The following is a 57,214-nucleotide window of genomic DNA, read 5'->3' on the forward strand; positions in this document are numbered from 1 at the left end:
GGTCTACCTGGAACTGTTCCGCGCCATTCCGGTACTGGTGTGGTTGTACCTGCTGTTTTTTGGCGTGCCGATCTTCTTCGGCCTGAGCATCCCCAGTTTCTGGTGCGCGGTGCTGGTGCTGTCGTTGTGGGGCGCCAGCGAGGTGGGCGAAGTGGTGCGTGGCGCGTTGCATTCGCTGCCTCGTGGCCAGCGCGAAGCGGGCTTGTCGATTGGCCTGTCCGGCCCACAGTTGTACGGCTATGTACTGCTGCCCCAGGCCCTCAAGCGCATGACGCCGCCGACCATCAACGTGTACACGCGCATCATCAAGACCAGCTCCCTGGCGGTGCTGATCGGCGTGGTGGATGTGATCAAGGTCGGCCAGCAAATCATCGAGCGCACCTATGAGTCGGTATTGATCTACGGTGCGCTGTTCCTGTTTTTCTTCTTTATCTGCTACCCGTTGTCAGCCGCCTCCAAGGTGCTGGAACGGCGCTGGGCCCAAGCATGAGCGCATTGATCGAGTTCCAGGGTTTCAACAAATTCTTCGGCGAGGCGCAGGTGCTCAAGGGTATCGACCTGAGCGTGCAACGCGGCGAAGTGGTGGTGATCCTCGGCCCCAGCGGCTGTGGCAAAAGCACCTTGCTGCGTTGTTTGAACGGGTTGGAAGTGGCACACAGCGGCAGTCTGCGGTTCGCCGGCAAAGAGCTGCTGGATAAAACCACCGACTGGCGCCAGGTACGCCAGGACATCGGCATGGTGTTCCAGAGCTACCACCTGTTCCCGCACATGAGCGTGCTCGACAACATCCTGCTCGGCCCGCTCAAAGTGCAAAAGCGCGACCCCCGGGAGGCCCGTGAGCAGGCGGAAAAATTGCTGGAGCGCGTGGGCCTTGCCGACAAGCGCGACGCCTTCCCACGCCAGCTTTCCGGCGGCCAGCAGCAACGCATCGCCATCGTCCGCTCGTTGTGCATGAACCCCCAGGTCATGCTGTTTGACGAAGTCACCGCGGCCCTCGACCCGGAGATGGTCAAGGAAGTGCTGGAAGTGATCCAGGACCTGGCCCGCGATGGCATGACCCTGCTGATCGTTACCCACGAAATGGCCTTCGCCCGCGCCGTCGCCGACCGCGTGGTGTTCATGGAGGCCGGTCGCATCCTCGAACACAACACCCCCGAGGCATTCTTTACGAACCCGCAGACCGCGCGCGCGCAGCAGTTCCTGGAGAAGTTCTCCTTTGTTTCAACACTGCCCAAAAAGATCAAGGAACTGGAGCTGATATGAAAAAGTTACTGCTGCCACTGTTTGCCGTCGCCTTGCTGGCCGGCTGCGATAAAAAGGCCGAAGAGCCGGTAAAACCCGCGGCTGTGAGCTACATCGACAAAATCAAAGCGCGGGACAAGCTGATTGTCGGCGTGTTTACCGACAAGCCGCCATTCGGTTTTGTGGACGAAGCGGGTCGTTATGTCGGCTTCGATACCGACATCGGCCGTCAATTCGCCAAGGACCTGTTGGGCGACGAAAACAAGGTGGAATTTGTCGCCGTGGAACCGGCCAGCCGCATTCCGTTCCTGCAAAGCGACAAGGTCGACCTGATTCTCGCCAACATGACCGTGACGCCTGAACGCAAGGACGCGGTGGACTTCACCAACCCCAACCTGAAAGTCGCGGTGCAGGCTCTGGTGCCGAATGACAGCGCCGTCAAAAGCCTGGATGACCTGGCAACCCGCACGACCATCGTCACCACCGGCACCACGGCGGATATCTGGCTGACCAAGAACCATCCGGACTGGAAGCTGCTCAAGTTCGAGAAGAACTCCGAGTCGCTGCAAGCTCTGTCGGCCGGCCGTGGTGATGCCTATGCCCAGGACAACCTGGTGCTGTTCAGCTGGGCCAAGCAGAACCCGGGTTACCGCGTGCTGGAAGAGAAGCTGGGTGATGAGGCGCCGATTGCCCCGGCGGTGAAGAAGGGCAACACCGAACTGCGCGACTGGGTGAATGCCGAGCTGGCGAAGTTGGGCGAGGAGAAGTTTCTGCTCAAGCTTTATGACCAATATGTGCGAAAAGAACTGAGCGATGACACCAAGCCTGAGAGTGTGATTGTTGAAGGCGGTAAGTGGCAGGGCTGATTGATCACCCCGTCCTTGTAGGAGCGAGCTTGCTCGCGAAGAACGCACAGGCAACGCGGGCTACCAGATAGCGCTGCGTTATCGTTGACTTTTTTCGCGAGCAAGCTCGCTCCTACTCCGGCCAATGCCACGCCGGTGCATCCAAAATGCCCTGCCCCACAATCCGCGTTTCCCCCATCACCTTCTCCAACACAATCGAGTTACACCCCTCATCCTGCTGCAACGCCGCAATCAATCGGCTGGCATGGCTCACCACCCACACCTGGCACTGCTTCGACGCCTGGATAATCAAGCGCGCCAGTGCCGGCAACAGGTCGGGATGCAGGCTGGTCTCCGGCTCGTTCAGCACCATCATGGTCGGCGGGCGTGGGGTCAGCAGTGCTGCGATCAGCAGCAGGTAACGCAAGGTGCCGTCCGACAGCTCCGCCGCCGACAACGGGCGCAGTAAGCCTTCCTGATAGAACTCAATGGCAAAGCGTCCGCCCTGCAACGGTTCGATATGCAACCGTGCGCCGGGGAAGGCATCACTGACCGCGTGCTGCAACGCCTCGACATCGCCCACTTCGCGAATCGTCTGTAACGCGGCCGCCAAATCCCGACCGTCGTGATGCAGCACCGGCGTGCGCGTGCCTAATTGCGGCTGGCGTACCGGCGCATCCACATCGCTGCGAAAGTGATCATAAAAGCGCCAGCCACGGATGCTTTCGCGCAGCAGCAACACTTCCGGCGAACCGCGCAGGCTGCCGACCTGATCGAACAGGCTGTGATAGTTGGGCGTGTGTTGGGCCAGCACGTCCCAGGCGCGGCCATCACGGGCGCGTACCATCGGTCCCGAGCGCTGAACCAGCAGGCTGGCCGGACGGTAGAGAGGGCCGGCCCAGATACATTCCTTTTTAATCTCCGGGTCCAGTTTGAACTCGCTGCCGGGAACCGGGATGGGCATGCCCAGGGAGATGGCGTAGCTGAAGTCCTCCCCGGCAAAGCCCAGGCGCAAGCGTTTGACGCCTTGGGCGACCACGGCCTCCACCGGTACTTCGCCATTGCGCATGCGCCGGCTGATGTTTTCCGGCCCGGCCCAGAATGTGGAATCCAGCCCGCCTTCGCGGGCCAGCGCATTGATCACCCCACCCTGGGCAGTTTCGGCCAGCAGGCGCAGGGCGCGATACAGGTTGGACTTGCCGCTGCCATTGGGCCCTGTCACCAGGTTCAGCCGGTCCAGGGGCACCACCAATTTGTTGATCGAGCGGTAATTGGCCACCGCGAGGGTTTTAAGCATGTGTATTTAGTCAGCATGGGAACCATTGGAGTATGGGATCCTCCATGCAGATAAGGAACCCTGATCTAAGCTCACAGTCGCATACACACTTGAACGTCGGCATCACGCAAAAGGAGCCTGCATGGGCGGTCGCACCTCGACATTTATTTTCAGCCTTGGCCTCCTGGCGCTGCTCAGCGGCTGTGGCCAGGACAAAGCCGAGCCCAAGCAGCATTCACGGGTGTTCGTGCAAACCGTGCAGTCGGCGGATTTCGCCGCGGCGGTGACGCTGACCGGTGATATCCAGGCGCGGGTGCAAACCGATCTGTCCTTTCGCGTGGGCGGCAAGATCATCCAGCGCATGGTCGACGTGGGCGACCGCGTCACAGCCAGGCAAGTCCTGGCCAAGCTCGACCCCAAGGACCTGCAAACCAACGTCGATTCGGCCCAGGCCCAGGTCGTGGCCGAACAGGCGCGGGTCAAGCAGACCGCCGCCGCCTTTGTGCGCCAGGAAAAACTCCTGCCCAAAGGCTATACCAGCCGCAGCGAATATGACGCCGCCCAGGCCGCGCTGCGCAGCAGCCAAAGTGCCCTGGCCGCCGCCCAGGCGCAGTTGGCCAATGCCCGCGAACAATTGGGCTACACCTCGCTGATTGCCGATGCCCCGGGGATCATCACGGCGCGCCAGGCCGAAGTCGGCCAAGTGGTACAGGCCACCGTGCCGATCTTCAGCCTCGCCCGCGATGGCGAACGTGACGCCGTGTTCAACGTGTATGAGTCCTTGCTGGTGGAGCCGCCGCCCGACGCGCCGATTACGGTGAGCCTGCTGGACAACCCGAGCATCAAGGCCGTGGGCAAAGTCCGCGAAGTCACGCCCGCCGTGGCCGCCAATACCGGCACCGTGCAAGTGAAGATCGCCCTGCAAAGCCTGCCCAAGGGCATGGAACTGGGGTCGGTGGTCAGCGCCACCGCCAATGGCCCGGCCAAGGCGAGCATCGAGCTGCCTTGGTCAGCGCTGACCAAAGACCTCAACGAGCCAGCCGTGTGGCTGGTGGACGGCGAAGGCAAGGCGCAGTTGCACAAGGTCACCGTGGCGCGCTACCTCACCGGCAAAGTGATCATCGGCGAGGGCCTCAAAGGCGGTGAAAAAGTCGTGATAGCCGGTGGGCAATTGCTGCACCCCGGCATGGTCGTCGAGATCGCCCAACCCGGAGCGCAGCCATGAAGCAATTGACGCTCATTGTCGCCGCCAGCCTGTTGCTGATGGCCTGCTCCAAGGAAGAGGCGCCGCCCGAACCCATACGCCCGGTGCTGTCCATGGAAGTGAAGGCTGAAGACCAGGAAAACCTGGGCCGTTTCGCCGGCACCATCCAGGCCCGCTATGAAAGCAACCTGGGTTTCCGTGTGCCGGGCCGCATCGCCCGTCGCGCTGTGGATGTCGGCGCCGAAGTGGAGAAGGGCGCCCTGCTCGCCGTGCTTGACCCCACCGACCAGCAGAACCAATTGCGCGCTGCCCAGGGCGACCTGGCGCGCGTACAGGCGCAGTTCATCAACGCCCAGGCCAACGCTCGGCGGCAACAGGAGCTGTTCAACCGTGGCGTCGGCGCCCAGGCCCAGCTGGATGTGGCCCAGACCGACCTGAAAACCACCCAGGCGACCCTCGACCAGGCCCGTGCTTCGGTCAACCAGGCCAAGGATCAGCTCAACTACGCAGAACTGCGCACCGACCATGCCGGCATCGTCACCGCCTGGAATGCCGAGGCCGGCCAAGTAGTCAGCGCCGGCCAGCAAGTGGTGACCCTGGCCCGTCCGGACATCAAGGAAGCGGTGATCGACCTGCCCGCCGGCCTGGCTGAACGCTTGCCTGCCGATGTGGTGTTCCTCGTCGCCGGCCAACTGGACCCCAGCGTGCACACCACTGCCGTGGTGCGTGAGATCGAGCCTCAGGCCCAAAGTGCCACGCGCACCCGTCGCGCACGCCTGAGCCTGGCCGAAACCCCGCCGGCGTTCCGCCTGGGCACGGCAATCAGCGTGACTTTGAGCACCGCCATCGCCCCGCGTATCGAACTGCCCCTGAGCGCCTTGCAGGAAGTCGACGGCAAGACCCGTATCTGGCTGCTCGACACCCAGAGCCAGACCGTGCAACCCCGCGAGGTCACGGTTATCAGCCGTGATGCTCACAGCGCCTTGCTCAATGGCAGCGTCAAACCCGGCGAGCACATTGTCACCGCCGGCGTGAACAGCCTGAAACCTGGGCAAAAAGTCAAAATCGACGAGGACAGCCCGCGATGAAAGGGAGCTTCAACTTATCCGACTGGGCCCTCAAGCATCAGTCCTTCGTCTGGTACCTCATGTTCGTCGCGCTGCTGATGGGCGTGTTCTCGTACATGAACCTGGGCCGTGAAGAAGACCCGTCGTTCACCATCAAGACCATGGTGATCCAGACCCGCTGGCCGGGCGCGACCCAGGAAGAAACCCTCAAGCAGGTCACCGACCGCATCGAGAAAAAACTCGAGGAACTCGACTCCCTCGACTACGTGAAAAGCTACACCCGGCCGGGCGAGTCCACGGTGTTCGTGTTCCTCAAGGACACCACCAGTGCCAAGGCCATCCCGGAGATCTGGTACCAGGTTCGCAAGAAGATCGATGATATCCGCGGCACCTTCCCCCAGGGTTTGCAGGGGCCGTCGTTCAACGATGAATTCGGTGACGTGTTCGGCTCGGTGTATGCCTTTACCGGCGATGGCCTGTCGATGCGTCAGCTGCGTGATTACGTGGAGCAGGTGCGCGCCGAAATCCGTTCGGTACCAGGGCTGGGCAAGGTCGAAATGATCGGCCAGCAGGACGAAGTGATCTACCTGAATTTCTCCACGCGCAAACTCGCGGCACTGGGGATTGATCAGCGCCAGGTCGTGCAAAGCCTGCAATCGCAGAATGCGGTAACGCCGGCCGGGGTGATCGAGGCTGGGCCGGAGCGGATTTCGGTGCGCACCTCCGGGCAGTTCGCCTCGGAGAAAGACCTGGCCAACGTCAACCTGCGCCTCAATGACCGTTTCTACCGGCTGGCGGATATTGCCGACATCAGCCGTGGCTATGTGGACCCGGCGCGGCCGATGTTCCGCTTCAACGGCAAACCGGCGATTGGCTTGGCCATCGCCATGCAGAAGGGCGGCAATATCCAGTCGTTCGGCAAGGCCCTGCACGGGCGCATGGACGAGCTGACCGCCGACCTGCCGGTGGGCGTCGGCGTGCACAAGGTGTCCGACCAGGCCGAAGTGGTGGAAGAAGCCGTCGGCGGGTTTACCAGCGCGTTGTTCGAGGCGGTGATCATCGTGTTGGTGGTGAGCTTTATCAGCCTCGGCATGCGCGCCGGGTTGGTGGTGGCGTGCTCGATTCCGTTGGTGCTGGCGCTGGTGTTCGTGTTCATGGAATACAGCGGCATCACCATGCAGCGCGTGTCGCTGGGCGCATTGATCATCGCCCTCGGCCTGCTGGTGGATGACGCGATGATCACCGTGGAGATGATGATCACGCGCCTGGAAAAAGGCGAAACCAAGGAACAGGCGGCGACATACGCCTATACCTCCACGGCCTTCCCGATGCTCACCGGCACGCTGGTGACCGTGGCCGGCTTCGTGCCGATTGGCCTCAACGCCAGTTCGGCGGGCGAGTACACCTTTACCTTGTTCGCGGTGATTGCCGTGGCGATGCTGGTGTCGTGGGTGGTGGCGGTGCTGTTTGCGCCGGTGATCGGCGTGCATATCCTCAGCGCCAATGTGAAACCGCACAACGCCGAGCCAGGGCGCATTGGCCGGGCCTTCAATGGCGGCATGCTGTGGGCCATGCGCAACCGTTGGTGGGCGATTGGTATCACCGTGGCGCTGTTCGTGGCCTCGGTGTTTTCCATGCAATTTGTGCAGAACCAGTTCTTCCCGTCGTCGGACCGTCCGGAAATCCTCGTCGACCTGAACCTGCCGCAAAACGCCTCGATCAACGAGACGCGCAAGGCGGTAGACCGCCTCGAAGCGATCATCAAGGACGACCCCGATATCGCCCGTTGGAGCACCTACATCGGCCAGGGCGCGATCCGTTTCTACCTGCCGCTGGACCAGCAGTTGGAAAACCCCTACTACGCGCAACTGGTGATTGTGAGCAAGGGCCTGGAAGAGCGTGGCGCCCTGATCGCCCGCCTGCAACAACGCTTGCGCGATGATTTTGTCGGTATCGGCAGCTACGTGCAGCCGCTGGAAATGGGCCCGCCGGTAGGGCGGCCGATCCAGTACCGCGTGTCCGGCAAAGACATCGACCAGGTGCGCAAACACGCCATTGAACTGGCGACCTTGCTGGATCAGAACACCCACCTGGGCGAGATCATCTACGACTGGAACGAGCCGGGCAAAGTGCTGCGCGTCGACATCGCCCAAGACAAGGCGCGGCAACTGGGGCTTTCGTCGGAAGACGTGGCGCAGTTGATGAACAGCGTGGTCAGCGGCGCGGCGGTGACTCAGGTGCACGACGATATCTACCTGATCAACGTGGTCGGCCGCGCCGAAGATGCCGAGCGGGGCACTCCGGAAACCTTGCAGAACCTGCAGATCGTCACGCCCAACGGCACCTCGATTCCACTGCTGGCGTTCGCGACCGTGCGTTACGAGCTGGAGCAGCCGCTGGTCTGGCGTCGTGACCGCAAGCCGACGATTACCATCAAGGCCGCGGTGCGCGATGAGATGCAGCCGACCGACCTGGTCAAGCAATTGGCGCCGACCATCGAGAAATTCAGCGAAGGCTTGCCGGTGGGCTATAAAGTCGCCACCGGTGGCACTGTGGAAGAAAGTGGCAAGGCTCAGGGACCTATCGCCAAGGTGGTGCCGTTGATGCTGTTCCTGATGGCCACCTTCCTGATGATCCAGTTGCACAGCGTGCAGAAGATGTTCCTGGTAGCCAGCGTCGCGCCACTGGGGCTGATCGGCGTGGTGCTGGCGTTGATTCCCACGGGCACGCCCATGGGCTTTGTGGCGATCCTGGGGATCCTGGCGCTGATCGGCATCATCATCCGCAACTCGGTGATTCTGGTCACACAGATCCACGAGTACGAAGAGGCCGGCTACACGCCGTGGGATGCGGTGGTGGAAGCCACCGAACACCGGCGTCGACCGATTCTGCTGACGGCTGCGGCGGCGAGCCTGGGCATGATCCCGATTGCGCGGGAGGTGTTCTGGGGGCCGATGGCCTACGCGATGATCGGCGGGATCATCATTGCGACGTTGCTGACGTTGCTGTTTCTGCCGGCGCTGTATGTGGCCTGGTACAAGATTCGCGAGCCGAAACAGGAACATCAGCCACAACAGGATTAATTCTGTAGGAGCGAGCTTGCTCGCGAAAAACGTCAACGATAACGCGTGCTTCCTGAGTAAGCGCGGCGCCTGTGAGTTTTTCGCGAGCAAGCTCGCTCCTACAAAAGAGCCTTAACTGACTGAGGCTGTGTGAAGCTTCTGAAAAATCCCGACGTCGTCCTGGCTGACCCTTGCATGTTGTACCCTCTGGTCCTCATTTCAAACCCAGGTCGGTCCTCATGCAGTGCCTGCGTTTCACCTTGCTGTTTTGCGCGTTGCTCCTTGCACCGCCTGCCTTCGCCGCCACCGTACTGGAAAACGCCTTGTGGCGCGTCGAACTCGACCCCGCCACCCTGGCGCTGCGCGTGACACCCGCAGGCCAGACTTCGGTGCAGGCATCCAGCGGTGTGGCCGCGCATGCCGTCAGCCAATTGCAGAACACGCCTGATCAAGCCACTTGGCAATGGGACAACGGCGCCTATCGCCTGACCGCCCGCCTGCAACAGCGCGACCTGGCCTTGACCATCAACGCCCGCGAGCCCGGTGAGCTGGCCCTGCTGCGCCAGCCTGCCGAGGCCATGGGGCGAGGGTTGATCTGGCCCTTGGCCGAGGGGCATTACGTGCCTGCCGGCAATGCCATCTGGAAGACGTTTCTGCTGGAGCGGGGTGAGTTCAATACCACCCAGGACCTGAGCCTGCCGCTGTGGGGCGTGGATCACGGTGGCTTCACGTTGAACTGGCTGTTGACCAACCCCTACAACAACCGCCTGCAATGGCAAGCCGACGGCAACGGCCTGGCCCTCTCCGCGGCCCATGAATTCACCTCGCTGGCGCCTGATGCGCCGATGACGCTGCGGCTGTACCTGGGCGATGCCGACCCATTGGCTGGCGCCAAGCGCTACCGCCAGTGGCTGGTGGAGCAGGGCCGCTATGAACCGTTGGCGGACAAGCTGCGGCAAACACCCGAAGCCCAGAAGCTGCTGGGCGCCAGCCATGTGTACCTCTGGGACAACGGCCTGCTGGCTCTGGGCGATGTGCGTGATTGGCCAACATTGATCAAACGGCTGCGCAGCCATGAACTCAAGACGCTGATGGACAAAGAGAGCGCACAGCTGCTGGCGCAGCCCACTCCATTGAATCACTATGAGCAAACCGTGCTGCTGCGCGGTCTCAACGCGTCGATCAACACCAAGGCCCGGCAGGCCTGGCAGGTGGAAGAGCCCGACATGACCCGCCTTGCCGCCCGCTATGGTGAGCTGCGCAGTGAACTGGCCGTGGACTTTGCGGGGGCCTTGAGTGACAGCCCGCAAACCTGGGGCAGTAGCACGATTCAAACCCTGCGCGACGCCGGGCTGCAGCGTCTTCTGCTGACCTTGGGCGAAGGTTGGGAGGGTGGCCTCTGGCATCCCGAAGCGATTCGCGCGGGGGTGGAAGCCGGTTTTCTGATGGCGCCTTACGACTCCTATGAAACGGCCCTGTCCGCCACCGAAAACCCCGATTGGACCACTGCTCACTTGGGCGCCAAGGCCTATCGCGACTGCGCGATCGTGTTGAAAGACGGCAAGCTGAAAACCGGTTTCCAGAAGTCCGGCCATTACACCGACCCGCGGTGTGTCCGGCCGCTGCTGGAGGCGCGGGTGAAGGCGGTACACGCCAAGGCTGGCTTCAATGCCTGGTTTCTCGATGCTTACGCCACCAGCATGCTGTTCGACAGCTATCGCAGCAACGCCAGCATGACCCAGGCACAAAACGCCGAAGGCAATATCGACGCCTCCCGCTGGATCAACACCGTGCCGAAGCTGGTCACAGGCTCCGAAGACGGCAACGCGATCACCGCCCAGGGCATCCTGTTTGCCCACGGCATGCAGACCCCGGTGATCGGCTGGGGTGACCGCGAGATGACCCATGACCCGCAGTCGCCGTACTTCGTAGGCAACTGGTACCCCACGGAGCAACCGGCGGTGTTCTTCAAATCGGTGCCGTTGAAGGAGCCGTTTCGCACGCTGTATTTCGAACCGACGATGCGCCTGCCGTTGTATCAGGCGGTGTTCCACGGCTCGGTGATCACCACCCATCATTGGCTGTTCGACAGCCTCAAACTGAGCAATGTGCAGGGCGACAATGAACTGACCCAACTGCTCTACAACGTGCCGCCGCTGTACCACCTCAGTGCTGCGACGCTCAAGGCGCGGCTGCCGATTATTCAGCGCCAGGACCGCTTCTTCCGGCCGTTGCACCAGCGCTTGGCGACCCAGGAAATGACTGGTTTCCGTTGGCTGACGGTGGACAAACAGCTGCAGCAAACCACCTTCGCCGATGGGACGCGGCTGGTGGCGAATTTCTCGGCGGTGGAAAAACAGGGGTATGCCGGGCGCAGTGTGACGGTGCTTGTGGAGGGGGAGGAGCCGGTGGTGTATCAGGTGAAATAACGCTGCCCGTTACGGCGCCATCGCGGGCAAGCCCGCTCCCACAGGGGAATGCATTCCAAAGGTGGGAGCTGGCTTGCCTGCGATGAGGCAGGTACAGGCGATGCAGTACTAAAGTTTACGCCACACACTCGCCAACCAAGGCTGCTGTTCCCGCGGCAACCCGGCTGGCCGGTAGTAATGCTCCAACTCTTCAAACCCTGCCGCGGTCAGCAAGGCCTGCCACGCCTGCAGGTCGTGATAAGAGCCATACCGCGGCCCATTCCAGCCCTCTTGGTTCTCACCCCGAGGGTTGGAGCTGAACAGCACGCCCCCAGGCTTCAACGCGCCGTGCAGCTCTTTGAGCACTCGGGGCAACTCCTGCTTGGGAATATGAAACAGCACCGCATTGGCAAACACCCCATCGAAGCGTTCGGCGGGCAGGTCCAGCTTGAGAAAGTCCTGCTGCAGCACCTCACAGCCGCTGTCTTCGCGGGCCATCTGCGCAAAACGCTCGGAGCCATCCAGGCCCACGGCGATATGTCCCATGCGCGTAAACGTCTGCAAATCCCGCCCTGGCCCACAGCCGAAATCCAGCACAGTGAACGGCGGCGTGCCCTGGATATGCCGCAGCAGCGCGTCGATGTTCTGGCTCACATCGTGATCGCGGGTGCCTTCACGGAAGTCTTCGGCCACCTTGTTGTAGTGGCCCAGGGTGGTGGAGGTGATCTGGTTGAGGTCGTCGGGAGCAAGTTTCATGGCATGGCGCACGGCTGCGGCTGAGGTACGGGGACTATACCCCGGCCCATTCATCAGTTGAAAACCGTGTATCCGCTGTAGGGCGCTTCACGGCGGTCGCAGTGCGCGCATCCGACAGACCTCCACAGGAAATTGTGGGTAAGATTCGGCCCTCATTTGCAGAGGGCTACACATCCATGGAAGAGGAAAAACGTTCACCCGTTGGCAGCGACACCGCAGCGAACAAGGTCGACCAATACGCCACAAGATTGAGCAATGGCCTGTTGTGGCTCAATGAGCGTGCCTGGCCGCTGACGGTGGGGGTTCTCTCGGTGGCGGGCCTGTACCTGTACCAGTACATCCAGGTGGAAAAGGTGCCGCTGAGTATCCTGTCGGCGTCGGCGTTCACTGCCTTGCCGGCTATGTTCGCCATGTTGGTATTTGTGATCGGCATGATGGGTGCATCGATCCTGGTGCCCACGTTCATCTTGTTCACGCGCCTGAACGGCACCGGTGTGCGCCTGAGTGATCAACTCAATCTCCGCCCGCAGTCGCCGCAAGAGACGGCCCAGCATAGGCGCTTATTGGGGCATTGGACTGTCAGTCTGGTCGTAATGGGTGTTTTCTGGATGTCCGCTGTATACCTGTCTGTGAACGCCGAAAGTGGGTTTTGGCTGACCTTCAGCTGGATCGTCGCATTCATGGCGGCGATAGTGGCCTATGTCGGCATCATCATTCGTGCGCGTCCCGCCGATGTTGCCCTGCGTGAGTTGTCCGGCGAGTTCTGGCTGGCCAGTGCTGGCGCCGGGGTCGTTCAAATGGTGGTCATTCTGATGGTGACGGTGCCGGTCTCCCGCGCCTTCAGCGAGTACTCCGACAGCGCCGTGTTCTTTGCGCCGTTCATGGCCGCCGAAATGGCCGTGCTGTTCCTGATCCAGGGGAGCGCCGCCTGCTTGGTGGTGCGCATGCGCGTCCAGAAAAACCCGGTGGCGTTCGCCTCATTGGTGGCCTTTGCGCTCATCGTTTTACTCGGGCTGATCCCGGCGAGCGGGGCCAAGTTGGGTGGCCTGCCGCTGCAAGGCTCCGCCTCGGGAGGGCGCGTTTGTACGTTGATGACCTGGGCGGCAGAGGCCAAGGTCCCCGGCGCGCTGGTAGACACCGACAACCCCAAGCGCAGCGTAAAACTGCGAGTGATGGCCGACTCGGATGGCAGCTACATCGTGCGGCCCTGGCAGGCCAAGGAAAAAACCATCACCTTCGTGCCCCGTGCCAGCGTTGCCCAACTGGATGAGTGCCCGTGACGTCAGCGCTTGTTCAATACCCGCGCCAATCGGTCCCCGCTCAGCTGGATCACCGCTACCAGCACCACCAGCAGCACAATCACCGTGAGCATGATCTGCGTATCGAAGCGCTGGTAGCCATAGCGGTAGGCAATATCGCCCAGGCCACCGGCGCCGATCGCCCCGGCCATGGCTGATGAGTTGATCATGGTCACCAGGGTGATGGTGAAGCCGCCGACGATGCCGGGTAACGCCTCTGGCAACAGCACATGCCAGATGATGTGCCAGCGACGGCAACCCATGGCCTGCGCGGCTTCGATCAGGCCATGGTCGACCTCGCGCAAGCTCACTTCAGCGATGCGTGCAAAGAACGGCGTGGCGGCGATGGTCAGCGGTACCACTGCCGCCCAGACGCCATAGGTGGTGCCGACGATCAGGCGCGTGAACGGGATGAGCGCCACCATCAGGATCAGAAACGGAATGGAGCGGAACAGATTCACGAACGCTCCCAGCACGCGGTTAAGGGCCGGTGCCTGGTAGATGCCGCCCTTGTCGCTGGTGACCAGGAAGACCGCCAGCGGAATGCCCACCAGCAGCGCGATCAGCGACGACACCCCCACCATCAACAAGGTGTCGATGGCGCCCTGCACTAAACGATCAAACCACATAGCCCAGCACCTCCACCTGTTGTGCCCAATTGGCCGCGCGTTTGCGCAGTTCTTCGGCGTTGTGCGGCGATCCATTCACCGCCAGCAGCAGTTGCCCCAAGGCATGCCCCTGGATGCGTTCCACGCCGCCTTGCAGTAAACGCACACGGCCGCCGAGGGCACTGAACAGTGCCGCGAGGTCTGGCTCCAGGGTGTCGCTGCCGGTGAACTGCAGACGCAGTACCAGTGCGGCGTCGGGCGAGGCTGGCGTGGGTTGCAGGCGGCTTTGCAACTCTGGCGGCAAGCCGTGTTGCAGCGGTGCGAGCAGGGTCTTGCTGACCTCATGTTGCGGATCGCCAAACACCTGCCACACCGGGCCTTGCTCGACGATACGCCCGTGCTCCAGCACCACCACGCGGTCGCAGATGTCGCGGATCACCGCCATCTCATGGGTGATCAGCACGATGGTCAGGCCAAGGCGCTGGTTGATCTCGCGCAGCAGGCCGAGGATCGACTGGGTGGTTTCCGGGTCGAGGGCCGAGGTGGCTTCGTCGCACAGCAGAATCTCGGGGTCGTGCACTAGCGCGCGGGCGATGCCGACACGCTGCTTCTGCCCGCCGGACAGCTGCGCCGGGTACGCCTTGTGTTTGTCTTGCAGGCCTACCAGCTCCAGCAGTTCATGCACCTTTCGCGCGCGTTGTGCCTGGGGTACACCGGCGACCTTGAGCGGCAACTCGACGTTCTGCCACACGGTCTTGGCCGACATCAGGTTGAAGTGCTGGAAGATCATGCCGATGCGTCGCCGCAGCGCCACCAGGTGGTCTTCATCGAAGCTGCCGATGTCCACCTGGTCGATCAGCACACGCCCGCTGCTGGGTTGTTCCAGGCGGTTTATGGTGCGGATCAGCGATGACTTGCCGGCCCCGCTGCGGCCGATGATGCCGAACACTTCGCCACGCTGGATCGCCAGGTCAATGCCCTGCAGCGCGTGCACCGTGCCGTCATAGGTTTTGCCCAGGTTGATGAACCGCACATGGGCGCGGTTCAAGTCCGGGTGCAGTTCAGTCTGTTCGGCGTGGCTGGGCGCAGGGGCCAGATCGTGCAATCGGGCGTTGGCGGCACTCATGGTTTAGCTTCCCAGCCGACCTGGTAGAGCTTGCCGAGGGACTTGTCCAAAGCCGCACGCACCACTGGCGAGTGCTGGTAGATATCGACGAACTTGATCACCCGTGGGTCGGTTTTGCTCTTGGGCTGGATGACGAACTGAATCACGTATTCCGGATGATCGAGGCCGTCGAACAGCAGCGCCGACTCGGCATCGAAGGTCTTGGACAGGCGGATGTACGCCGGGTAGCCCTGCACCAGATCGGCGTCGTCATAGGCGCGCACCAGTTGCACCGCTTCCACTTGCAGGATCTTGATGTTTTTCGGGTTGGCGACGATGTCTTCTTCGGTGGCTTTGTAGCCCACGCCCGGCTTGAGGGTGATCAGCCCGGCCTTGGCCAGCAGTTGCAGGCCGCGACCGCTGTTGATCGGGTCGTTGGCAATCGCCACGCTGGCGCCTGCGGGCAGTTCGTTGAAGTTTTTGTACTTTTTCGAATACAGCCCGACGTTATTGATGATGCCTGGCGCATACGGCACCAGGTCAAACCCGGCGGCGGCCTTGGCGTTTTCAAGGAAGGGGATGTGCTGAAAGTAGTTCACGTCGATATCGCCGGCGGCGAGGCTGACGTTGGGCGCGATCCAGTCGGTGAACTCCACCAGTTCGACCTTTAGGCCCTGCTTGCCGGCCTCTTCTACGGCGGCTTCCAGCGGAATGGCGAAGGCAGCGGTGGTGCCGATTTTCAACGGGGCGTCGGCGGCAAATACCGCCGAGCTGAATAAGCCGAAGGCCAGGGCCAGTGCTTTGACTGGGTGGTTTAGGAATGTCTTTTTCATAATGGTTTTCCAGTCATAAGGTCTTAGGTAGCGAGATCGTTCCCACGCTCCGCGTGGTAATGCAGCCAGGGACGCTCCGCGTCCCACAAGCGAACGCAGAGCGTCCAAGAGGCATTCCCACGCGGAGCGTGGGAACGATCAAACAATGTGGCGGTAGGTAGAGCCGGTGTGTTGGCTGGGTAAGCGAGCCGTGTCGTGGAAGACTTTTTCCCGCAGCGTTCCCTGCGCATATTCCGTCTTGTACGAGCCCCGTCGTTGTAGCTCCGGTATCACCAGCTCAATGAAATCCACATAGCTCTCCGGCGTCACAATGCGCGTCAGGTTGAAACCATCCAGCCCGGTTTCGCTGATCCAGGATTCCAGCTCATCGGCCACCTGTTCAGGCGAGCCCACCAGGGTGATATAGCGCCCGCCCAAGGCGTGCTGTTCAAGCAATTTGCGCCGGGTCCAGTCGTTGTTCTGCAGGTTCTGGGTGGCCGACTGGATCGCGTTGCTTTTGACGTACTGGATGGGTTCGTCCAACGCGTACTGGGCAAAATCAATCCCGGTCGAGGCCGAGAAGTGCGCCACGCCGGCTTCCGCGCTGGCGTAGCTGAGGTACTCGGCGTGCTTGTTCCAGGCCAACGCTTCAGTGGCGCCAACGATGACGTTCAGGCCCATGAACACCTTGATGTCGTCCGGGTTGCGCCCAGCCTCCACTGCGCTGGCGCGCACCTTGTCCACCTGGCGCTTGGTCGCGGCCTTATTCTGCCCGCTGATAAACACGCACTCGGCATGCCGCCCGGCGAACAGCAAGCCGCGCTCGGAACTGCCGGCCTGGAACAGCACCGGCGTGCGCTGCGGCGAGGGCTCGCACAGGTGGTAACCCTCCACCTGATAGAACTCGCCGTGGTGCTCTACCTTGTGCACCTTGCCCGGTTGCGCATACACCCGCGCTTGGCGATCGTTACGCACCGCGTCGTCTTCCCAGCTGCCTTCCCAGAGCTTGTACAACACCTGCAGGTATTCATCGGCCTGGTCGTAGCGCCGGTCATGCTCGACCTGTTCGGTAAGGCCCATGGCCTTGGCGGCGCTGTCGAGGTAGCCGGTGACAATGTTCCAACCCACCCGGCCACGGCTCAGGTGATCCAGCGTCGACATGCGCCGGGCGAACAGGTACGGCGGCTCATAGGTGAGGTTGGCGGTGAGGCCGAAGCCAAGGTGCTGGGTGACGGCGGCCATGGCCGACACCAGCAGCAGCGGGTCGTTGACCGGTAGTTGGATCGACTCCTTGAGGGGCACGTCAATGGAGTCCTGATAGACGTCATACACGCCGACGATATCAGCGATGAACAAACCGTCGAACAACCCGCGTTCAAGGATCTTCGCCAGTTCAGTCCAGTATTCGAGGGTCTTGTACTCGGTCGAGTTGTCTCGTGGATGAGCCCACAAACCGTGATTGATGTGCCCGATGCAGTTCATGTTGAAGGCATTGAGCAGGATTTTCTTTTTGCTCATCAGATGGTCCCCCGCAGCGGCGGGTTTTCATCGTTGAGGTAGTAGTTGCCGACCGCATGGTATTTCCAACGCACCGGGTCGTGCAGGGTGTGCACCCGGGCGTTGCGCCAGTGGCGGTCCAGGCCGTGTTCGGCCAGGGTCGCCTGGCTGCCAGCCAGTTCGAACAGGGTGCTGCCGGCCGCCAGGGAGATTTCGGTGCTCAGGGCGCGTACTTCGGCAACGGCGATGGAGGCTGCGGCGACGGTCTGGGCATTGCTGTCGGCCTGGGCGCGGTCGAGGAATTCACCTGCGCGCTCCAGCAAGGCTTCGGTGGCGTGCAAGCGGCTGCTCAGGTGGCCGAAGCTCTTGAGTGTCAGCGGGTCTTCGGTGGCCTTGTCGTTGTCGGCGTCGATCCATGGGCGGGTCTTGGTGCGCACAAAATGCAAGGCGTCCTCAAAGGCCGCGCGGGCGATGCCGGTGTCGATGGCTGCGTGGAGGATCTGCGCCAGCGGGCCGACGGTGGTCGGGCGTTCGAAAGCGCTCTGGAACGGCACCACGTCTTGCGCCGCGACCCACACGTTGTCGAACACTACCGAGCCGCTGCCGGTAGTGCGCTGGCCGAAGCCGCTCCAGTCGTCGATCACCGTCAGTCCCTCGCTGTCACGCGGTACGAAGGCCAGTTGCTGCACGCCATTTGCATCCACCACCGAAGTGGGGATGCGCTGGGCGTAGATCGCGCCGGTGGCGTAGAACTTGCGCCCGTTGATGCGAAAACCGTCGCCGTCGCGGGTGAGGCTGGTAATGCGGTCGTGGGCGGTCTTGGTGCCCAGCTCCGCCAAGGCGTTGCCAAAGCGTTGGCCGGCCAACACCTCGGCGTACAGGCGTTGCTGCTGTTCGGGGCTGCCGTTCACGCGCAGTACTTCGAGGGCATAGAAATGGTTTTGCGGAATCTGGCCCAACGAGCCATCGGCCTGGGCGATCAGTGCGATGACCTTGGCCAGGGTGACGTTGGACACGCCCGCGCCACCGTAGGCCTTGGGCACGCTGATGCCCCACAGGCCAGAGCGGGAAAACACGTCCAGTTCGGGCAATGGCAGGCGGCGTTCGCGGTCGCGCTGGGCGCTGTCGCGGCGCAAGTCTTCAGCAAGATCGCTGGCGACAATAAGCGCTTGTTCGTCGCTGGTGATGACCGCGACGGGGTGAGAAAGGGTCATGAGTTTCTCCAGAAGCTCGTGGAAAAGTGTTCTGGTTGGTTAAATCCAGGAATGACGAGCCGGCAAGGTGCCGTTGAGCCGATAGGCGCCGATGGCGTGGTACTTCCAGCGCACCGGGTCGTGCAGGGTGTGCACCCGGGCGTTGCGCCAGTGACGGTCAAGGTTGAATTCGGCCAGGGTGGCGCGGCTGCCGGCCAGTTCAAAGAGCTTCTCGGTGACTTGTAACGCCACTTCGGTGGTCAGCACCTTGGCCTCGGCCACGGCAATCGAGGCGTGGGCGGCGGACTGCGCGGTGATCGGCGCGGCGCTGACCTGGTCAAGCACCTGGCCGGCCTTGCGCAGCAGGGCTTCGGCGGCGTGCAGTTCGATCTTCAACTTGCCGATATCAGCGATCACATACAGGTCGTCGCTGGCCCGTTTGACCTTGGCGTCGATCCACGGGCGCGAACGCTCACGCACGAAGGCGATGGCATCGTCGAGGGCGCCACGGGCGATGCCGGCGTCGATAGCGGCCTGGATCAGTTGCGACACGGCCCCCTGGATATTCGGGCTTTCGCCCAGGCGCCAGTTGTCGATGACCAGTTCCGGCTCCACCGCCACGCGGTCAAGCAAAACGGTGCCGCTGGCGGTGGTGCGTTGGCCAAAGCCCGACCAGTCATCGACGATGCGCAGACCCTCGCTGCCGCGCCGCACAAAGGCCATGACTTGCTTGCCGTCATCGTTCAACGCTTTTATCGCGACCCAGTGAGCAAACAGTGCGCCGGTGGAGTAGAACTTCTGGCCGCTGACCACGTACCCATCACCTTCGGCCGTAAGGCGTGCCTTGAGCTCCAGGGTATTTTTGGTGCCGCGTTCCGGGCCGCCGTTGCCGATGCGCCAGCCGTCGAGCACGCTCTGGAACAGCTGCTTTTTCTGACGCTCGGTCGCGGTGCCCTGCAATACGTGCAAGATGCCGAAATGGTTCTGCGGGATCTGCCCGAGTGCCGGGTCGGCTGCGCTGATGATCGCGAAGACTTCGGCCAGGGTCACAAACGACACCTGTGGGCCGCCGTATTCACGGGGAATGGAAATACTGCCCAAGCCGCTGCGGGTGAACTGTTCGAGCTGCGCCCAGGGCAGTTTGCGTTGCTGGTCGCGCTGGGCGGCGTGCAGGCGTGCAGCCTGGGCCAGTTCGTGGGCTGCACTCAGTGCCTGGGCGTCGTTGCGCAACACCGTGGCGGGCAACAGCAGGGGGGCTACGTCCAGATCACTCTGGGGGGGTGTTAGAGCCAAGTTAGACATCAGCGCCGCTCCTTGGCTGCACGCAATGCCCTGGCGTTGCGCACCGGGGTAATTCTGACCATACCGACCTCGCACTCAATGAAATAAACAGAAAAATCAGGAATGTCCGGTGGTCCGGTGCATATACCCTAAGCGTATTAATTATTTAAATAAACTAACTTTTAGGAATATGCATAGAAGGGCTGTCACCCCGGTTCACAGGGTGAACCGAAGCGACGCGGTTGATAGCCCGGTGCGGGCGAGGCAGGGCGGGGCGGTGTGCAGGCGGCGATGCGCAGCGTGCGGGCGGGCGCCCAGCGGGAGTTGTTACCCACGCGGTCGAGAATGCAGTAGGTGACTTCCAACCGGCAGTCGTCGCCGGCTTCGACAATCACGTGGGGCGGCACCCACACCTGCACCGCCAGGCCGACGCTGTTGGCTTGGATGCGGGGCAGGTCCAAGCGTACATCGCCCCAGCGCAACGTAATGGCATCGCCCGTGCTCATGTTCAGGTAAGGCTCGATGGTCAGCGGAATGCCGCGCCTTACCTGGCTGCTGTTGACGCCGTGGCGGCGAATCGTCTCGGGCAAGTTCACGGGCGCCAGATTCTGGTTTTCAGTGTCGCATTCAGGGTTCAGGCGCGGCGAAGGCTGACCGCCCGGATAGCTGGTCTTGACCCGCACCAGCGTCACCGCCGAGCGCATCGGGCCATGGCCGATCTGCAAGACCTGGTAATGGACGCGTGCCGGTCCGTCCTGCACAAAGCTCTGCGGTACGCATAAGTGGGTACACGTGCCGATCCTGCAGGCCGTCACCTTGCGCGAGGCGGCGAAGCAGTTGTTCCAGAACAGTTCGATCAGGTCGCCTTCTTCCATGCTCGGGTAGGGTGAAATATCGACCTGCAAGTGGGCGGAGGCCAGGGCGCTGATGCCGTTTCCAATAGCCTGGGGAAGCCTTGGGGCACTGAGCGTGGCCGGGGTTTGAGTGTGTGTCATAAGTAATCTCCTTGATGCAGCCAGCAGCAATCGTTCCGAAACCTGGACGCACAGGCGCAAGGGGGTTCGAAAGGCACGATTCAGTCAGTAGCCGGGATAGGATCCAATCCTCAAGGCGCTAGATAAGAGGGTTGGCCAAGGAGCGTCAATGGAGGCAAAGGGCTAAACGGCGGGTTTGGCGAGATTCAGACGGGTCTGACGGGGAGGGGGATTTTAAGGCGCTTGCGACGGGGGCTTTTACACGCTCAACCTGCAACCCGTTGTAGGAGCGAGCTTGCTCGCGAAGAACGCCCAGGCAACTCGGTCAATCTGATTCACCGCGTTATCGTTAACGTTCTTCGCGAGCAAGCTCGCTCCTACACTGGGAGGCGTCAGTGGGCGAGGAATTTGCTCAGGAACTGCTTGGTACGTTCTTCCCTGGGGTTGGCAAACAGCGCCTTGGCTTCGCCCTGTTCGACGATCACGCCCTTGTCGAAAAAGATCACCCGGTTGGCCACATCACGGGCAAAGCTCATCTCGTGGGTGACGATGACCATGGTGCGGTTTTCTTCGGCCAGGCTGCGAATGGTCGCCAGGACTTCGCCCACCAGTTCCGGGTCGAGGGCCGAGGTGGGTTCGTCGAACAGGATCACCTCCGGCTCCATGGCCAATGCGCGAGCAATCGCCACACGCTGTTGCTGGCCGCCGGACAGCCGCCGTGGGTACGACGCTTCTTTGCCCGCCAGGCCGACCCTGGCCAACAGCTTGCGCCCCAGTTCGGCCGCCGCTTCCCGTGGCATCTTCTTGACCACAATCGGGCCTTCGATGACGTTTTCCAGCGCGGTGCGGTGGGGAAACAGGTTGAAGTTCTGGAACACAAAGCCCACATGCTGGCGCAGGCGCCGCACCAGGCCCTGTTGCTGGTTGAGCGGCCTGCTGCTGTCGATCTCGATGTCACCCACCTTGATACGGCCGCTGGTGGGTTCTTCGAGGAAGTTCAGGCAGCGCAGGAAGGTGGTCTTGCCCGAACCGCTGGGGCCGATGATGGCGACCACTTCGCCTTCCTTGACCTCCAGGTCGATGCCGTTGAGCACCACCTGGCCGTTGAATTGCTTGGTCAGTTTTTCAACCACGATCATGCTTCAAGACTCCAGGTCATGCCGGTTGACCCGGTCTTCCAGACGATTTTGCAGATGCGCCAGGATGCTCGCCAGGATCCAGTAGATCAGGGCCGCGGACAGATACATGGTGAAAATTTCGAAGGTACGTGCCGACACCAGTTGGGCCTGGCGGAACAGCTCGGGCACCTGGATGGTGGCGGCCAGCGCCGTGTCCTTGACCAGTGAAATAAAGCTGTTGCCCAAAGGCGGCAACGCCGTGCGCATCGCCTGGGGCAGGATGGCCCTGCGCAACGTCTGCGCACGGGTCATACCGATACTGGCAGCAGCTTCCCACTGGCCACGCTCGATGGAGGCGATGGCGGCCCGCAGGATTTCACACGCATAGGCAGCCATGTTCAGCGAAAAGCCGATCATGGCGGCCGGGATCGGGTCCAGCTCGATGCCCACTTGTGGCAAGCCGTAGTAGATCAGGAACAGCTGCACCAGTAACGGCGTGCCGCGAAAGAACGACACGTAGACCCGGGCGGTCCAGCTCAAGAACTTGAAGCGCGAGAGGCGCATCAAGGCCAGGCCGAAGCCCAGCAGCAGGCCGAAAAACATCCCGCCCAGGCTGAGGATTACCGTGTAGTACGCGCCCTTGAGCAGAAAGGGCGCGGAGTCCAGCGCGAGTTGGAAACCTGCTTCCATTATTGCGTGACGTCAGCGTTGAAGTACTTCTCGGACAGCGTCTTCAACGTGCCGTCGGCGCGCAGTTTGTCCAGAGCCTTGTTCACCGCATCGAGCAGCTCGGGCTCACCTTTGCGCAGGGCGATACCGGATTCCTGACGGGAGAAGGCGTCGCCGGCAGCGGCGGTGTCGGGGGCTTTCTTGGCGTATTCCAGGGCGGCCAGGCGGTCGATCAGGATGGCGTCGATACGGCCGATGCGCAGGTCCTGGAACTTGGTCGGGTCGTCGTTGTAGGTCTTGATAATGGCTTTTGGTTGGTTGTCCTTGAGCCATTGTTCGTAGTTGGTGCCCAGGCCCACACCGACTTTCTTGCCGGCCAGGTCGTCGGCTTTCTTGATCGAGTCGACGTTCTTTTTCAGCACCAGCGCCTGGATGCCGGACACGGTGTAAGGCTTGGAGAAATCGTACTTTTTCTTGCGCTCTTCGGAGATGGTCACCTGGTTGACCACGGCGTCCAGGCGCTTGGATTCCAGGGCGGCGAGGATGCCGTCCCAAGGGGTGGCTTGCAGCTTGACCTTGACACCCAGCTCCTTGGCCAGCGCCTCGGACAGTTCCACTTCGAAACCGCTGAGCTTGCCGCTTTCATCGACAAAGCTGAACGGCGGGTAGGTGCCTTCCAGGCCGATCTTGATCTCGCCGGCCTTCTTGATGGTGTTCAATTGCTCGCCGGCAACCGCCTGGCCCAACCAGCCAGCGCCAAGCGCGAGGCCCAAAGTGCCAACCAACAGCGTGCGACGAAATGCAGAAATAGTCATGGAGAGCCCCTGTGTTTTTTATGGTGAGCGAAGCAGGTGACGCGGTAGTCGTATCCTGCCCTAAAGCGCGAAGCGCGTCTTCGCCTTCGGCGCGATGATAAGGTGGGTTTTTAAGTCTTGAAAATAATAAAAATACCATTTCATATTCTTTTTAGAAATATGTACAGCTCCCACATCGACAGTATTCAATCAGTTGAATACTGAGTCATAGGCAAACAATGCCGGCGCGCCACCGGTATGCAGGAAAATGATCGGCCCCTCTTCAAAGCGCTGGCGCCCGATGCCGTCGAGCAAACCGGCCATGGCCTTGCCGGTATACACCGGGTCCAGCAACAGACCTTCCTGGCTGGCCAAAAGTTTGATCGCCGAGAGGGTGCCAGCGTTTGGCTCGCCATACCGCGGCCCGAAATACTCGTCCCACAGGGTGACCTTGAAGGCGTCGGGGATAGCCACACCGAGCAACTCGGCAGTGCGTTCGGCCAGGCCCTGCACTTTCGGGAATTGCGCTTGCTCGGAGCGCGACACCGTGATGCCGATCACTGGCAGCTGCGGCAGTGCTTCGCTCAAGGCCAGGGCCAGGCCGCTGTGGGTACCCGCACTGCCAGAGGCGAGCACCACGGCGGCGAATTGAATGCCGCTGTCTTCAATCTGCGCGGCCAACTCCAGCCCGGCGCGCACGTAGCCCAGCGCGCCGAGTGCATTGGAACCGCCGATAGGCACCAGGTACGGCTTCTTGCCGTTACTGCGCAGGCGGTCGGCGAGGGCGTTGAGTTGGTCGTCGGCGTTGTCGAGGTTTTCCACCAACTCCACTTTGGCGTCGAACAGCTCCAGCAGCAGGCGATTGCCGTTGCCCAGGTAGTTGGGGTCGTCGGTGCCGGTAGGGTTTTCCAGCAGGGCAACACAGCCCAGGCCAAGCCTGGCGGCGAGCGCGGCGGTCTGGCGAACATGGTTGGACTGGATCGCGCCGGCGGTGACCAGGGTGTCGGCGCCCTGGGCGATGGCGTCGGCGGCCAGGTATTCGAGTTTGCGCAGCTTGTTGCCGCCCATGGCCAGCGGCGTGGTGTCATCGCGTTTGACGTAGATGTCCCTGCCCAGCCAAGCCGACAGCCGCTCGAGTTTTTCCAGGGCCGTGGCACTGCCCAGTAGTTCCAGACGGTTAAAACGGTCGAGCTGTTGTTTGATCATGGTTACGCACGGTGGCTGAGTGATTGGGGGACTATAGGCAGGCACTTTTCATCGGGCAACCGTCAATCGCTTATGACGAAATGTTCTTATGCTCACACCATTGGTTCTTAAGAGCTGCCTGGGTGCATACCGTAAAGTGATGGCCATTTCGTCAGGAGTGAATACCGTGAGTGAGCGTTCCAGTCATTGGCAATTGCAGACCATCGTCAGCCAACTGCGCGGCGCCCGCGACCAGTGGCGAACGCGCAATGGGCGCTTGAGTGGCGAGCATGGTGGCCGCGAGTTGCCGTCCCGCGAGGCGGTGGCACAGATTCTTGAGGCCTTGTGCGGCGCCCTGTTTCCGATGCGCCTGGGCCCGGCGGACCTGCGCGAAGAAAGCGAAGACTTCTACGTGGGCCATACCCTCGACGTCGCGCTCAACGCCTTGCTCGCCCAGGCGCGCCTGGAGTTGCGCTATGCCGCGCGCCAGAGCGGTGAGGACGACAGCGAAGTCAACGCCCACGCCATTCGCCTGATCCAGGATTTCGCCCTGGCGTTGCCATCCTTGCGCAGCCTGCTGGACACCGACGTACTGGCCGCCTACCACGGCGACCCGGCCGCACGCAGTGTGGATGAGGTGCTGTTGTGCTACCCGGGCATCCTGGCGGTGATCCACCACCGCCTGGCCCACCACCTGTACCGCGCCGGCCTGCCGTTGCTGGCGCGGATCAGTGCGGAAATCGCCCACTCGGCCACCGGCATTGATATCCACCCCGGCGCACAGATCGGCCCGAGTTTCTTTATCGACCACGGCACAGGCGTGGTGATTGGCGAGACCGCGATCATCGGCGAGCGGGTGCGCATCTACCAGGCCGTGACACTGGGCGCCAAACGCTTTCCGGCGGATGAAGATGGGCAATTGCAGAAAGGCCACCCGCGTCACCCTATTGTTGAAGATGATGTGGTGATTTACGCCGGGGCGACGATCCTGGGGCGGATCACCATTGGCCAGGGTTCGACCATCGGCGGCAATGTGTGGCTGACCCGCAGCGTGCCGGCCGGGGCGAATATCACCCAGGCGAACTTGCAGCATGATGATGGGGCGCAGAAGTAATACCTGAGCCAAACGCCGGTCAGTGTGGGAGCTGGCTTGCCTGCGATAGCGGTGTATCAGTCAACAGATGGGTGGCTGACCCAGCGCTATCGCAGGCAAGCCAGCTCCCACATTTCGTATGTATTTCACCGTCGGGTTGCTGAACGATTCGCCTCCTCCACGCGTCATACCAATCCCTGAGCTAGTGTAGGAAACACCTACCACTCAGCCCTGCGATTAGTCCAAGACCGCCTATTCATGTTTAACTTGAACGTTCGTTCAAGTTAAACCGGTGGTTCGCTGCCCGCTCACAACAGGAGGCTTACCTTTGCTGAGTCCGTTTTTTACAGCCATATCCCGCAACCTTGAGGTGCATCGTTCATGAGTGCATCGTCCACCCCTTCCAGCGGCATGGTGCGCATGAATGCGCCCGTTTTCTACTTTGCCGCCACCGTCATCCTGCTGTTCGGCATCACGGTCATCGCTATCCCGCAACAGGCCGGTGCCTGGCTGCTGGCGGCGCAAAACTGGGCGGCCAACACGGTCGGCTGGTACTACATGCTGGCGATGACGCTGTATCTGGTCTTCGTGGTGGTCACCGCGCTATCGGGCTACGGCAAGATAAAACTCGGTGCCGACCACGACGAGCCCGAATTCAGTTACCTGTCCTGGGCCGGCATGTTGTTCGCCGCCGGGATCAGCATCACGCTGTTTTTCTTTTGCGTCTCGGAGCCGTTGACGCACTTGGTGCAGCCGCCCCAGGGCGAAGCAATGAACGCCGATGCGGCGCGCCAGGCCATGCAGGTGTTGTTCCTGCACTGGGGCCTGCACGGCTGGGGCGTGTTCGCGTTTGTCGGCATGGCCCTGGCGTATTTCGCCTACCGGCATAACCTGCCGCTGGCGTTGCGCTCGGCGCTGTACCCGCTGATCGGCAAGCGCATCAATGGCCCTATCGGTTACGCCGTGGATGGCTTTGGCATCATTGCCACGGTGTTCGGCCTGGGCGCCGACATGGGCTTTGGCGTACTGCACCTCAACTCTGGCCTGGACTACCTGTTTGGCATTGCCCATACCCAGTGGATCCAGGTGGGCCTGATCACCCTGATGATGGGCGCGGCGATCATCGTGGCCGTGGCCGGCGTCGACAAGGGCGTGCGGGTGATGTCCGACATCAACATGCTGCTGGCCTGTGCGCTGCTGCTGTTCGTGTTGTTCGCCGGGCCTACCCAGCACCTGCTCAACACCTTGATCCAGAACATCGGTGACTATCTGGGGGCGCTGCCCACCAAGAGTTTTGATGTGTACGCCTACAACAAGCCGAGCGACTGGCTGGGCGGCTGGACGGTGTTCTACTGGGCCTGGTGGATCGCATGGTCGCCGTTCGTGGGCCTGTTTATCGCGCGCATTTCCCGTGGCCGCACCATCCGCGAATTCGTGTTTGGCGTGCTGCTGATTCCGCTGGGCTTCACCCTGGCGTGGATGTCGATCTTCGGTAACAGCGCCATCGATCAGGTGCTCAACCATGGCATGGCCGCACTGGGCCAGTCGGCGATCGATGACCCATCGATGAGCCTCTACCTGCTGCTGGAAACCTACCCGTGGAGCAAGACGGTGATCGGGGTCACGGTGTTCATCAGCTTTGTGTTCTTCGTGACCTCGGCGGACTCCGGCACTGTGGTGCTGTCCACCCTCTCGTCCAAAGGCGGCAACGCGGATGAAGACGGGCCGAAGTGGCTGCGTGTGTTCTGGGGCGCGATGACCGCCCTGGTCACCAGTGCGTTGCTGTTCGCCGGCAGTATCGACTCGCTCAAGTCTGCGGTGGTACTGACCTCGCTGCCGTTCTCGCTGATCCTGCTGCTGATGATGTGGGGGCTGCACAAGGCGTTCTACCTGGAGTCGCAAAAGCAGATTGCGCAGTTGCATTCCCTGGCGCCGATATCGGCTTCACGCAAAGGTCGAGGCGGCTGGCGCCAGCGCTTGAGCCAGGCCGTGCATTTTCCGTCGCGTGACGAGGTGTACCGTTTCCTCGACACCACGGTGCGCCCCGCGATTGAAGAAGTGACCGCCGTGTTTGTCGAGAAGGGCCTTACGGTGGTGACCCAGCCCGACCCGTCCAACGACAGTGTCAGCCTCGAAATCGGCCATGGCGAAGAACGTCCGTTCATCTACCAGGTGCAGATGCGTGGCTACTTCACGCCGTCGTTCGCCTTGGGCGGCATCGGCAAGAAAGAAATCAACAACCGCCGCTACTATCGGGCCGAAGTGCACTTGAGTGAGGGCAGCCAGGACTATGACCTGGTGGGCTACACCAAGGAGCAGATCATCAATGACATCCTCGACCAGTACGAGCGCCATCTGCAGTTCTTGCACATGGTGCGCTGATAGCGTTCCTCTCAAGTAGCTCTTTGCTGTAAAAGGAAGAGGCAGACTTAAGCGATTCAGCTGCTTAAAAGGCCCGGGAATATGCCTATTCCCGGGCCTTATTTGCCCTAGATCAAGAGAGGATTCGATGACGTACATTGCTGCCGAAAACCGCTATGAATCTATTCCTTATCGCCGCGTAGGCCGCAGTGGGTTGGTGCTACCAGCCCTGTCCCTGGGGTTGTGGCACAACTTTGGTGACAGCACCCCGATCGACACCCAGCGCGCATTGCTGCGCACGGCGTTCGACCTGGGTATCAACCACTTCGACCTGGCCAACAACTACGGCCCGCCCTACGGCAGCGCCGAGATCAATTTCGGTCGGTTGCTGCGCGAAGACTTCAAGCACTATCGCGACGAGTTGATCATCTCCAGCAAAGCCGGGTGGGACATGTGGCCCGGCCCTTACGGCCAGGGTGGCGGGTCGCGTAAATACGTATTGGCGAGCCTGGACCAGAGCCTGCAACGCCTGGGCGTCGATTATGTGGATATTTTCTACTCGCACCGCTTCGACCCCGACACGCCCCTGGAAGAGACCGCCAGCGCCCTGGCCACTGCCGTGCAACAAGGCAAGGCGTTGTACATCGGTATCTCGTCTTACTCCGGGGTTAAAACCCGCGAAATCGCAGCGTTGCTCAACGAGTGGAAAGTGCCGTTGTTGATCCACCAGCCGGCCTACAACCTGCTCAACCGTTGGGTGGAAAAAGACCTACTGGACACCACTGAAGAACTCGGCGCCGGGGTGATCGCCTTCACGCCGCTGGCCCAGGGTTTGTTGACCGATAAATACCTCAACGGGGTACCGGCCGATGCGCGGGTCAATCGTCCGGGTGGTGGCTCGTTGCAGGCCCAGCACCTGTCCGAAGCCAACATCGCCCATGTACGCGGCCTGAATGAAATCGCCAAACGCCGTGGCCAGAGCCTGGCCCAGTTGGCGCTGGCGTGGACGTTACGTGATCCACGGGTAACCAGTGCGCTGATCGGCGCAAGCCGGCCGGAGCAGATTATCGAGAACGTCGGGGCGTTGAAGAACTTGAGCTTCAGTGCTGAAGAACTGGCGGAGATTGATCGGTTTGCGCAGGAAGGTGGGATCAACCTGTGGGAAAAACCGTCCACTGCTGAATAACCTTACACCACTGGGTGACCGTTCCCACGCTCTGCGTGGGAATGCAGCCCCGGACGCTCGGCGTCCGCTTTAAAGTCGTGACGCAGAGCGTCACAGGAGGCGTTCCCACGCAGAGCGTGGGAACGATCTGTCGCCAAGCGTTAGAACGGCACATCCCCAAGAATCGTCGCCCGGTGCATCACCCGCCGCTGCGGCCGGTAGTCATCCACGGCGTAATGCTGGGTGACGCGGTTATCCCAGAACGCCACATCATTCTCGTGCCAGCGCCAGCGAATGGTGAATTCCGGGCGGGTGGCGTGGGCGAACAGCAGCTTGAGAATGGCCTCGCTTTCGGCCGGTTCCAGTTCATTGATTCGGGTGGTGAATCCGTCGCTGACGAACAGCGATTTACGCCCACTCACCGGATGCGTGCGCACGACTGGGTGCGATAGCGGCGGGTTTTTCTTGCGGGTCGCTTCCCAGCGCGCAAGGTCTTCGGCGGTGTTGCCAAAGCGCTCCAGCGGGAACGACTTGGTGAAATCGTGTGTGGCGGTGAGGCCATCGAGCAAGCGCTTTAGCGGTTCAGACAGTGCTTCATACGCCGCAGTCCCACTGGCCCACAAGGTATCGCCGCCGAAGGCTGGCAGCAGCTTGGCGCTGAGCACAGCGCCCAGGGCCGGCGTGGGCAGGAAGGTCACGTCGGTATGCCACACCGCGTTATCACGCACATCCGTGACGGCGGTGTCGAGGATCAGCACTTCGGGCTGTTCCGGCACGTTGGGGTAGATCGGATGGATGTGCAGGTCGCCAAAGTTTGCCGCGAACCGTGCCTGTTGCGCAGGGGTGATCGGCTGGTCACGGAAGAACAGCACCGAATAGTCGAGCAACGCCTGTTCAATGGCGTCGCGCTGTTCAGGGTTCAGCGGCTGAGCGATGTCGACGCCACTGATCTGGGCGCCCAGGGCGGTGCTTAATGGGGTAACGGTCAGGCTGCTCATTGTGGATTCTTCACTCAGTGTGCCTGGCCATGCCAGGGCACTAATTTACGCTGCAGGGCGCGCAGGCCCATTTCCATGGCGAAGGCGATCAGGGCGATCACCAGGATGCCCAGCAGCACCACATCGGTGACCAGAAACTGCGCCGCCGACTGCACCATGAACCCCAGGCCGCTGGTGGCGGCAATCAACTCGGCCGCCACCAGGGTCGACCAGCCCACGCCCAGGCCGATGCGCACACCGGTGAGGATATCGGGCAGGGCGCTGGGCAGGATCACATGGCGAATCAGTTGCGCGCGGCTAGCGCCCAACGACTGCGCAGCGCGTAATTTGGCCGGGTCGACGGTGCGCACCCCAGTGGCGGTGGCGATGGCAATCGGGGCGAAGATAGCGAGGTAGATCAGCAGCACCTTGGACAGCTCGCCAATGCCGCACCAGATCACGATCAACGGCAGGTAGGCCAGGGGCGGAATCGGCCGGTAGAACTCGATCAGCGGATCGAGAATGCCACGGGCAATACGGTTGGCACCGATGGCGATCCCCACCGGCACGGCGGTCAGTACTGCAAAGCTCAGGCCCAGGCCGATGCGACTGAGGCTCGCGCCCAGGTGCTGCCACAAAGTGGAATCCATGTAGCCGGTGGTTGCCAGCAGCCAGCCTTTTTGCAACACGGCGGACGGTGGTGGCAGGAACAAAGGTTCGATCAAACCGGTGGCGGTCACCGCCCACCACAGGGCCAGCAAGGCCGCCAGGGTCAGCAGGCTGATCCAGCGCGTGCTCAGGCGACGGCGCAGCGGGATCACGGGATGTGTCGCAGGCTCGGTGGCCGTGGCGGGAAGTTCGTAACTGCTCATGCGTACACCTGCCGTTGGGAGAACACTTTGCCCAGCACATGCTCACGGGTTTCGATAAAGCGCGGGTCGGATTTGATTGCGCGGGCTGATTCACCGGCGGCGTAACGTTGGCCGAAATCCAGCTGTAGGCGTTCGACGATCTGGCCGGGGTTGGGCGCCAGCAAGATCAAGTCGGTGGCCAGAAACACCGCTTCTTCAATGTCGTGGGTAATCAGGAATACCGGCTTGGCCGTGCGCCGCCACACTTGCAGCAGCAACTCCTGCATCTGTTCACGGGTGAAGGCATCCAGGGCGCCGAAGGGTTCGTCCATCAGCAGTACACGCGGGTCGGCCGCCAGCGCACGCGCCAGGCCGACGCGTTGCTTCTGGCCACCGGAGAGTTGCCAGATGCGGCGGTTGTCGAAACCGGCCAGGTCCACCAGCGCGAGCATTTCACGCGCCCGCACGTCGCGCTGCGCCTTGGGCACGCCGGCAAGTTCCAGGCCGAAAGCCACATTGGCCAGCACGTCTTGCCAGGGCAGCAGGGCGTCGTCCTGAAACACCACGCCGCGCTCGGCGCTGGGGCCTTTGACCGGCACGCCATCGAGGGTGATACGCCCGGCAGACGGTTCGACGAAGCCGGCAATCAGGTTCAATAACGAGGTCTTGCCACTGCCGGAGGGGCCCAGGGCGACCAGCAATTGCTGGGGCCCAAGCTCCAGTGAAATATCGGACAGTACCGGTTCCGGGGCGCCTGGGTACTGTGCGCTGATGCGCTCCAGTTGTAGCAAGGCCATCGCAGTGAACTCCTGGGTCAGTTGGTAATGAACTTGGCGCTGACATAAGGGGCGTAGTCGGGCAGCACGGCCTCGACCTTGCCTTGCTCCTTGAGGAACGCAGCGGTGTCGGTGACGGCCTTGGTGGTCGGTGCGCCCAGCAGGGTGACTTGGTCGGCGGCCAACGGGTAGACGTTGCCTTGCAGCAGCAAGGGGATATCGCTGGCCTTGGCGCCGGAGAGCTTCACCAGCTTGTCGACGTTGCCGGTATCGGCGAGCCAGGCTTGTGGGTCTTTGCGGTAGGCGGCGTAGGCATCCAGAGTGACCTTGGCGAAGGCGGTGACGATCTCTGGGTGCTTCTCGGCGAAGTCCTTGCGCACGATCCAGGCATCGAACGTCGGCGCGCCGAACTTGGCCAGCTCCCCGGAGGTGATCAGCACCTTGCCGGTTTCCTTGGCCACGCCCAGGGCTGGGTCCCAGACATAGGTGGCGTCGATATCACCGCGCTTCCAGGCGGCAATGATGGCCGGCGGGGCGAGGTTGAGAATGGTGACTTTGGCCGGGTCGATGTTCCAGTGTTTAAGGGCGGCGAGCAGGCTGTAGTGGCCGGTGGAAACGAAGGGCACGGCGATTTTTTTGCCGACCAGGTCCTGAGGGCTGTTGATCCCCGAACCGTTACGCGCCACCAGGGCTTCGGCGCCGCCGATCTGGGTGGCGACGAGGAAGGTTTGCACCGGGACTTTACGGGTTATCGCGGCGGTGAGCGGGCTGGAACCGAGGTAGCCGATCTGCACGTCGCCGGACGCGATGGCGGCGATGATGTCGGCGCCATTGTCGAATTTGCGCCAGTCGATCTTGGCGTTAGTGGCTTTTTCATAGGCGCCGTCGGCTTGGGCGACTTTGGCCGGGTCCACGGTGGTCTGATACGCAATGGTCACGTCCGCCGCCTGGGCAAACAGGCTGGCACCGGCCAGGGACAATGCGGCCAACAGGCGCAGAGGGGTCAGCAGTTTCAAAGGGAAGCTCCTCAATCAGGCGGCCGAGGGTCGGCGTGAGAGGAGACTAAATGATCTAAGAATTCGAAAATAAATAACTTTTTCGAATTAGCTTATGAGGGTAAATGGCGAAGCCTGTTTTCAGGCTGGCAGAATAATGTGGGAGCTGGCTTGCCTGCGATAGCGGTGTATCAGTCAACAGGTGGGTTGCTGACCTACCGATATCGCAGGCAAGCCAGCTCCCACAGGGGGAGCGAGCCTGAGGTTAGTTGCTGATGGCGAGGATGCTTGCCTGGTACGAACCGACAAACACATCGAAATCGCCTACTTCGTTCTGCTCCAGCTCTGCCTGTTGCGCCAGCGACGCACGGGCCAGTTCTTCAAAGTGCGCTTGTTCCTCAGGCGCCAAAGGTTCTTTGCGGAAGTATTCGGCATGGACTTCGCTTTGATGCAGGGAGAACTGCGCAAAGCTTTCCTTGCGCTCAGCCATGGCTGCCAACACCTGCGCCGACGGCGTCAGGGATGGGTCCTTGACCTTGGCCAACTGGGCGTCCAATGCCTCGCTGTGCTCGGTGATGCCATGGCTCTGATCGAGCAGGGCGGCCAGCGGGGCAATCTTCTCCAGCAACTCGGCCGCCCACTCCTTCATATCCACCGGCTGGCCGTCACGCTGCAATTGCAGGCCCGGACGGCGGCCTTCCTTGACCACGCTGAGGAAGTTGGAGGTGGCGTTGCCGCACTCGTTGTTGGCAAACAGTGGGCTGTCGTTCAGCGCGCAGTACAGCAGGAATGCGTCGAGGAACCGCGACTCTGGCAGGTCGATACCCATCGGCAGGAACGGGTTGATGTCCAGGCAGCGTACTTCGATGTACTGGATGCCGCGCGCCATCAACGCCTGGATCGGCCGCTCGCCGGTGTAGGTCACGCGCTTGGGACGGATGTTGGAGTAGTACTCGTTTTCGATCTGCAGGATGTTGGTATTGAGCTGTACCCACTCGCCATCCTTGTGCGTGCCGACTTCGACATAGGGCGCGTAGGGTGTTGCCACCGCTTCGCGCAGGCTGTCGGTGTAGCTGGCCAAATCGTTGTAGCACGGCGTCAGGCCGGCTTGGGCGTTGCTCTGGTAACCCAGGTCGCTCATGCGCAGGCTGGTGGCGTAGGGCAGGTACAGCGTGTCGGCGTCGAGGACTTCAAGCTGATGCGAGCGTCCGCGCAGGAAGCCGGCATCCAGGGCTGGCGAGGCACCGAACAGGTACATCAACAGCCAGCTGTAGCGGCGGAAATTACGGATCAGCGCGATATAGGCCGTGGATTGATAGTCACGGTCGGTGCCGACAAATCCTTCTGTTTCCTTGAGCAACGGCCACAACGCTTCCGGCAGGGAAAAGTTGTAGTGGATGCCGGCGATGCACTGCATGGTCTTGCCGTAACGCAGGGCCAGGCCCTTGCGGTACACGTACTTGAGCTGGCCGATGTTGGAGGTGCCGTAGTAGGCAATCGGAATATCTTCCTCGGCCGGCAACGGGCACGGCATCGAGGGGCTCCACAGGTATTCGCTGCCCAGCTTGGTGTAGGCAAAGCGATGGATCTTGTCCAGGCTGCTCAGAGTATCGGCCGGGTTCGGCAGGGCAGGGGTGATGAACTCCAGCAGCGATTCCGAGTAGTCGGTGGTGATCTGTTCATTGGTCAGCGCGGCGCCCAGGGCTTCGGGGTGCGGCGTTTGCGCCAGTCGACCTTCGTTGGTGACGCGCAGGCATTCGCGCTCGATGCCGTGCAAGCATTGCTCTAGCAGGGAGAGGTGTTCGCGCTTGCCGAGCAGGGCCAGGCGGCGGTTGAGAAGTTCGCTCAAGTTGGATTCCTTCACGCGTCAGTCGCCCCAATATGGGGGTGGGCAGGACGGTCTACAAGGGTGAAGTTGAAACTGGCGTGATCGCCTGGTTTTGAGTCGATTTGACCCGCTCTGAATCTGCCGACTTCACTCCATGAATTGGGCTACAGCGCAGCGAGAAAATTCCGACGCTGTTATCGCAGCGCCGAAATTAACTCAAATCGGGGGTGGGGAGCTATAGGACAGCGAACGTGCCCTGTGCTTTTGCGACAAGTCTTTCGCTCTGATACACGTCGGCCTCGACCACCAGGGTGCGGCGACCGGCGTGGATCACCCGGCTGGTGCACAACACCTCACCGTCTTCCACGGCGCGGATATAGTTGATCTTGCATTCGATGGTGGCGCTCTGCTGGTCGAAACCATGGGCGCTGGAACAGGCCAGGCCCATGGTTATATCCACCAGGCTGAAAATCGCCCCGCCATGGAGCTTGCCCGCGCGGTTGCGCAGGTGCGGCTCCAGGGTCAGGGCCACCTCGGCAACGCCCTCTTCCAGGCGTTGCAGGCGGCAGCCGATCAGTTCGCTGAATGCGCTCTGGGTCAAACCGGCCGGAATTTCCATCAGCGCTTCTTCAACTGTTTAGCGTTGGCAAACAGCGACGCCATGGCGTTGTTGCTTGGCGCGGCGGTGGTGGTTTCCTTGCGCGGGGCGTTGTTCTGCGACTGGCGCGGCGCCGAACCGGGGCGAGCGCCACGGGCACCATCGATTTTCTCGCCGGGGGTATCGCTCATGCGCATCGACAGGCCGACGCGTTTGCGTGGGATGTCGACTTCCATGACCTTGACCTTGACCACGTCACCGGCTTTCACCGCCTCACGTGGGTCCTTGATGAACTTCTCCGAAAGCGCGGAGATATGCACCAAACCGTCCTGATGCACGCCGATGTCCACGAACGCGCCGAAGTTGGTCACGTTGGTCACCACGCCTTCGAGGATCATGCCCGGTTGCAGGTCCTTGAGGTCTTCGACGCCGTCCTGGAACTCGGCGGTCTTGAACTCGGGACGTGGGTCGCGGCCAGGCTTTTCCAGCTCTTGCAGAATGTCGGTGATGGTCGGCACACCGAAGGTTTCGTCGGTGTACTTCTTCGGGTCCAGGCGCTTGAGGAACGCGGCATCACCAATCAACGAACGGATATCGCGGTCGGTTTCGGCGGCAATGCGTTGCACCAGCGGGTAGGCCTCCGGGTGAACTGCCGAGGCGTCCAGGGGGTTATCGCCGTTCATGACGCGCAGGAAGCCGGCCGCTTGTTCAAAGGTTTTTTCACCCAGGCGTGCGACTTTTTTCAGCGCAGCACGGGTTTTGAACGCGCCGTTTTCGTCGCGATGGCTGACGATGTTCTGCGCCAGGGTCGCGTTGAGGCCCGAGATTCGCGCCAGCAGTGCCACCGAAGCGGTGTTCACGTCTACGCCCACGGCGTTTACGCAGTCTTCCACCACCGCATCCAGGCCGCGTGCCAGCTTCAGTTGCGACACGTCGTGCTGGTACTGGCCGACGCCGATAGATTTAGGGTCGATCTTCACCAGTTCGGCCAGCGGGTCTTGCAGGCGACGAGCGATGGACACCGCGCCACGGATCGACACGTCGAGGTCCGGGAATTCCTTGGACGCCAGTTCCGAGGCTGAGTACACCGAAGCGCCCGCTTCGGAGACCATGACCTTGGTCATTTTCATGGCCGGGTATTTTTTGATCAGCTCGGCGGCCAGCTTGTCAGTCTCGCGACTGGCAGTGCCGTTGCCGATCGCGATCAGGTCGACCGCGTGCTTGGCGCACAAGGCGGCCAGGATCGCCAGGGTCTGGTCCCACTTGTTGTGCGGTACGTGTGGGTACACGGTGGCGTGGTCCAGCAGCTTGCCGGTGGCGTCGACCACCGCGACCTTGCAACCGGTGCGCAGGCCCGGGTCGAGGCCCAGGGTGGCACGCGGGCCAGCCGGTGCGGCCAACAGCAGGTCGTGCAGGTTATGGGCGAACACGTTGATCGCTTCGGTTTCGGCGCCGTCGCGCAACTCGCCCAGCAGGTCGGTTTCCAGGTGAGTGTAGAGCTTGACCTTCCAGGTCCAGCGCACCACTTCGCCGAGCCACTTGTCTGCCGGGCGGTTCTGGTTCTGGATGCCGAATTGTTGACCGATCATGCCTTCGCAGGGGTGCATGGTGCCCGGCAGCTCGTCACCGACTTTCAGCGCGGAGCTGAGAATGCCTTCGTTACGGCCGCGGAAAATCGCCAGGGCGCGGTGGGACGGCATGCTTTTGAGCGGCTCGTCGTGTTCGAAGTAGTCGCGGAACTTGGCGCCTTCTTCCTCTTTGCCGGCGATGACGCGGGCGCTGAGGATGGCTTCCTGCTTGAGGTAGGTACGCAGTTTTTCCAGGAGGCTGGCGTTTTCGGCGAAGCGCTCCATCAGGATGTACTTGGCGCCTTCGAGGGCGGCCTTGACGTCGGCGACGCCTTTTTCCGCGTCGATGAAGCGCGCGGCTTCGGTTTCCGGGGTCAACGATGGGTCGTTGAACAAGCCATCGGCCAAATCACCCAGGCCGGCTTCCAGGGCGATCTGGCCCTTTGTGCGACGTTTCTGTTTGTACGGCAGGTAAAGGTCTTCGAGGCGGGTCTTGGTGTCCGCGAGTTTGATGTCGCGTTCCAGTTGAGGGGTCAACTTGCCCTGTTCCTCGATGCTGGCGAGGATGCTGATACGCCGTTCGTCGAGTTCTCGCAGGTAGCGCAGGCGCTCTTCCAGGTGCCGCAGCTGGGTGTCGTCGAGGCTGCCGGTTACTTCTTTTCGGTAACGGGCGATGAAGGGCACCGTGGAGCCTTCATCCAGTAGAGCGACGGCCGCTTCGACCTGTTGTGGGCGTACGCCGAGTTCCTCGGCGATGCGGCTGTTGATGCTGTCCATAAAACCACCTGAAATTCTTAAAATCAGCGCGCCGGCCCGTAAAAACAAGGCTCGGCGAGGCTGGTTGAGCGGCCCGACTGGCGCCGCTGCCTGGGTCAAGAGGCTGGCTATTGACCCTCGAAATCGAAAAAGTCACGACAAGCGGGTAAAAAAAGCCCGGCAGCAAACGGTAACGATCTGACGTTGCCCTGCACGGAGGCGCCGCATTATAACCAGCGTTCCGCCCTTGGGGGCTACTGCGCCGCAGCTTGTAGGGCGCGGGTTCGCTGGCAGTAGATGAAAAATCTGCTAACAATGCACACGGTGCGTATAACGGCAGCTACGCCATAATGCGCGCCGAGATAAGAGGAGCATCCAATGAGCAGCACCGCACAAACTGCTGAAGGCGAAAAAATTCTCATCGTTGATGACGATCCGGGGCTGAGCAGCCTGCTGGAGCGTTTTTTCAACTCCAAGGGCTATCGTGCCCGCGCGGTGCCGAACACCGAACAGATGGATCGTCTGTTAGGGCGTGAAGTTTTCAACCTGGTCGTACTCGACCTGATGTTGCCCGGTGAAGACGGCCTCACCGCCTGCAAGCGCCTGCGCGGTGCGAACAATCAGATCCCGATCATCATGCTCACCGCCAAGGGCGATGAACTGAGCCGCATCAAGGGGCTGGAGCTGGGCGCTGATGACTACCTGGCCAAGCCGTTCAACCCCGATGAGCTGATGGCGCGGGTCAAGGCCGTGTTGCGTCGCCAGGCACCGGCGGTACCGGGTGCACCGGGCAGCGAAGACGAAAGCGTCACCTTTGGCGATTACGAATTGTCGCTGGCCACCCGTGAGCTCAAGCGCGGTGAAGAAGTGCACATGCTCACCACCGGCGAATTCGCAGTGCTCAAGGCCCTGGTGATGAACGCTCGCCAGCCGCTGACCCGTGACAAGCTGATGAACCTGGCCCGTGGCCGGGAATGGGACGCCCTCGAGCGCTCCATCGACGTGCAGATTTCCCGATTGCGCCGGATGATCGAGCCAGACCCGTCCAAGCCGCGGTATATCCAGACGGTGTGGGGTGTGGGTTATGTGTTTGTGCCGGATGGCACCGCAACCAAGTGACCGATGATTTGCAGGGGCGGGTATCCTGGCGTTTGACTCCATGAGGGGCGACGGGATGCTCGGCGTCTGCAATTCTGCGAGCGCCGCTCGTTCCTGCAAGGTGTGCAGCTTTCATCTATGAAAACCCCGCTGTGGTTCCCACAAAGTTTCTTCTCCCGCACCCTCTGGCTGGTGCTTATTGTCGTTCTGTTTTCCAAGGCGCTCACGCTGGTTTATCTGTTGATGAACGAAGACGTGCTGGTGGACCGGCAGTACAGCCATGGTGTCGCCCTGACGTTGCGTGGTTATTGGGCGGTAGACCCTGAGAACCGCGAAAAAGTAGCCAAGGCGTCGACGCTGACGCGGGTTGACGGCGCAGGTGTGCCTGAAGGCGAGCAGCATTGGCCTTACAGCGAGATCTACCAGCGCCAGATGCAGGCCGAGTTGGGTGCCGACACCGAGGTGCGGCTGCGTATGCATGTTTCGCCTGCGCTGTGGGTGCGAGCGCCAAGCCTGGGGGATGCCTGGATCAAGGTTCCGCTTTATCCGCACCCGCTGAGGGGGCAAAAAATCTGGAACGTGTTGGGCTGGTTCCTGGCCATTGGCTTGCTTTCAACGGCGTCCGCGTGGATTTTCGTCCGCCAGCTCAACCAACCCCTCAAGCGCCTGGTGTTTGCCGCTCGCCAACTGGGCCAGGGGCGCAGTGTGCGCTTGCCGGTCAGCGACACGCCCAGTGAGATGACCGAGGTGTACGGCGCCTTCAACCAGATGGCAGAAGATGTCGAACAGGCCGGGCGCGAACGCGAGTTGATGCTGGCGGGGGTGTCCCATGACTTGCGCACGCCACTGACGCGATTACGGTTGTCCCTGGAGTTGATGGGGGACCATACCGACCTCACCGATGACATGGTGCGCGACATCGAGGACATGGACGCTATTCTGGACCAGTTCCTGGCGTTCATCCGTGACGGGCGGGATGAAGTGGTCGAGGAGGTCGACCTCACCGACCTCGTGCGTGAGGTGGTTGCGCCCTATAACCAGAATGGTGAGCAGGTGCGCACGCGCCTGGAGCCGATCCAGCCGTTCGCATTACGCCGGGTGTCGATGAAGCGCCTGCTGAACAACTTGATTGGCAACGCCTTGCACCATGCCGGTTCCGATGTGGAAGTGGCGGCGTACGTTTCTGGCGACAGTGCCGCGCCTTACGTGGTGCTGAGCGTGATGGACCGTGGCACAGGAATCGACCCGGCGGAACTGGAAGGTATCTTCAACCCCTTCACCCGTGGTGACCGCGCCCGAGGAGGCAAGGGCACGGGGTTGGGGTTGGCGATTGTGCGGCGTATTGCGTCGATGCATGGCGGCAATGTCGAGTTGCGCAACCGGGAAGGCGGCGGGTTGGAAGCACGGGTGCGGCTGCCGCTGGGGTTGATGCTGCCTAGAGACGCTGTCTAACAAGCAATATGAATGCAAATGTGGGAGCTGGCTTGCCTGCGATAGCGGTAGTTCATTCAACGACGATGTTGAATGTACCGGCGTCATCGTAGGCAAGCCAGCTCCCACAGTGGTTTGCGGCGTGTGGCAGATGTGGGTATTCAGCCCTTTCCCTTGGTCCGAGTCATATTCGGCCCGCCATTCTTTTCCAGATGCTGAATGATGATCCCCGCCACATCCTTACCGGTGGTGGTTTCGATCCCTTCCAGGCCAGGCGATGAGTTTACTTCCATCACCAGGGGGCCATGGTTGGAGCGCAGGATGTCCACACCCGCCACGCTCAGCCCCATCACCTTGGCCGCCCGTAGCGCGGTCATGCGTTCTTCCGGGGTGATCTTGATCAGGCTGGCGCTGCCGCCACGGTGCAGGTTGGAGCGGAACTCACCGGGCTTGGCCTGGCGCTTCATGGCCGCGATCACCTTGTCGCCCACCACGAAGCAGCGAATGTCCGCGCCGCCCGCTTCCTTGATGTATTCCTGCACCATGATGTTCTGCTTGAGGCCCATGAACGCCTCAATCACCGACTCCGCCGCCGTTGCTGTTTCACACAGCACCACCCCGATGCCCTGGGTGCCTTCCAGTACCTTGATCACCAGCGGTGCGCCATTGACCATCTCGATCAGGTCGGGAATGTCGTCCGGAGAGTGGGCAAAACCGGTGACCGGCAGACCGATGCCCCGGCGCGACAGCAGTTGCAGGGAGCGCAGCTTGTCCCGCGAGCGCGCAATGGCCACGGATTCATTCAGCGGAAACACCCCCATCATTTCAAACTGGCGCAATACCGCGCAGCCATAGAACGTCACCGAAGCGCCGATACGCGGGATCACCGCATCAAAGCCTTCCAGGGGCTTGCCCCGGTAGTGGATCTGCGGCTTGTGGCTGGCAATATTCATGTAGGCACGCAACGTGTCGATCACCACCATTTCATGGCCACGTTCAGTGCCGGCCTCGACCAGGCGGCGGGTGGAATACAGACGCGGGTTTCGCGACAGCACAGCAATCTTCATGCAGCACCTGGGGCAGAAATAGTGGAGACCGGGAACACCGGCTTGTCTTGAACGTACTTGAGGCCCGGATTGACCACCAACTGGCCGTCAATCAGCGCCTTGGAGCCCAGCAGCAGGCGGTAACGCATGGCTTTGCGACAGGCGAGGGTGAACTCCACCCGCCATACCCGATCACCCAGGGCCAGGGTGGTGCTGATCACGTAGCGCACCTGTGCATGGCCGTTGGAGCTCTTGATGGTTTTCATCGTCACCAGGGGCGCTTCACAGCGGCGGTGACGCAGTTGCACCACGCTGCCCAAGTGCGCGGTAAAACGCACCCACTTTTCACCGTCGCGCTCAAAGGGCTCGATATCGGTGGCGTGCAGGCTTGAGGTACTGGCACCGGTGTCGATCTTCGCCCGCAGGCCCGCCACTCCCAAGTCGGGAAGTGCCACCCACTCACGCAGACCCACAACGGTCAAATGGTCAAATGTCTTCAATATGGTTAACCGGTCAATTCGCCCAGGCTTGAGGAGATACCTCAGCCAACGCTTTGAATGCAGGTTTGGCGAACCAGAAGCCCTGCATCAGAAATATTCCGCAGTCGGACAGGAAGTCGCGCTCGCCGGCACTTTCGATGCCCTCGGCGATGACAGTAACCCCCAACTGCTCACAGATTGTGACAATCCCCCGGACGATCACCTGACGGACACGATCCTGGTCGACATCGCGAATCAGCGCCATGTCGAGCTTGATCAAGTCAGGTTGGAAATCGGCCAGCAGGTTCAGCCCCGAATAGCCCGCGCCGAAATCGTCGATGGCGGTCTTGAAGCCGAATTCGCGGTATTCACGCAGAATATTCGTCAAATGGCGATAGTTATCTACGTGCTCGCTTTCCAGGGTCTCGAAAATCAGCCGGTCCAGCGGGAAATTGTGCGCCCGGGCGGCCTCCAGAGTGCTGCGGATACACAGTTCCGGACGATATACAGCATTGGGCATGAAGTTGATGGAAAGGTGAGTCTGCATGCCCAGGGCTGCGGCACCGGCGATGGCCTTGGTCCGGCAGCGCTGGTCGAAGCGGTAGCGATTGGTTTCGTTGACCTGAGCCAGCACCGACAGCGCGCCTTCTCCCTGGGGACCGCGCACCAAGGCTTCGTTGGCGAAGATCGAATGGTCACGCAGGTCTACGATAGGCTGGTAGGCGAACGCGAAATCGAACCCCAGAGGCTCGCTTTGCTGGCAACCCACGCACCGCTGGTTGGGCGAGGTGAGTGAGAGGGGAAAGTCGGTCACGGCGTATCCTCGCGAAAACAGGGTGCTACCTGGCGTATCTTAGGTGAGCCTTGGGGTTTATGCGTCGAAGGGTTTCAACGGTAAAGTTGCGACATTTTTCAGAGCGAGGAATTCAAGTGGCTCAAAAGCAGGAAGAGGAAGAGAAGGTCCGGCTGGACAAGTGGTTGTGGGCAGCGCGGTTCTACAAGACCCGCGCTCTGGCCAAGGCCGCTATCGAGAGCGGCAAGGTGCATCATCGCGGCGAGCGCTGCAAGCCGGGAAAGGAGCCGCGCGTCGGCGACGAGTTTCAGATTCGTACAGGCTTTGATGAAAAAACCATCGTAGTACAGGCGCTTTCCATCGTCCGCCGGGGCGCGCCTGAAGCGCAGGCACTGTATGCCGAGACCGAAGCCAGCATCGCCAAACGCGAAAACGCTGCGGCCATGCGCAAGGCAGGGGCTTCAGGCCTGACCACTGACGGCAAGCCGAGCAAGAAGCAGCGCCGCGATCTGTTCAAGTTTCGCGGCAGCGGCAATGACGATTGATTGCACGAGTCGCCCATGCAAACTCGATCAAATGTGGAAGCGGGCTTGCCCGCGAATACGGTGGGTCAGGCACAGATGCATTGATTGACACCCCGCGTTCGCGAGCAAGCCCGCTCCCACTTTTAGCCCTGGGGGGTTACGGAGTTGTGCGCATGACACTCAACCGCCCAATAACGGGCAACTTGCTCAGTAGCCCGAAAAGCGGCGCCGTCATCCGCAACAAAGCGCCCGACACCTTCGCCGCAAACGGCGTGTAATACCCCCACCCCAGCGCCAACAGCGCCAGCAGTACGCCACCGATATAATCGTCCTGGCCCCAGTGCGCGCCGGCTACCAGCCGCGGCATCATGAACAGCAGCGCCAGGCCCCAGATCACCAGCACCTGGCCGATGCGCCGGGCGAACACGCTCATGAACATCGCCCAGATCAATAGCACCGAAGCATGGTCGCCGGGGAAGCTCTGGCTCGAGCGGTCCTTCAATTCCCAGGTTTTCTCCAACCCTGGGAAAAAGTCGCTCATTTGAATCGCGCCGCTGATGACCATCGACGGGCTACTGTGCTGCCAGCCCATGTGCGCCGCGAGTTTTGAGAACAGCATGCGGATAAACAGCAATAGCAGCAGAATGCCGAGGAAGCCAAAAAACGCCTGGCGCACCTGTACGGCCTTGAACACCCAGTCGCCGCGGATCAACAGCGCCAGCAAAATCACGCCGACCACTGCATCAAACGGCCGCAGGCTGGCCACGGCCCACACATGTAGCCAGGTCGAGTTCGTGGCCAATGGGCCATTGAGCAGATGAAACAGCCACTCGTCGAAAATCACACAGAGCATCTGGCCCGTGGGCCACAGCCAAAAACACAGCAGTCCGATAGCGAGTAGATTGCAAAGAGCCCATCGCCGGAGGTTCCAGTTGGCTTGGAACAAACCCGGATTGTTCATAAACTGTCCCTCATCGCTCTATTCAGCTCCTTGAATTCAGGAGAAGTCGCACCAAGATGGTGCTAAAGCGTTTAATTTTATAAACCTTGTAATCATTTTGTCATCACTTCAGATACCCAGACCTATGACTGATCTACCGGATACCGACTTCACCCAACGCTTCATCTTCGATGAGAGCGATGCCCGCGGCGAGATGGTTTCGTTGGAGCTCAGCTATGCCGAAGTCCTTGCCAAACACGCCTATCCGGAGCCGGTCGCGCAATTGCTCGGCGAGTTGATGGCCGCCGCGGCGCTGCTGGTGGGCACCATGAAGTTCGACGGTTTGCTGATCTTGCAGGCTCGTTCCGAAGGGCCAGTGCCCATGTTGATGATCGAGTGCTCGAGCGAGCGCGAGATCCGTGGCCTGGCCCGTTACGAGGCTGACCAGATTGCCGCAGATGCCACCTTGGCCGACCTGATGCCCAACGGCGTCCTGGCACTGACTGTCGACCCGACTGAAGGCCAGCGGTACCAGGGTATTGTCGACCTCGACGGCCAGACCCTGTCGGAATGCTTCACCAACTACTTCGTTATGTCCCAGCAAGTGGGCACCAAGTTCTGGCTTAACGCCGACGGCAAGCGCGCCCGTGGTTTGCTGGTGCAACAACTGCCTGCCGATCGCATCAAGGATGAGGATGATCGTGCCGAAAGCTGGCGGCATATCATCGCCTTGGCCGACACCTTGAAGGCCGAAGAACTGCTGGGCCTGGACAACGAAACCATCCTGCACCGCCTCTACCATGAAGAGGCCGTGCGCCTGTTCGACGCACAGGGCCTGCATTTTCACTGCAGTTGCTCGCGCGAGCGTTCCGGTAACGCGCTGGTCAGCCTGGGCCTGGAAGATGCGCAAAATCTGGTGGTGGAACATGGCGGCCATATCGAGATCGACTGCCAGTTCTGCAACCAGCGCTACCTGTTCGACGCGGCTGATGTAGCGCAATTGTTCGCCGGCGCAGGCAGCGACACCCCTTCCGACACCCGCCACTAAAACGTTTAAGCACAGGTAAATCACCTGACAAACGCCGGATTAGAGGTGTTCTGACGGGAGGGCCCTACTCTTTTTGGGCTTTTCTGGCATAATCCGGCCCACTTTTTTCGCGGTAGTAGTGCGCAACTTTCTACTACAAAACGTTTGGAGCACTCGGCCATAGGCCGACGGGGAACCTCATGACGCAAGCCAATAACGCCGTATACACCGATCTGAGTGTTGACGATCTGGTCAAAGAAGCCCTGCAGCGCGGTGAAGGCGTGCTTGCCGATACTGGCGCGCTGGTCGTAGAAACCGGTCATCGCACCGGTCGTTCGCCGGTTGACCGTTTCATCGTTGAAGAGCCGTCCACCCAGGACGCCATTGCCTGGGGCCCGATCAACCGCAAGTTCCCGGCTGACAAGTTCGATGCCCTGTGGGCTCGCGTCGAGGCGTTCAATAACGCGCAAGAGCATTTCGTTTCCCATGTTCACGTAGGGGCTGCAGAAGACCACTACCTGGCCGTGAAAATGACCACCCAGACTGCCTGGCAGAACCTGTTCGGTCGTTGCCTGTTCATCAACCCGGCCCAGTACAACCCGGCCGGTCGTGAAGAGTGGCAAGTGCTCAACGTGGCCAACTTCGAGTGCGTACCAGAGCGTGACGGTACCAACTCCGACGGTTGCGTGATCCTCAACTTCGCTCAGAAAAAAGTACTGATTGCCGGCATGCGTTACGCCGGTGAAATGAAAAAAGCCATGTTCTCGGTGCAGAACTTCCTGCTGCCGGCTGCCGACGTGCTGCCGATGCACTGCGCCGCCAACATTGGCGAAGCAGGCGATGTGACCCTGTTCTTCGGCCTGTCCGGCACTGGCAAGACCACCCTGTCCGCCGACGAAAGCCGTTACCTGATCGGTGACGACGAGCACGGCTGGGGCGAAGGCGTGGTGTTCAATATCGAAGGCGGTTGCTATGCCAAGTGCATCGACCTGTCCGAGAAGAACGAGCCGGTTATCTGGAAAGCTATCAAGCACGGCGCTGTGCTGGAAAACGTCGTGATCGACGAGGCCAAGCACGCCGACTACGCCGACGTCAGCCTGACCCAGAACAGCCGTGCCGCCTACCCGCTGGAGCACGTTGCCAAGCGTTCCGAGAAGAACCTGGGCGGCGAGCCAAACGCGGTGATCTTCCTGACCTGCGACCTGACCGGCGTACTGCCGCCTGTGTCGATCCTCAGCGAAGAACAGGCGGCCTACCACTTCCTGTCCGGCTACACCGCTTTGGTGGGTTCGACCGAAATGGGTTCGGGCAGCGGCATCAAGTCGACCTTCTCCACCTGCTTCGGCGCGCCGTTCTTCCCACGCCCGGCTGGCGAATACGCAGAGCTTCTGATCAAGCGTATCCGTGGTTTCGGCTCCAAGGTCTACCTGGTCAACACCGGCTGGACCGGCGGCGGCTACGGCGTCGGCAAACGCTTCAACATCCCGACCACTCGCGGCGTGATTGCAGCGATCCAGAGCGGTGCGTTGATCGGTGCGCAAACTGAACACCTGGACACCATCAACCTCGACGTGCCATTGGCCGTACCGGGCGTTGAAACCGGCCTGTTGAACCCACGCAACACCTGGGCTGACAAGGCTGCCTACGACGAAGCAGCGAAAGCTCTGGCTGGCCTGTTCATCGAAAACTTCAAGAAGTTTGAAGTCAGCGATGCGATCAAGGCGGCGGGTCCTAAGTTGTAAGATTCGCCCATAAAAAAGCCGCCTCTTAGGCGGCTTTTTTATGGGCGAACGATTAGTCGGCGATGTGCAGTACCACTGCACCGACCAGCACCAGTACAACGCCTGCGACCTGCACCGCTGACAAACGCTCCTTGAAAAATACAAACCCCAGGATCGCCGCGATCCCTCCAGAGAGCGTACTGATCACCGTCACCACCGACACCGAGCCGGCCATCGCGCCCCACGAAAATGCCGAGAACCCGCCGAGGTTCATCAAGCTCGCACCGGTCAACGTCGCGCAATTTTTCAGCGGCGGGATCTTCAAGCCATCCTTGATCTTCAGCACCATCACCACCAGCACGCACAAGCCCACCAGGTAACCCAGCCACAACATGGTGATTGGCCCCAGCGCTGGCAGTGTGTAGCGACCTTGCAGCCAGAAACTGGTGCCGTACAGGGTTGCGGCGGACATGGCGTAGGCAATGGACAGGCGCGGGTTGTTGTGAGGCGTACCGTTGTCCTTGTGAATGCTGGACAGCACAACGCCGATCACGCACAGGGCGATGCAGCCCAGTTGTATCAGGCTGATGTGTTCACCGCTGGCCCAGGACAGCAAGGTGGTCACGACCCCATAGGACGTCACCAATGGCGCGACGATGGCCGCTTTGCCCAAGGCAAAGGCTTTGGACAGCGCAAGGGCGCCGGACACCGTCAGCAGAGCGGCGGCGACGCCCAGGAGCCAAACGCTTAACGGTGCATCAAGGGATTTGAAAAGGAAGGCTGGGAAAATGACCAGCAGGAGGGTCATGATCAAAAAACCGAGGGCTTGGCCGAAATACACCGCGCGTTTTACGCCAACGGCTCGGGCGTTGAGGCCCACCAGAAAGTCCGTGCCGCCCCAGAGCAGGGCGGCCAGCAGGCCCATTGTTACGTCCATGTAAGGTCCTTGTTATTTATACGGCTCGCCAGATTAGCGCAGATCCAGTGTGGGAGCAGGCTTGCCCTAATACTGTAGGAGCGAGCTTGCTCGCGAAAAACGTCAACGATAACGCGTGCTTGCTGAATGAACGCGGCGCCTGTGAGTTTTTCGCGAGCAAGCTCGCTCCTACAAAAAATCCTTCATTGGATTCAGCTCAGGTTTTCCAGCGTCTGCGTGTCCCAGCGGTGGGTCTTGATCGCCAGGTAGAGCATGCCGATGGTCAGCGGAATCTTGTCACCACGGCCTTTGGCGCGACGCTTCAGGAACACGTCGAACACCGGCGGCTGGAAGTAACGATAAGCGTCGTAGTCGCTCAGGTCGACACCAAAATCCTGCTCCAGCGCCTCCATGAATTGCTTGGCCTCAGCACCATCGCACCCGAGGTCGAAGTTCAGTGAGGTGTGCAAGCCAATGGTCTTGTGTGTTGGCAAGCCGATTTCTTCATGCAGCAATTGCACAAGTTGCTGCATGGCAGGGTCTTCTGGGAAGTTGGGGGCCAGGTTCATGGTGGGGGCACGCAGGAGTGGGTGAGGGGGCCTGTCACGTTGCAGGCGGTATTTGTTTCGCGTGATGAAGAGAACCAAGCCTATCAAGAACAAGGCCAGGGGAAGAAGTTGAATGTTCAGGACAATGGCGATGTAGGGTAGCCAGAACAACAGAAGCAGTCCCGTTACGATGAAGGTAACGGCGAAACGCGTTCTTAACGTGCCGTCAGTGATTTTGTAATACAGCAGCAGATGGAGAGCGAACAATAGCGCTGTTTGTAGGTAAAGCCATTGACTAAAGTTCATCTGGAGTGCACATGCATTGAGACACTTGAGCGCTGCGGGCCTATGCCACCGCTGACCTGAGCATCCAGGCCGATGACGATGTCTGCGCTGTGAAAGTTGCGGATCCTGCGAGAAATCAAATCGCTGATAGCGTTCTCGACTATCGATTCTGCTTTGCTGGATATGATCCCGACAGGGGCTGCAACTGCGCCAGAAATGATTTCTTTTATGAGGTTGTTCCGATTGTTCAAGCTATCTGCGTGCTTCCTGGTCAGTGGCTTTGAGACGGCCACTGTCATGACGCAGGGTAGATCTCGGGCGAGCATCCTTTCGTACAACTTCTGAAGCCGCAAGCGGACCTCTATCGCTGAAGCTTTTGCTTCCAGCAAGCAAAGTGTGGCTAGCTCTTGTCGATTGCTTGGCATCACGGTGAGTCGAATTACCGTGAAAGTGATGCCATAGTGGCCGATATATTGAGTCCTTTCGATGTTCACGGTTTTTTCCGAGACAGTTGATAGGAGGTTATGTTCAGTCGGCTACGCGTAACTGGTATAGAGGGTTGAACGGGTATTTGAAGCAGTTTGGGAAACGGATGGCGTGACGTTTGGCAGTATCTTACAAAAGCCTCCGGCATTTATGGCTTGCAACGATGTGATGGGTAAAGCTGATCAGTTGTAGGAGCGAGCTTGCTCGCGAAAAACTCAAGGGCGCCGCGTTTTTTCTGATTTACCGCGTCATCGTTGGCGATTTTCACGAGCAAGCTCGCTCCTACACAGGTGTTGCTTAGACTTGCGCTTGTTCAGGTTGCAGCTGAACGTGTTGCGCGGCTTCCAACAAATCACAGCCGTCCTGAACGAGCAGGTACAGCGCATTAATGATGTGGGAAATGTCTTTGAGGTCAGCGTGTTCGAAGGTCAGGCAAGAGAAAGTTTCCAATCAGTCGCTGGCGGCGCGGATACGCTGGTGGGCGGCGGATTGGATGTCTTTGGCTGATGCTTGAGTGTCGATGAGAAGCGGGTGACAGGCGATCAAGGTCGTAGGGCGGCGGAAAGAGTGGAAGGTTGCCTACGGCGATTTCGGATAATTCCCGCTCGGCCTGGTGCAGGCGTGCCTCATCGAGCAAATGGAGGCGGTTGCGCAGAGTGCTGCTACCGGGGTAGCAGTATGGGGCCTGGCCCACCCCGTATTTGTCGAGCATCAGCTAGAGGTGTTGCGGTACTTGGCAAGGACGGCTTCGCGTGTCGGCAGGGGTTTGTCGACGTCGGTCGGTTGGGTATCGAACCCTTCCAGGCGCAGGCTGGCCAAGTAATTGGAACGCCGGATCTTGTGATAGTGATCCTGTTTTTGCTCAAACGTCAGTTCGCTCATTGCTGCGTCCTCTTGGAAAGCAAGGCTTGAATGTAGCGCAATGCGTAGCTCGGTAGGCGGGATAAAACGCCCGTCACAACTTGTATAAAAAATCTGCCAGCGAGCTCATTTCAGCGTATGTTTCACCGCAAAATCTTGTAGGGCGATTCCGCCCACTACTTAAAGGGAGTTAAGCATGGGTTTGCTTCGTGTCGCCTCGGCGATGTCTTTGTGTGCGGTGGCGTTTTCTGCCCAGGCCGAGCAGTTGCCGATTGAAGTGCTGAGCGCGGTGGTCAAGGACCAGAAAATCGCCGATGCCGAGGTGCTGCTGCAACGTAATGGCGCGCAGAACGTGGTGGGCCGTACCAACGCGCAAGGCCAGGTGACGCTGACCAGTGAAGTGGCTGACGATGCCAGCAACCTGCTGATCATCAAGAAGCCTGGCTATTCCAACCTGGTGGTGAAGTGCCCGTGCAAAGGCATGACCTATGCCATCAGCCCGGTGATGGAAAATCTCGACGGCCTGCGTGTGGTGTTGACCTGGGGCAAGGCTCCGCGCGACCTCGACTCCCATATGATCTTCCCCGGCAATAACATCTTCTTCAACAATAAAAAGGGCACCGACGCCGAACTGGACGTGGATGACACCGATAGCTATGGCCCGGAGACCATCACCCTGCAGAAAAAGCATTACGGCGAAAGCTACGTCTATGCCGTGCACGACTATTCCAACAGCGGCTCTCCCACCTCCAGCGAGTTGTCCAACAGTGAGGCCAAGGTGTTCGTGTACATGGGGCAATCCCTGGTACGCACCTACTATGTGCCGCAGAACCGCACGGGCAACCTGTGGACTGTGTTCCGCATGACCGGCAGTGGCGACTTCCAGGACATCAACACCTTCACCGGCGTGAGAGTTGGCGCCGAAGATGTACTCAACGAGGTCAAGCCGTTGCTGGACGACAGTGTGGCCGTCACTGCCGTGACGGCGAGCACGTCGGCACAGGCCGATGCGAAGAAGCTGAACCTCAAGGGCGAAGCGGCCTACCAGGCCGGTAACCTGGACCAGGCCATCGACTTCTTCCGTCAAGCCATCGAGCTGGATAACAGCTTCGGCAAGGCTTACGGCAACCTGGGCCTGGCGTATCAGAAAGCCGGCAATACCGCGGAGTCGATCTGGGCCAACCGCAAGGCTATCGCCCTGGCCACCGGTACCAATGCCGCGACTGTGCGCGCCGGTGCTTACTACAACATTGCACGCATCTACGAAGCGGCCGGGCAGTTCCCGGATGCGCTGCGTCATTACCAGTTGGCCAAGGAGCAAAAGGCCAACCCGGTGTATGACACGGCGATCGAGCGGGTGCAAAACCGCTGATTCAGCAGTAGCACGGTTTTAAAATGTGGGAGAGGGCTAGCCAGCTCCCACATTTGTATCTGCTGCGTCTTGTTACTTTCTCGGAAAAGTCCCACTTCGGCCCTGAGCCATCCTTCCCTCTGTGTATCATCCTGTCTCTTTTTTCCTCGCGACCTTTCTCGATTCGCTGAGAATCCCGGGCTATGTTTTTGAGCCAACTCAGCGGTCAATGGAGTGACAGCCTTATGCACGACACCCTCCAGCAGGTCTTTGGTTACCCACACTTTCGCTTGGGCCAGGAAGAGACGGTCAGCGCCGTGCTGGCTGGGCGATCTGCCGCCGCCATTTTCCCTACGGGGTCGGGCAAATCCTTGTGTTACCAGCTGTCGGCCGTGTTGCTGCCGCACCTGACGCTGGTGGTGTCGCCGTTGCTGGCGTTGATGCAGGACCAGTTGGGTTTCCTGCAGCGCCATGGCATTTCGGCGGGCAGTATCGACTCGGCCCAGAGCCGTGATGAGGCCAATGATGTAATGGCCCGTGCGCGATCGGGCGAGCTCAAGATTCTGATGATTTCCGTGGAGCGTTTGAAGAACGAGCGTTTCCGTAATTTCCTGAACAGCGTGCAGATCTCGTTGCTGGTGGTAGACGAGGCGCACTGTATCTCCGAATGGGGCCACAACTTCCGCCCGGATTATTTGAAGCTGCCGGACTACCAGCGCCAGTTCAACATCCCTCAGGCGCTGTTGCTGACGGCCACGGCCACGCCCCAGGTGATCGCCGACATGCAGGCCAAGTTCGCCATTGCTGCCGAAGATGTAGTGACCACGGGCTTCTATCGCCCCAACCTCAACCTGCTGGTGGAACCGGTCAGCGGCCACGACAAACGCCGCAGGCTGCTGGAATGGATGAAAGCGCGGGCCAACCAGCCGAGTATTGTCTACGTCACCTTGCAGAAAACCGCCGAACAGATTTCCGAGCATCTGAACCGCCACGGTATTCAGGCCGAGGCTTATCACGCGGGGCTGCCCCATGAAAAACGCGAAGGTATCCAGCAGCGTTTCATGGGCGGGCGTTCCAATTGCATTGTCGCAACTATCGCGTTTGGCATGGGCATCGACAAGAGTGACATCCGCAATGTCGTGCACTTCGACCTGCCCAAGTCAATCGAGAACTACAGCCAGGAAATCGGCCGCGCAGGGCGTGACGGGCAGCCGTCGGATTGCCTGGTGTTGGCCAACCGCGACAGCCTCAATGTGCTGGAAAACTTCGTGTACGGTGATACGCCGGAGCAGGACGGCATTTTGCGCGTACTGGAGGAATTGCAGGCCGCGCGTAGTGAAGGGCAGTGGGAGTTCCTGCTCAGGTCGCTGTCGGACCACAGCAATATTCGCGAGTTGCCGCTCAAGACGCTCCTGGTGCAGTTGGAGCTCAAGGGCGTGATCGCGCCGCGCTATGCGTTTTATGCGGAATACCGTTTCAAATACCTGATCGAACCCGAAGCCTTGCTGGCGCGTTTTTCCGGCGAGCGGCAGCAGTTTGTCGCGGCGATCATCCAGGTGTGCAAGCGCGCTAAAACCTGGGCGACGGTCGATTTCGATGCGCTTTATCAACAGCACAATGCCGAGCGTAGTCGGGTGGTGAAGGCACTGGATTATTTTCAGGAGCAGGGCCTGATCGAGCTCGAAAGCAAGCAGATGACTGAGGTCTACAGTTTGCTCGACACCCATTTCGACCCCCACGCGTTAAGCGCCGAGTTATACACAGGCTTCAAGCAGCATGAGGTGACGGAGGTCGCGCGGATTCACGCCATGCTCGACCTGTTCGCCACCGACCACTGCCTGGGGCAACGTCTGGCGCACTACTTTGGTGATGATAATGCGCCCCGGCGTTGCGGGCATTGTTCGGTATGCCACGGCCAGGTCGCCCATCTGCCGGCGCCGCCGAGCTTGCCGCCGCTTGTGGATAAAAACTTCATGGGGCTGTGCGGTGATTTTATCCACAGGCATCATGAGCACACGGGGCACTTGCCGAATGCGGAGCGTTTGACGCGTTTCCTTGGCGGTATCAGCGTACCGTTGTTTACCAAGTTGAAGGCGCGAGGCATTCCCGGTTTTGCTGCGCTGGAAGACTACCCCTACGCCGAGGTGCGCGACTGGGCCCATGCTCAATTGGATCAACTTTGATGAGACTTGCCGATGCCTGACTCAACGCCTGTGCGCGACGATTACCGCCACTTCCAACCGATCACCACGCGTTGGCACGACAACGATGCCTACGGCCATGTGAATAACGTCACTTACTACAGCTTCTTCGATACAGCCGTTAATACCTACCTGATCGAACAGGGCGGGTTGGATATTCATGACGGTGAAGTGGTGGGGTTTGTGGTGAGTTCGGCCTGCGATTACTTCGCCTCGATCGCTTTTCCCGAGTGCATTGAGGTCGGTCTGCGGGTGGGCAAGCTGGGCAATAGCTCGGTGCAGTATGAGCTGGCGGTATTCAAGGCGGGCGAGGAGGAGGCGCGTGCGGCGGGGCGCTTTGTCCATGTGTTTGTGGACCGAGCCTCGAACCAGCCAGTGCCGATTCCGGGAATGTTGCGCGAAGCGATGCAGCGGCTGCTGGTTTGACGCACCTACAAGCAATACAGACCAAATGTGGGAGCCGGGCTTGCCCGCGATGGCGCAGTATCAGGCAGTACGTCTAAACCTGATTCACTGCTATCGCGGGCAAGCCCGGCTCCCACATCGGATGTGTTCGTCAGAGCGCGGGTTTATCAGTCGCGATAACGATGCTTGTTCTTGCGATGCCCATAGGCATGGCCGCGACCTGGGTGGCCATCGCGGTAGTAGCGACGATCATCACGGTCGCGATCGCGGTAATGGCGGCTGTCGCGATCACTTTCGTTACCCATGTAGTTGCCTAGCGCGCCGCCCGCGCCACCGCCGGCTGCGGAGCCGATCAGTGCACCGGTGCTGCCGCCAACGCTGCGCCCTACGACGTTACCGCCGGCTGCGCCCAGTGCGCCACCAATGGCGGCTTCGCCACGGCTACGTTTGTCGGCGCCGACTGCACTACCGCCTGCGCCGCCCAGGGCCGCGCCAATGGTCGAACCGGTGTTGCCGCCCAACTGCTGGCCGACAACAGAACCTAGTACCCCACCCAATGCGCCGCCTACACCGGCTTCGGTGGTGCCGCCTGCCATGGCTGCGCCACTGACCAGGCCAAGGGACAACAAGAGAATCGAGGAGAACTTCATTCAGGGAAACCTCAAGGGATGACGGCGCGATCCTGAGGTTGTATCGAGGCGCTGACAATCGAAATCCGACCGGCGGCAGAGGTTGTATACAATTTGCTAAGTTGCTGTTTTGTATGGGGAACTTAAGTCGTTTTTACGGGTCTTTAGCTACTTCGGAACGGCCGTTTTTATGCAAAAGCGGCCTTTTTTTGTGCCTGCAGAATGTGCGGTGCTTGTGCTGGTCTCTTCGCGGGCAAGCCCGCTCCCACATCAGATCGGTCCACACAGTCTCAATGGTGAACCCATCCCAGTGTGGGAGCGGGCTTGCCCGCGAAAGCGTTAGTTCAAGCAACACATATCTCGGATCGAGTCAGGCCGAGCGCGCCATGATCAACCCACTGTCACTCGCCGCTTCCAAGCGAATCGCAACAAACTTGGACGTTGGCGTATGGCTACCGTCGCCAGTGCTTTCCAACGGCACCAACGGGTTCACTTCGGGGTAGTAAGCCGCCGCCTGCCCCGCCGGAATATCAAATGCCAGCAGCGTAAAGCCCTTCACGCGGCGCTCACGACCGTCTTCCCACAGCGACACGATGTCTGCCTTCTGCCCCGGCTTGAAGCCCAGGCGGATGATGTCGGCTTCGTTGACGAACAGCACGTCACGTTGGCCTTTGACTCCGCGATAACGGTCGTCCAGGCCATAGATGGTGGTGTTGTACTGATCATGGGAGCGCATCGACTGCATGATCAGGTCCGGCACTCGGCCCGTGGCGTGGGTGCGTTCGTGGATCAGGTCTTTGGGCAAGATGTTCGGGCGGAAGTTGGCGCGACCTGATGGAGTGTTCCAGCGGCGTGCGCCGGCGGAGTTGCCCAGATAGAAGCCGCCTGGATGTTTGATTTTCTCGTTGAAGTCCTTGAAGCCTGGGATGGTGTCGGCGATCAGGTCGCGGATGCGCCCGTAGTCGGCCACAAGCCAGTTCCAATCCACGGGCTTGCTGCCCAGGGTGGCGGCAGCAATGCCCGCCAGGATCGCCGGCTCGGACTTCATCAGTTTCGACAGCGGTTGCAGCTGGCCGTTGGAGCCGTGGACCATGCTGAACGAGTCTTCCACCGTCACCGCTTGCGGGCCGTCGGCCTGGATGTCGATGTCGGTGCGGCCCAGGCACGGCAGGATCAACGCATCTTTACCGTGCATCAGGTGGCTGCGGTTGAGCTTGGTGCTGATCTGCACGGTCAGGTCGCAATTTCGCAGCGCTTCAAAGGTACGCGTGCTGTCTGGCGTGGCTTGGGCAAAGTTGCCGCCCAGGCCGATAAAGACTTTGGAGCGGCCTTCAAGCATGGCGTGAATCGCTTCCACCACGTTATGGCCATTGTCGCGAGGCACCTGGAACTGGAAACGACGCTCCAGCGCGTCCAGAAACGCCACCGGTGGGCGTTCGTTGATGCCCATGGTGCGGTCGCCCTGTACGTTACTGTGGCCACGCACCGGGCACAGCCCGGCACCTGGGCGGCCGATATTGCCGCGCAGCAGCATCAGGTTGGCGATTTCCTGGATAGTCGGCACCGAGTGGCGGTGCTGGGTAATCCCCATTGCCCAGCACATGATTACATTCTTGCCTCTGGCGTACATGCGTGCCGCTTGCTCGATCTCCACCAGGGTCAGGCCGGACTGCTCGACGATCTCCTCCCACGAGGTGTCGTCGATCTGACCCAGGTATTCCAGGACGTTGGCAGTGTGCTCATTGAGGAAGTCGTGGTCGAACACCGCTTCCTTGCCTTCGGCCAGGGCTTGGCGTTCCCACAGCAGCAGGAACTTGGCCATGCCACGCAAGATAGCCATATCGCCACCCAGCGCCGGGCGGAAGTAGGCGGTGTTGGTCGGCTTGTCGCCGTTGGTGAGCATTTCCAGCGGATGTTGCGGGTGCTGGAAGCGCTCCAGGCCGCGCTCTTTCAGGGGGTTGATACACACCACCTGAGCGCCGCGTTTCACCGCTTCGCGCAGCGGCTCGAGCATGCGTGGGTGGTTGGTGCCGGGGTTCTGGCCCCAGACGAAAATGGCATCGGCATGTTCGAAGTCATCAAAGGTCACAGTGCCTTTGCCCACGCCGACACTCTGCGCCAGGGCTACGCCGCTGGCTTCGTGGCACATGTTCGAGCAGTCCGGGAAGTTGTTGGTGCCAAAGGCGCGTACGAACAACTGGTACAGGTAGGCGGCTTCGTTGCTGGCGCGGCCCGAGGTGTAGAACTCGGCCATGTTCGGGCTGGGCAGTGCGTTGAGGTGCTTGCCGACCAAGTCGAAGGCGGCTTCCCAACTGATGGGCATGTAGCGATCGGTCTCGGCGTCATAGCGCATCGGCTCGGTCAGGCGGCCCTGGTATTCCAGCCAATAGTCGCTTTGCTCCAGCAACGCTGTGACGCTGTGCTTGGCGAAGAAGGTCGCATCGACGCGGCGCTTGGTGGCTTCCCAGTTGACCGCCTTGGCGCCGTTTTCGCAGAACTTGACCATGCCGCTTTCCGGCGAGTCGCCCCAGGCGCAGCCCGGGCAGTCGAAGCCGCCGTTCTGATTGGTCTTGAGCATCATGCGCAGGTTTTTCAGGGCGTTGTCACTGGTCAGCCAGGCTTGCGCCACACTGATCAGAGCGCCCCAGCCACCGGCTGGGCCTTTATAGGGCTTGTAGCGTGGGGTTGGGGTCTGGTCGGCTTGGTGGTGAAGGCTCATGGCTGGTGCTCCATCGCAGGGCTATAGACCCGTGGCGCGCTTTTTTGCGGCAGGTGGATAAGGTTGAGGTTGTGCCGGCGCGCCCATTGCAAGGCCAGGCCGGTGGGCGACGACAGGCTGACCAGGGTCTGGATACCCGCGCGCAAGACTTTCTGAATCAATTCGAGGCTGCAGCGGCTGGTAACAATCGTCAGGCCGCCGTCGGTCGGAATCTTTTGGCGGATCAACGCGCCAATCAATTTATCCAGGGCGTTATGCCGGCCGATGTCTTCGCGACCCATCAGCAATTCCCCCTGGCTGTTCATAAAAACCGCCGCATGCACGGCGCCGCTGTGCTGGCCCAGGGGTTGGAATGCACTGATACGCTGGCGCAGGCCGTCGAGCCACTGCGC

50 protein-coding genes and 2 pseudogenes (2 of these 52 cut by a window edge) are annotated in these 57,214 nt (G+C 60.8%); 19 read left to right on the forward strand and 33 right to left on the reverse strand.

Going from position 1 to position 57,214, the window contains the following annotated elements:
• The 3 genes in view from BT204_RS03955 to BT204_RS03965 are tightly spaced (each overlapping or abutting the next) and all read left to right on the forward strand, a layout consistent with a single transcriptional unit that may run on beyond the window.
• A protein-coding gene (locus tag BT204_RS03955) for an amino acid ABC transporter permease (protein ID WP_072445752.1) crosses the window boundary here: on the forward strand, positions 1-490 show its 3' portion. Its footprint begins 170 nt before the window's first position; 490 of the gene's 660 nt are visible here — the last part of the coding sequence; its start codon lies off the left edge, out of view; the stop codon is at positions 488-490.
• A complete protein-coding gene (locus tag BT204_RS03960) occupies positions 487-1,263 on the forward strand; it encodes an amino acid ABC transporter ATP-binding protein (protein WP_034125472.1) in 777 nt (258 codons plus the stop codon). The genes BT204_RS03955 and BT204_RS03960 overlap by 4 nt, the downstream gene beginning before the upstream one ends.
• A complete protein-coding gene (locus tag BT204_RS03965; RefSeq protein WP_034125473.1) occupies positions 1,260-2,108 on the forward strand; it encodes a transporter substrate-binding domain-containing protein in 849 nt (282 codons plus the stop codon). Before BT204_RS03960 ends, BT204_RS03965 begins: the two co-directional genes overlap by 4 nt.
• A 112-nt stretch (positions 2,109-2,220) precedes the next feature.
• On the opposite strand, the gene BT204_RS03970 is transcribed toward BT204_RS03965, so the two are convergent.
• Complete coding sequence (locus BT204_RS03970) at positions 2,221-3,384, reverse strand: AAA family ATPase (RefSeq protein ID WP_034125474.1); 1,164 nt, start codon at positions 3,382-3,384, stop codon at positions 2,221-2,223.
• 121 nt (positions 3,385-3,505) lie between these two features.
• Here BT204_RS03970 and BT204_RS03975 point away from each other — a divergent pair, with 121 nt between their 5' ends.
• The 4 genes from BT204_RS03975 to BT204_RS03990 all read left to right on the forward strand — a co-directional run bounded on the left by BT204_RS03975 (position 3,506) and on the right by BT204_RS03990 (position 11,125).
• The gene (locus tag BT204_RS03975) at positions 3,506-4,588 is read left to right on the forward strand and encodes an efflux RND transporter periplasmic adaptor subunit (RefSeq protein ID WP_034125475.1); all 1,083 of its coding nucleotides are present in this window, start codon (positions 3,506-3,508) and stop codon (positions 4,586-4,588) included.
• Positions 4,585-5,655 carry an efflux RND transporter periplasmic adaptor subunit gene (locus tag BT204_RS03980; RefSeq protein ID WP_054920307.1) on the forward strand — a complete coding sequence of 357 codons (1,071 nt, stop codon included), beginning with the start codon at positions 4,585-4,587 and terminating at the stop codon, positions 5,653-5,655. Before BT204_RS03975 ends, BT204_RS03980 begins: the two co-directional genes overlap by 4 nt.
• Positions 5,652-8,717, forward strand: a complete 3,066-nt coding sequence (locus BT204_RS03985; protein ID WP_032894148.1) for an efflux RND transporter permease subunit — start codon at positions 5,652-5,654, stop codon at positions 8,715-8,717. The genes BT204_RS03980 and BT204_RS03985 overlap by 4 nt, the downstream gene beginning before the upstream one ends.
• Positions 8,718-8,935: 218 nt before the next feature.
• Positions 8,936-11,125 carry a glycoside hydrolase gene (locus tag BT204_RS03990; RefSeq protein ID WP_072445753.1) on the forward strand — a complete coding sequence of 730 codons (2,190 nt, stop codon included), beginning with the start codon at positions 8,936-8,938 and terminating at the stop codon, positions 11,123-11,125.
• Between the two features lie 108 nt (positions 11,126-11,233).
• Here the strand turns inward: BT204_RS03990 and BT204_RS03995 are convergent, their stop codons facing one another.
• Positions 11,234-11,860: a class I SAM-dependent methyltransferase gene (locus BT204_RS03995; RefSeq protein WP_060772801.1), complete on the reverse strand. Its 627-nt coding sequence runs from the start codon at positions 11,858-11,860 to the stop codon at positions 11,234-11,236.
• A gap of 176 nt (positions 11,861-12,036) precedes the next feature.
• Between BT204_RS03995 and BT204_RS04000 the strand changes: the two genes are divergently transcribed.
• Entirely contained in the window at positions 12,037-13,140 is a 1,104-nt protein-coding gene (locus tag BT204_RS04000; RefSeq protein ID WP_072445754.1) for a hypothetical protein, read from the forward strand.
• A gap of 2 nt (positions 13,141-13,142) precedes the next feature.
• Here BT204_RS04000 and BT204_RS04005 read toward each other — a convergent pair whose 3' ends face one another.
• The 11 genes from BT204_RS04005 to BT204_RS04055 form a co-directional block, all read right to left on the reverse strand.
• Positions 13,143-13,787 (reverse strand): methionine ABC transporter permease, encoded by a 645-nt coding sequence (locus tag BT204_RS04005; RefSeq protein WP_003187635.1) that lies wholly within the window; start codon positions 13,785-13,787, stop codon positions 13,143-13,145.
• Positions 13,777-14,892, reverse strand: a complete 1,116-nt coding sequence (locus tag BT204_RS04010) for a methionine ABC transporter ATP-binding protein (RefSeq protein ID WP_072445755.1) — start codon at positions 14,890-14,892, stop codon at positions 13,777-13,779. Before BT204_RS04010 ends, BT204_RS04005 begins: the two co-directional genes overlap by 11 nt.
• On the reverse strand, positions 14,889-15,704 hold the full coding sequence (locus BT204_RS04015; RefSeq protein ID WP_054896665.1) for a MetQ/NlpA family ABC transporter substrate-binding protein: 816 nt from the start codon (positions 15,702-15,704) through the stop codon (positions 14,889-14,891). Before BT204_RS04015 ends, BT204_RS04010 begins: the two co-directional genes overlap by 4 nt.
• Positions 15,705-15,842: 138 nt before the next feature.
• Positions 15,843-17,201 carry an LLM class flavin-dependent oxidoreductase gene (locus BT204_RS04020; protein ID WP_034125483.1) on the reverse strand — a complete coding sequence of 453 codons (1,359 nt, stop codon included), beginning with the start codon at positions 17,199-17,201 and terminating at the stop codon, positions 15,843-15,845.
• A complete protein-coding gene (locus BT204_RS04025; RefSeq protein WP_072445756.1) occupies positions 17,201-18,394 on the reverse strand; it encodes an SfnB family sulfur acquisition oxidoreductase in 1,194 nt (397 codons plus the stop codon). Before BT204_RS04025 ends, BT204_RS04020 begins: the two co-directional genes overlap by 1 nt.
• A gap of 39 nt (positions 18,395-18,433) precedes the next feature.
• Entirely contained in the window at positions 18,434-19,675 is a 1,242-nt protein-coding gene (locus BT204_RS04030) for an SfnB family sulfur acquisition oxidoreductase (RefSeq protein ID WP_072445757.1), read from the reverse strand.
• A 185-nt stretch (positions 19,676-19,860) separates the two neighbouring features.
• Positions 19,861-20,649 (reverse strand): hypothetical protein, encoded by a 789-nt coding sequence (locus BT204_RS04035; protein WP_072445758.1) that lies wholly within the window; start codon positions 20,647-20,649, stop codon positions 19,861-19,863.
• A 371-nt stretch (positions 20,650-21,020) separates the two neighbouring features.
• A complete protein-coding gene (gene tcyN, locus BT204_RS04040) occupies positions 21,021-21,767 on the reverse strand; it encodes an L-cystine ABC transporter ATP-binding protein TcyN (RefSeq protein WP_014716461.1) in 747 nt (248 codons plus the stop codon).
• A gap of 3 nt (positions 21,768-21,770) precedes the next feature.
• Positions 21,771-22,436: a cystine ABC transporter permease gene (tcyL, locus tag BT204_RS04045; protein WP_054920295.1), complete on the reverse strand. Its 666-nt coding sequence runs from the start codon at positions 22,434-22,436 to the stop codon at positions 21,771-21,773.
• On the reverse strand, positions 22,436-23,230 hold the full coding sequence (gene tcyJ / locus BT204_RS04050; RefSeq protein ID WP_014716462.1) for a cystine ABC transporter substrate-binding protein: 795 nt from the start codon (positions 23,228-23,230) through the stop codon (positions 22,436-22,438). Before tcyJ ends, tcyL begins: the two co-directional genes overlap by 1 nt.
• Before the next feature lie 189 nt (positions 23,231-23,419).
• Positions 23,420-24,415: a D-cysteine desulfhydrase gene (locus tag BT204_RS04055; protein WP_034125487.1), complete on the reverse strand. Its 996-nt coding sequence runs from the start codon at positions 24,413-24,415 to the stop codon at positions 23,420-23,422.
• A gap of 166 nt (positions 24,416-24,581) precedes the next feature.
• Here BT204_RS04055 and epsC point away from each other — a divergent pair, with 166 nt between their 5' ends.
• The 3 genes from epsC (at position 24,582) to mgrA (ending at position 29,034) form a co-directional block, all read left to right on the forward strand.
• Positions 24,582-25,508, forward strand: a complete 927-nt coding sequence (epsC, locus tag BT204_RS04060) for a serine O-acetyltransferase EpsC (RefSeq protein WP_014716464.1) — start codon at positions 24,582-24,584, stop codon at positions 25,506-25,508.
• Between the two features lie 399 nt (positions 25,509-25,907).
• A complete protein-coding gene (betT, locus tag BT204_RS04065; RefSeq protein ID WP_175550958.1) occupies positions 25,908-27,869 on the forward strand; it encodes a choline transporter BetT in 1,962 nt (653 codons plus the stop codon).
• 127 nt (positions 27,870-27,996) lie between these two features.
• Positions 27,997-29,034 carry an L-glyceraldehyde 3-phosphate reductase gene (mgrA, locus tag BT204_RS04070; protein WP_034125489.1) on the forward strand — a complete coding sequence of 346 codons (1,038 nt, stop codon included), beginning with the start codon at positions 27,997-27,999 and terminating at the stop codon, positions 29,032-29,034.
• 140 nt (positions 29,035-29,174) lie between these two features.
• Here the strand turns inward: mgrA and tauD are convergent, their stop codons facing one another.
• From tauD to BT204_RS04105, 7 genes are all read right to left on the reverse strand, one after another.
• Entirely contained in the window at positions 29,175-30,011 is an 837-nt protein-coding gene (tauD, locus tag BT204_RS04075) for a taurine dioxygenase (RefSeq protein ID WP_072445760.1), read from the reverse strand.
• 14 nt (positions 30,012-30,025) lie between these two features.
• Entirely contained in the window at positions 30,026-30,862 is an 837-nt protein-coding gene (gene tauC / locus BT204_RS04080; RefSeq protein ID WP_072445761.1) for a taurine ABC transporter permease TauC, read from the reverse strand.
• On the reverse strand, positions 30,859-31,638 hold the full coding sequence (tauB, locus tag BT204_RS04085; RefSeq protein WP_054896655.1) for a taurine ABC transporter ATP-binding subunit: 780 nt from the start codon (positions 31,636-31,638) through the stop codon (positions 30,859-30,861). The genes tauC and tauB overlap by 4 nt, the downstream gene beginning before the upstream one ends.
• Positions 31,639-31,655: 17 nt before the next feature.
• Complete coding sequence (gene tauA / locus BT204_RS04090) at positions 31,656-32,633, reverse strand: taurine ABC transporter substrate-binding protein (RefSeq protein WP_014716469.1); 978 nt, start codon at positions 32,631-32,633, stop codon at positions 31,656-31,658.
• Between the two features lie 244 nt (positions 32,634-32,877).
• A complete protein-coding gene (gene gshA / locus BT204_RS04095) occupies positions 32,878-34,461 on the reverse strand; it encodes a glutamate--cysteine ligase (RefSeq protein WP_054920278.1) in 1,584 nt (527 codons plus the stop codon).
• Positions 34,462-34,675: 214 nt separating this feature from the next.
• Positions 34,676-35,059 (reverse strand): PaaI family thioesterase, encoded by a 384-nt coding sequence (locus BT204_RS04100; protein ID WP_052199927.1) that lies wholly within the window; start codon positions 35,057-35,059, stop codon positions 34,676-34,678.
• The gene (locus tag BT204_RS04105; protein WP_054896653.1) at positions 35,059-37,383 is read right to left on the reverse strand and encodes a Tex family protein; all 2,325 of its coding nucleotides are present in this window, start codon (positions 37,381-37,383) and stop codon (positions 35,059-35,061) included. The genes BT204_RS04100 and BT204_RS04105 overlap by 1 nt, the downstream gene beginning before the upstream one ends.
• A gap of 357 nt (positions 37,384-37,740) precedes the next feature.
• On the opposite strand from BT204_RS04105, the gene ompR reads away from it, so the two are divergent.
• Both ompR and BT204_RS04115 read left to right on the forward strand, forming a co-directional pair.
• On the forward strand, positions 37,741-38,481 hold the full coding sequence (ompR, locus tag BT204_RS04110) for an osmolarity response regulator transcription factor OmpR (protein ID WP_003187669.1): 741 nt from the start codon (positions 37,741-37,743) through the stop codon (positions 38,479-38,481).
• 117 nt (positions 38,482-38,598) lie between these two features.
• Positions 38,599-39,912 (forward strand): ATP-binding protein, encoded by a 1,314-nt coding sequence (locus BT204_RS04115; RefSeq protein ID WP_003187671.1) that lies wholly within the window; start codon positions 38,599-38,601, stop codon positions 39,910-39,912.
• Positions 39,913-40,052: 140 nt separating this feature from the next.
• On the opposite strand, the gene rimK is transcribed toward BT204_RS04115, so the two are convergent.
• Genes rimK through BT204_RS04130 form a run of 3 tightly spaced genes read right to left on the reverse strand, consistent with a single transcriptional unit; the run spans position 40,053 to position 42,230 of the window.
• A complete protein-coding gene (rimK, locus tag BT204_RS04120) occupies positions 40,053-40,958 on the reverse strand; it encodes a 30S ribosomal protein S6--L-glutamate ligase (RefSeq protein WP_003187674.1) in 906 nt (301 codons plus the stop codon).
• Complete coding sequence (locus BT204_RS04125) at positions 40,955-41,404, reverse strand: retropepsin-like aspartic endopeptidase RimB (RefSeq protein WP_169856571.1); 450 nt, start codon at positions 41,402-41,404, stop codon at positions 40,955-40,957. The genes rimK and BT204_RS04125 overlap by 4 nt, the downstream gene beginning before the upstream one ends.
• Positions 41,405-41,450: 46 nt before the next feature.
• Positions 41,451-42,230 (reverse strand): S6 modification regulatory phosphodiesterase RimA, encoded by a 780-nt coding sequence (locus BT204_RS04130; RefSeq protein ID WP_054896652.1) that lies wholly within the window; start codon positions 42,228-42,230, stop codon positions 41,451-41,453.
• Between the two features lie 116 nt (positions 42,231-42,346).
• Between BT204_RS04130 and BT204_RS04135 the strand changes: the two genes are divergently transcribed.
• Positions 42,347-42,754, forward strand: coding sequence for an RNA-binding S4 domain-containing protein (locus BT204_RS04135; RefSeq protein WP_003236026.1), 408 nt, complete (start codon positions 42,347-42,349; stop codon positions 42,752-42,754).
• Between the two features lie 136 nt (positions 42,755-42,890).
• On the opposite strand, the gene BT204_RS04140 is transcribed toward BT204_RS04135, so the two are convergent.
• Positions 42,891-43,694, reverse strand: a complete 804-nt coding sequence (locus BT204_RS04140; protein WP_034125497.1) for a phosphatase PAP2 family protein — start codon at positions 43,692-43,694, stop codon at positions 42,891-42,893.
• A gap of 124 nt (positions 43,695-43,818) precedes the next feature.
• On the opposite strand from BT204_RS04140, the gene hslO reads away from it, so the two are divergent.
• Together hslO and BT204_RS04150 are read left to right on the forward strand one after the other, a co-directional pair.
• Positions 43,819-44,721 carry an Hsp33 family molecular chaperone HslO gene (gene hslO / locus BT204_RS04145; RefSeq protein ID WP_054920269.1) on the forward strand — a complete coding sequence of 301 codons (903 nt, stop codon included), beginning with the start codon at positions 43,819-43,821 and terminating at the stop codon, positions 44,719-44,721.
• 179 nt (positions 44,722-44,900) lie between these two features.
• Positions 44,901-46,442 carry a phosphoenolpyruvate carboxykinase gene (locus BT204_RS04150; RefSeq protein ID WP_005783824.1) on the forward strand — a complete coding sequence of 514 codons (1,542 nt, stop codon included), beginning with the start codon at positions 44,901-44,903 and terminating at the stop codon, positions 46,440-46,442.
• 52 nt (positions 46,443-46,494) lie between these two features.
• Here the strand turns inward: BT204_RS04150 and BT204_RS04155 are convergent, their stop codons facing one another.
• From BT204_RS04155 to BT204_RS27130, 6 genes and pseudogenes are all read right to left on the reverse strand, one after another.
• Complete coding sequence (locus BT204_RS04155; protein WP_229999887.1) at positions 46,495-47,358, reverse strand: DMT family transporter; 864 nt, start codon at positions 47,356-47,358, stop codon at positions 46,495-46,497.
• Positions 47,359-47,549: 191 nt separating this feature from the next.
• Positions 47,550-47,906: a DUF1493 family protein gene (locus BT204_RS04160; RefSeq protein WP_034125858.1), complete on the reverse strand. Its 357-nt coding sequence runs from the start codon at positions 47,904-47,906 to the stop codon at positions 47,550-47,552.
• A gap of 281 nt (positions 47,907-48,187) precedes the next feature.
• The gene (locus tag BT204_RS04165) at positions 48,188-48,664 is read right to left on the reverse strand and encodes a hypothetical protein (RefSeq protein ID WP_054896649.1); all 477 of its coding nucleotides are present in this window, start codon (positions 48,662-48,664) and stop codon (positions 48,188-48,190) included.
• Positions 48,665-48,953: 289 nt separating this feature from the next.
• Positions 48,954-49,202, reverse strand: a pseudogene (locus BT204_RS28045) (hypothetical protein).
• Positions 49,192-49,368, reverse strand: a pseudogene (locus BT204_RS28050) (cell filamentation protein Fic); the annotation flags it as partial. The pseudogenes BT204_RS28045 and BT204_RS28050, both read right to left, overlap by 11 nt.
• Entirely contained in the window at positions 49,368-49,538 is a 171-nt protein-coding gene (locus tag BT204_RS27130; RefSeq protein WP_087149535.1) for a YhfG family protein, read from the reverse strand. The gene BT204_RS27130 and the pseudogene BT204_RS28050, both read right to left, overlap by 1 nt.
• A 175-nt stretch (positions 49,539-49,713) precedes the next feature.
• Between BT204_RS27130 and BT204_RS04180 the strand changes: the two genes are divergently transcribed.
• From BT204_RS04180 to BT204_RS04190, 3 genes are all read left to right on the forward strand, one after another.
• Positions 49,714-50,889 (forward strand): tetratricopeptide repeat protein, encoded by a 1,176-nt coding sequence (locus tag BT204_RS04180; RefSeq protein ID WP_054920258.1) that lies wholly within the window; start codon positions 49,714-49,716, stop codon positions 50,887-50,889.
• Between the two features lie 224 nt (positions 50,890-51,113).
• On the forward strand, positions 51,114-53,051 hold the full coding sequence (locus BT204_RS04185; protein WP_054896646.1) for a RecQ family ATP-dependent DNA helicase: 1,938 nt from the start codon (positions 51,114-51,116) through the stop codon (positions 53,049-53,051).
• A gap of 12 nt (positions 53,052-53,063) precedes the next feature.
• Entirely contained in the window at positions 53,064-53,495 is a 432-nt protein-coding gene (locus BT204_RS04190; protein ID WP_054896645.1) for an acyl-CoA thioesterase, read from the forward strand.
• Positions 53,496-53,641: 146 nt separating this feature from the next.
• Here the strand turns inward: BT204_RS04190 and BT204_RS04195 are convergent, their stop codons facing one another.
• The 3 genes from BT204_RS04195 to fdhD all read right to left on the reverse strand — a co-directional run.
• Positions 53,642-54,124 (reverse strand): glycine zipper domain-containing protein, encoded by a 483-nt coding sequence (locus BT204_RS04195; protein ID WP_034125502.1) that lies wholly within the window; start codon positions 54,122-54,124, stop codon positions 53,642-53,644.
• Positions 54,125-54,473: 349 nt separating this feature from the next.
• Positions 54,474-56,822, reverse strand: coding sequence for an FdhF/YdeP family oxidoreductase (locus BT204_RS04200; RefSeq protein ID WP_072445762.1), 2,349 nt, complete (start codon positions 56,820-56,822; stop codon positions 54,474-54,476).
• Positions 56,819-57,214 carry the 3' portion of a formate dehydrogenase accessory sulfurtransferase FdhD gene (gene fdhD / locus BT204_RS04205; RefSeq protein WP_072445763.1) on the reverse strand. Its footprint extends 444 nt past the window's final position, so the window shows 396 of its 840 coding nt (coding positions 445-840); its start codon lies beyond the right edge, outside the window; it ends in the stop codon at positions 56,819-56,821. The genes BT204_RS04200 and fdhD overlap by 4 nt, the downstream gene beginning before the upstream one ends.

Origin of the sequence: Pseudomonas sp. NFPP02, assembly GCF_900119355.1 — a bacterium.
In the GTDB taxonomy this organism is placed as follows: Bacteria; Pseudomonadota; Gammaproteobacteria; order Pseudomonadales; family Pseudomonadaceae; genus Aquipseudomonas; species Aquipseudomonas paracarnis.

Excerpts from the sequence above, each read along its gene's own strand:
- BT204_RS03960 (WP_034125472.1), top strand. The coding sequence starts at position 487 with ATGAGCGCATTGATCGAGTTCCAGGGTTTCAACAAATTCTTCGGCGAG.
- BT204_RS03965 (WP_034125473.1), top strand. The coding sequence starts at position 1,260 with ATGAAAAAGTTACTGCTGCCACTGTTTGCCGTCGCCTTGCTGGCCGGC.
- BT204_RS03970 (WP_034125474.1), bottom strand. The coding sequence starts at position 3,384 with ATGCTTAAAACCCTCGCGGTGGCCAATTACCGCTCGATCAACAAATTG.
- BT204_RS03975 (WP_034125475.1), top strand. The coding sequence starts at position 3,506 with ATGGGCGGTCGCACCTCGACATTTATTTTCAGCCTTGGCCTCCTGGCG.
- BT204_RS03980 (WP_054920307.1), top strand. The coding sequence starts at position 4,585 with ATGAAGCAATTGACGCTCATTGTCGCCGCCAGCCTGTTGCTGATGGCC.
- BT204_RS03985 (WP_032894148.1), top strand. The coding sequence starts at position 5,652 with ATGAAAGGGAGCTTCAACTTATCCGACTGGGCCCTCAAGCATCAGTCC.
- BT204_RS03990 (WP_072445753.1), top strand. The coding sequence starts at position 8,936 with ATGCAGTGCCTGCGTTTCACCTTGCTGTTTTGCGCGTTGCTCCTTGCA.
- BT204_RS03995 (WP_060772801.1), bottom strand. The coding sequence starts at position 11,860 with ATGAAACTTGCTCCCGACGACCTCAACCAGATCACCTCCACCACCCTG.
- BT204_RS04000 (WP_072445754.1), top strand. The coding sequence starts at position 12,037 with ATGGAAGAGGAAAAACGTTCACCCGTTGGCAGCGACACCGCAGCGAAC.
- BT204_RS04005 (WP_003187635.1), bottom strand. The coding sequence starts at position 13,787 with ATGTGGTTTGATCGTTTAGTGCAGGGCGCCATCGACACCTTGTTGATG.
- BT204_RS04010 (WP_072445755.1), bottom strand. The coding sequence starts at position 14,892 with ATGAGTGCCGCCAACGCCCGATTGCACGATCTGGCCCCTGCGCCCAGC.
- BT204_RS04015 (WP_054896665.1), bottom strand. The coding sequence starts at position 15,704 with ATGAAAAAGACATTCCTAAACCACCCAGTCAAAGCACTGGCCCTGGCC.
- BT204_RS04020 (WP_034125483.1), bottom strand. The coding sequence starts at position 17,201 with ATGAGCAAAAAGAAAATCCTGCTCAATGCCTTCAACATGAACTGCATC.
- BT204_RS04025 (WP_072445756.1), bottom strand. The coding sequence starts at position 18,394 with ATGACCCTTTCTCACCCCGTCGCGGTCATCACCAGCGACGAACAAGCG.
- BT204_RS04030 (WP_072445757.1), bottom strand. The coding sequence starts at position 19,675 with ATGTCTAACTTGGCTCTAACACCCCCCCAGAGTGATCTGGACGTAGCC.
- BT204_RS04035 (WP_072445758.1), bottom strand. The coding sequence starts at position 20,649 with ATGACACACACTCAAACCCCGGCCACGCTCAGTGCCCCAAGGCTTCCC.
- tcyN (WP_014716461.1), bottom strand. The coding sequence starts at position 21,767 with ATGATCGTGGTTGAAAAACTGACCAAGCAATTCAACGGCCAGGTGGTG.
- tcyL (WP_054920295.1), bottom strand. The coding sequence starts at position 22,436 with ATGGAAGCAGGTTTCCAACTCGCGCTGGACTCCGCGCCCTTTCTGCTC.
- tcyJ (WP_014716462.1), bottom strand. The coding sequence starts at position 23,230 with ATGACTATTTCTGCATTTCGTCGCACGCTGTTGGTTGGCACTTTGGGC.
- BT204_RS04055 (WP_034125487.1), bottom strand. The coding sequence starts at position 24,415 with ATGATCAAACAACAGCTCGACCGTTTTAACCGTCTGGAACTACTGGGC.
- betT (WP_175550958.1), top strand. The coding sequence starts at position 25,908 with ATGAATGCGCCCGTTTTCTACTTTGCCGCCACCGTCATCCTGCTGTTC.
- mgrA (WP_034125489.1), top strand. The coding sequence starts at position 27,997 with ATGACGTACATTGCTGCCGAAAACCGCTATGAATCTATTCCTTATCGC.
- tauD (WP_072445760.1), bottom strand. The coding sequence starts at position 30,011 with ATGAGCAGCCTGACCGTTACCCCATTAAGCACCGCCCTGGGCGCCCAG.
- tauC (WP_072445761.1), bottom strand. The coding sequence starts at position 30,862 with ATGAGCAGTTACGAACTTCCCGCCACGGCCACCGAGCCTGCGACACAT.
- tauB (WP_054896655.1), bottom strand. The coding sequence starts at position 31,638 with ATGGCCTTGCTACAACTGGAGCGCATCAGCGCACAGTACCCAGGCGCC.
- BT204_RS04100 (WP_052199927.1), bottom strand. The coding sequence starts at position 35,059 with ATGGAAATTCCGGCCGGTTTGACCCAGAGCGCATTCAGCGAACTGATC.
- BT204_RS04105 (WP_054896653.1), bottom strand. The coding sequence starts at position 37,383 with ATGGACAGCATCAACAGCCGCATCGCCGAGGAACTCGGCGTACGCCCA.
- ompR (WP_003187669.1), top strand. The coding sequence starts at position 37,741 with ATGAGCAGCACCGCACAAACTGCTGAAGGCGAAAAAATTCTCATCGTT.
- BT204_RS04115 (WP_003187671.1), top strand. The coding sequence starts at position 38,599 with ATGAAAACCCCGCTGTGGTTCCCACAAAGTTTCTTCTCCCGCACCCTC.
- rimK (WP_003187674.1), bottom strand. The coding sequence starts at position 40,958 with ATGAAGATTGCTGTGCTGTCGCGAAACCCGCGTCTGTATTCCACCCGC.
- BT204_RS04140 (WP_034125497.1), bottom strand. The coding sequence starts at position 43,694 with ATGAACAATCCGGGTTTGTTCCAAGCCAACTGGAACCTCCGGCGATGG.
- hslO (WP_054920269.1), top strand. The coding sequence starts at position 43,819 with ATGACTGATCTACCGGATACCGACTTCACCCAACGCTTCATCTTCGAT.
- BT204_RS04150 (WP_005783824.1), top strand. The coding sequence starts at position 44,901 with ATGACGCAAGCCAATAACGCCGTATACACCGATCTGAGTGTTGACGAT.
- BT204_RS04155 (WP_229999887.1), bottom strand. The coding sequence starts at position 47,358 with ATGGACGTAACAATGGGCCTGCTGGCCGCCCTGCTCTGGGGCGGCACG.
- BT204_RS04160 (WP_034125858.1), bottom strand. The coding sequence starts at position 47,906 with ATGAACCTGGCCCCCAACTTCCCAGAAGACCCTGCCATGCAGCAACTT.
- BT204_RS27130 (WP_087149535.1), bottom strand. The coding sequence starts at position 49,538 with ATGAGCGAACTGACGTTTGAGCAAAAACAGGATCACTATCACAAGATC.
- BT204_RS04180 (WP_054920258.1), top strand. The coding sequence starts at position 49,714 with ATGGGTTTGCTTCGTGTCGCCTCGGCGATGTCTTTGTGTGCGGTGGCG.
- BT204_RS04185 (WP_054896646.1), top strand. The coding sequence starts at position 51,114 with ATGCACGACACCCTCCAGCAGGTCTTTGGTTACCCACACTTTCGCTTG.
- BT204_RS04190 (WP_054896645.1), top strand. The coding sequence starts at position 53,064 with ATGCCTGACTCAACGCCTGTGCGCGACGATTACCGCCACTTCCAACCG.
- BT204_RS04195 (WP_034125502.1), bottom strand. The coding sequence starts at position 54,124 with ATGAAGTTCTCCTCGATTCTCTTGTTGTCCCTTGGCCTGGTCAGTGGC.
- BT204_RS04200 (WP_072445762.1), bottom strand. The coding sequence starts at position 56,822 with ATGAGCCTTCACCACCAAGCCGACCAGACCCCAACCCCACGCTACAAG.